Source organism: Roseateles flavus, from assembly GCF_039872765.1.
GTDB lineage: Bacteria > Pseudomonadota > Gammaproteobacteria > Burkholderiales > Burkholderiaceae_C > Roseateles_B > Roseateles_B flavus.
In genome coordinates, this window is record NZ_JBDPZC010000008.1 from 223,502 (window position 1) to 271,295 (window position 47,794).

38 protein-coding genes (1 of these 38 only partly in view) are annotated in these 47,794 nt (G+C 69.9%); 20 read left to right on the forward strand and 18 right to left on the reverse strand.

Annotated features, from left to right (window positions below; translation table 11 throughout):
- Together ABDJ40_RS17690 and hpf are read right to left on the reverse strand one after the other, a co-directional pair.
- Positions 1 to 58, reverse strand: partial view of a PTS sugar transporter subunit IIA gene (locus ABDJ40_RS17690; RefSeq protein WP_183103497.1) — the 5' end (the start) only. It extends 413 nt beyond the left edge of the window; the window shows 58 of its 471 coding nt (coding positions 1-58); its start codon is at positions 56 to 58; its stop codon lies off the left edge, out of view.
- Positions 59 to 298: 240 nt separating this feature from the next.
- A complete protein-coding gene (hpf, locus tag ABDJ40_RS17695) occupies positions 299 to 640 on the reverse strand; it encodes a ribosome hibernation-promoting factor, HPF/YfiA family (protein ID WP_269631026.1) in 342 nt (113 codons plus the stop codon).
- Positions 641 to 1,270: 630 nt separating this feature from the next.
- Here hpf and corA point away from each other — a divergent pair.
- Positions 1,271 to 2,245: a magnesium/cobalt transporter CorA gene (gene corA / locus ABDJ40_RS17700; protein WP_269631027.1), complete on the forward strand. Its 975-nt coding sequence runs from the start codon at positions 1,271 to 1,273 to the stop codon at positions 2,243 to 2,245.
- Positions 2,246 to 3,142: 897 nt separating this feature from the next.
- Positions 3,143 to 4,021 carry a ferritin family protein gene (locus ABDJ40_RS17705; RefSeq protein WP_347611686.1) on the forward strand — a complete coding sequence of 293 codons (879 nt, stop codon included), beginning with the start codon at positions 3,143 to 3,145 and terminating at the stop codon, positions 4,019 to 4,021.
- A gap of 69 nt (positions 4,022 to 4,090) precedes the next feature.
- On the opposite strand, the gene ABDJ40_RS17710 is transcribed toward ABDJ40_RS17705, so the two are convergent.
- The 4 genes from ABDJ40_RS17710 to ftrA form a co-directional block, all read right to left on the reverse strand.
- Positions 4,091 to 4,990, reverse strand: a complete 900-nt coding sequence (locus tag ABDJ40_RS17710) for a hypothetical protein (protein WP_347611687.1) — start codon at positions 4,988 to 4,990, stop codon at positions 4,091 to 4,093.
- Between the two features lie 12 nt (positions 4,991 to 5,002).
- The gene (locus ABDJ40_RS17715) at positions 5,003 to 5,893 is read right to left on the reverse strand and encodes an ABC transporter ATP-binding protein (RefSeq protein WP_347611688.1); all 891 of its coding nucleotides are present in this window, start codon (positions 5,891 to 5,893) and stop codon (positions 5,003 to 5,005) included.
- On the reverse strand, positions 5,890 to 6,243 hold the full coding sequence (locus ABDJ40_RS17720; RefSeq protein ID WP_347611689.1) for a GntR family transcriptional regulator: 354 nt from the start codon (positions 6,241 to 6,243) through the stop codon (positions 5,890 to 5,892). Before ABDJ40_RS17720 ends, ABDJ40_RS17715 begins: the two co-directional genes overlap by 4 nt.
- A gap of 157 nt (positions 6,244 to 6,400) precedes the next feature.
- Positions 6,401 to 7,429, reverse strand: a complete 1,029-nt coding sequence (ftrA, locus tag ABDJ40_RS17725) for a transcriptional regulator FtrA (RefSeq protein ID WP_430765655.1) — start codon at positions 7,427 to 7,429, stop codon at positions 6,401 to 6,403.
- A gap of 95 nt (positions 7,430 to 7,524) precedes the next feature.
- On the opposite strand from ftrA, the gene ABDJ40_RS17730 reads away from it, so the two are divergent.
- Together ABDJ40_RS17730 and ABDJ40_RS17735 are read left to right on the forward strand one after the other, a co-directional pair.
- Positions 7,525 to 7,929, forward strand: coding sequence for a rhodanese-like domain-containing protein (locus ABDJ40_RS17730; protein WP_347611691.1), 405 nt, complete (start codon positions 7,525 to 7,527; stop codon positions 7,927 to 7,929).
- 109 nt (positions 7,930 to 8,038) lie between these two features.
- Positions 8,039 to 8,254 carry a putative motility protein gene (locus tag ABDJ40_RS17735; protein ID WP_347611692.1) on the forward strand — a complete coding sequence of 72 codons (216 nt, stop codon included), beginning with the start codon at positions 8,039 to 8,041 and terminating at the stop codon, positions 8,252 to 8,254.
- 97 nt (positions 8,255 to 8,351) lie between these two features.
- Here ABDJ40_RS17735 and ABDJ40_RS17740 read toward each other — a convergent pair whose 3' ends face one another.
- Positions 8,352 to 9,560 carry a hypothetical protein gene (locus ABDJ40_RS17740; protein ID WP_347611693.1) on the reverse strand — a complete coding sequence of 403 codons (1,209 nt, stop codon included), beginning with the start codon at positions 9,558 to 9,560 and terminating at the stop codon, positions 8,352 to 8,354.
- 37 nt (positions 9,561 to 9,597) lie between these two features.
- Between ABDJ40_RS17740 and ABDJ40_RS17745 the strand changes: the two genes are divergently transcribed.
- Genes ABDJ40_RS17745 through ABDJ40_RS17755 form a run of 3 tightly spaced genes read left to right on the forward strand, consistent with a single transcriptional unit; the run spans position 9,598 to position 13,222 of the window.
- Entirely contained in the window at positions 9,598 to 11,703 is a 2,106-nt protein-coding gene (locus ABDJ40_RS17745) for a hypothetical protein (protein WP_347611694.1), read from the forward strand.
- A complete protein-coding gene (locus ABDJ40_RS17750; protein WP_347611695.1) occupies positions 11,700 to 12,740 on the forward strand; it encodes an NAD-dependent epimerase/dehydratase family protein in 1,041 nt (346 codons plus the stop codon). The genes ABDJ40_RS17745 and ABDJ40_RS17750 overlap by 4 nt, the downstream gene beginning before the upstream one ends.
- Entirely contained in the window at positions 12,737 to 13,222 is a 486-nt protein-coding gene (locus tag ABDJ40_RS17755; protein WP_347611696.1) for an SRPBCC family protein, read from the forward strand. Before ABDJ40_RS17750 ends, ABDJ40_RS17755 begins: the two co-directional genes overlap by 4 nt.
- On the opposite strand, the gene ABDJ40_RS17760 is transcribed toward ABDJ40_RS17755, so the two are convergent.
- The 4 genes from ABDJ40_RS17760 to ABDJ40_RS17775 all read right to left on the reverse strand — a co-directional run bounded on the left by ABDJ40_RS17760 (position 13,203) and on the right by ABDJ40_RS17775 (position 16,367).
- Positions 13,203 to 13,556, reverse strand: coding sequence for a hypothetical protein (locus tag ABDJ40_RS17760; RefSeq protein ID WP_347611698.1), 354 nt, complete (start codon positions 13,554 to 13,556; stop codon positions 13,203 to 13,205). The two genes, ABDJ40_RS17755 and ABDJ40_RS17760, sit on opposite strands and share 20 nt — an antisense overlap.
- Complete coding sequence (locus ABDJ40_RS17765) at positions 13,553 to 13,954, reverse strand: hypothetical protein (RefSeq protein WP_347611699.1); 402 nt, start codon at positions 13,952 to 13,954, stop codon at positions 13,553 to 13,555. The genes ABDJ40_RS17760 and ABDJ40_RS17765 overlap by 4 nt, the downstream gene beginning before the upstream one ends.
- 183 nt (positions 13,955 to 14,137) lie before the next feature.
- Positions 14,138 to 16,132: an AAA family ATPase gene (locus tag ABDJ40_RS17770; RefSeq protein ID WP_347611700.1), complete on the reverse strand. Its 1,995-nt coding sequence runs from the start codon at positions 16,130 to 16,132 to the stop codon at positions 14,138 to 14,140.
- Complete coding sequence (locus ABDJ40_RS17775; RefSeq protein ID WP_347611702.1) at positions 16,125 to 16,367, reverse strand: hypothetical protein; 243 nt, start codon at positions 16,365 to 16,367, stop codon at positions 16,125 to 16,127. Before ABDJ40_RS17775 ends, ABDJ40_RS17770 begins: the two co-directional genes overlap by 8 nt.
- A 466-nt stretch (positions 16,368 to 16,833) precedes the next feature.
- Between ABDJ40_RS17775 and ABDJ40_RS17780 the strand changes: the two genes are divergently transcribed.
- From ABDJ40_RS17780 to ABDJ40_RS17810, 7 genes are all read left to right on the forward strand, one after another.
- The gene (locus tag ABDJ40_RS17780) at positions 16,834 to 17,373 is read left to right on the forward strand and encodes a GNAT family N-acetyltransferase (RefSeq protein ID WP_347611703.1); all 540 of its coding nucleotides are present in this window, start codon (positions 16,834 to 16,836) and stop codon (positions 17,371 to 17,373) included.
- Positions 17,374 to 17,407: 34 nt separating this feature from the next.
- Complete coding sequence (locus ABDJ40_RS17785; protein WP_347611704.1) at positions 17,408 to 18,082, forward strand: phage tail protein; 675 nt, start codon at positions 17,408 to 17,410, stop codon at positions 18,080 to 18,082.
- A 393-nt stretch (positions 18,083 to 18,475) separates the two neighbouring features.
- A complete protein-coding gene (locus ABDJ40_RS17790) occupies positions 18,476 to 27,793 on the forward strand; it encodes a DUF4347 domain-containing protein (protein ID WP_347611705.1) in 9,318 nt (3,105 codons plus the stop codon).
- 33 nt (positions 27,794 to 27,826) lie between these two features.
- Positions 27,827 to 29,338, forward strand: coding sequence for a TolC family protein (locus ABDJ40_RS17795; RefSeq protein ID WP_347611706.1), 1,512 nt, complete (start codon positions 27,827 to 27,829; stop codon positions 29,336 to 29,338).
- Positions 29,335 to 30,087, forward strand: coding sequence for an efflux RND transporter periplasmic adaptor subunit (locus tag ABDJ40_RS17800; protein ID WP_347611707.1), 753 nt, complete (start codon positions 29,335 to 29,337; stop codon positions 30,085 to 30,087). Before ABDJ40_RS17795 ends, ABDJ40_RS17800 begins: the two co-directional genes overlap by 4 nt.
- A 30-nt stretch (positions 30,088 to 30,117) precedes the next feature.
- Positions 30,118 to 31,500 (forward strand): efflux RND transporter periplasmic adaptor subunit, encoded by a 1,383-nt coding sequence (locus ABDJ40_RS17805; RefSeq protein WP_347611708.1) that lies wholly within the window; start codon positions 30,118 to 30,120, stop codon positions 31,498 to 31,500.
- On the forward strand, positions 31,500 to 33,611 hold the full coding sequence (locus ABDJ40_RS17810) for a site-2 protease family protein (RefSeq protein ID WP_347611709.1): 2,112 nt from the start codon (positions 31,500 to 31,502) through the stop codon (positions 33,609 to 33,611). Before ABDJ40_RS17805 ends, ABDJ40_RS17810 begins: the two co-directional genes overlap by 1 nt.
- A gap of 57 nt (positions 33,612 to 33,668) precedes the next feature.
- On the opposite strand, the gene ABDJ40_RS17815 is transcribed toward ABDJ40_RS17810, so the two are convergent.
- The 3 genes from ABDJ40_RS17815 to ABDJ40_RS17825 form a co-directional block, all read right to left on the reverse strand.
- Positions 33,669 to 33,944: a cupin domain-containing protein gene (locus tag ABDJ40_RS17815; protein WP_347611710.1), complete on the reverse strand. Its 276-nt coding sequence runs from the start codon at positions 33,942 to 33,944 to the stop codon at positions 33,669 to 33,671.
- A gap of 91 nt (positions 33,945 to 34,035) precedes the next feature.
- Positions 34,036 to 34,701, reverse strand: a complete 666-nt coding sequence (locus ABDJ40_RS17820) for a glutathione S-transferase family protein (RefSeq protein ID WP_347611711.1) — start codon at positions 34,699 to 34,701, stop codon at positions 34,036 to 34,038.
- Between the two features lie 86 nt (positions 34,702 to 34,787).
- Positions 34,788 to 35,681, reverse strand: a complete 894-nt coding sequence (locus ABDJ40_RS17825; RefSeq protein ID WP_347611712.1) for a DMT family transporter — start codon at positions 35,679 to 35,681, stop codon at positions 34,788 to 34,790.
- A 221-nt stretch (positions 35,682 to 35,902) separates the two neighbouring features.
- Here ABDJ40_RS17825 and ABDJ40_RS17830 point away from each other — a divergent pair, with 221 nt between their 5' ends.
- A complete protein-coding gene (locus tag ABDJ40_RS17830; protein ID WP_347611713.1) occupies positions 35,903 to 36,400 on the forward strand; it encodes a GNAT family N-acetyltransferase in 498 nt (165 codons plus the stop codon).
- 15 nt (positions 36,401 to 36,415) lie between these two features.
- On the opposite strand, the gene rrtA is transcribed toward ABDJ40_RS17830, so the two are convergent.
- Complete coding sequence (gene rrtA / locus ABDJ40_RS17835) at positions 36,416 to 36,988, reverse strand: rhombosortase (protein ID WP_347611714.1); 573 nt, start codon at positions 36,986 to 36,988, stop codon at positions 36,416 to 36,418.
- Positions 36,988 to 39,774 (reverse strand): bifunctional [glutamate--ammonia ligase]-adenylyl-L-tyrosine phosphorylase/[glutamate--ammonia-ligase] adenylyltransferase, encoded by a 2,787-nt coding sequence (gene glnE / locus ABDJ40_RS17840; RefSeq protein WP_347611715.1) that lies wholly within the window; start codon positions 39,772 to 39,774, stop codon positions 36,988 to 36,990. The genes rrtA and glnE overlap by 1 nt, the downstream gene beginning before the upstream one ends.
- Positions 39,775 to 39,914: 140 nt before the next feature.
- Here glnE and ABDJ40_RS17845 point away from each other — a divergent pair, with 140 nt between their 5' ends.
- From ABDJ40_RS17845 to cutA, 4 genes are all read left to right on the forward strand, one after another.
- Positions 39,915 to 44,066, forward strand: a complete 4,152-nt coding sequence (locus ABDJ40_RS17845; protein ID WP_347611716.1) for a YhdP family protein — start codon at positions 39,915 to 39,917, stop codon at positions 44,064 to 44,066.
- 10 nt (positions 44,067 to 44,076) lie between these two features.
- Entirely contained in the window at positions 44,077 to 44,931 is an 855-nt protein-coding gene (locus tag ABDJ40_RS17850; protein ID WP_347611717.1) for a carbon-nitrogen hydrolase family protein, read from the forward strand.
- A gap of 127 nt (positions 44,932 to 45,058) precedes the next feature.
- The gene (locus tag ABDJ40_RS17855) at positions 45,059 to 45,616 is read left to right on the forward strand and encodes a hypothetical protein (protein ID WP_347611718.1); all 558 of its coding nucleotides are present in this window, start codon (positions 45,059 to 45,061) and stop codon (positions 45,614 to 45,616) included.
- Positions 45,617 to 45,665: 49 nt separating this feature from the next.
- On the forward strand, positions 45,666 to 46,007 hold the full coding sequence (gene cutA / locus ABDJ40_RS17860) for a divalent-cation tolerance protein CutA (protein WP_347611720.1): 342 nt from the start codon (positions 45,666 to 45,668) through the stop codon (positions 46,005 to 46,007).
- Between the two features lie 10 nt (positions 46,008 to 46,017).
- Here cutA and ABDJ40_RS17865 read toward each other — a convergent pair whose 3' ends face one another.
- On the reverse strand, positions 46,018 to 46,461 hold the full coding sequence (locus tag ABDJ40_RS17865) for an Lrp/AsnC family transcriptional regulator (RefSeq protein WP_347611721.1): 444 nt from the start codon (positions 46,459 to 46,461) through the stop codon (positions 46,018 to 46,020).
- 97 nt (positions 46,462 to 46,558) lie between these two features.
- Between ABDJ40_RS17865 and ctlX the strand changes: the two genes are divergently transcribed.
- Positions 46,559 to 47,533, forward strand: coding sequence for a citrulline utilization hydrolase CtlX (ctlX, locus tag ABDJ40_RS17870; RefSeq protein ID WP_347611722.1), 975 nt, complete (start codon positions 46,559 to 46,561; stop codon positions 47,531 to 47,533).
- Between the two features lie 140 nt (positions 47,534 to 47,673).
- On the opposite strand, the gene ABDJ40_RS17875 is transcribed toward ctlX, so the two are convergent.
- A partial coding sequence (locus ABDJ40_RS17875) for an integrase core domain-containing protein (protein WP_347611729.1) occupies positions 47,674 to 47,794 on the reverse strand: 121 nt, incomplete at its 5' end.

A 47,794-nucleotide genomic window follows, 5' to 3' on the forward strand; every position in this document is an offset into this window, starting at 1 on the left:
AGGCGTCCACATTCACCAGCACATTGCTGGCAGGCAGGATGGCGGCGAGACGGTTCATCGAGGTCACAGCGCCGATTACGGCCGGGTCGGCCTTGGGCGGGACGCTTGGTCACTAGGGTTGGAAAACCGATTATAGAAAGCTCCTTGACCCTGGGTGTCCTGCCCGGGCGAAGAGCCCTCCAAATGGGTGCGATAGCGTGATATTGAGGCGCTTCGGCAACGCTGCCGCTCTACGGGCGGGGCAGCAAAAAGGCGCCCGGGTGGGCGCCTTGCGTACAGGACGGATTGACGTCAGGACTCAGGAGGCCGGCATGTCCATGCGCTTGACGGCCTGGTGGTGGTGGTCCTGGAGCTTGTCCTTGTGGCGGCAGACCTGACGATCCAGCTTGTCCATTAGCTGGTCAATGGCGGCATAGAGATCTTCGTGAGCTTGCTCGACAAAGATGTCACGTCCCTTCACATGGACAGTGACTTCGGCCTTTTGCCTGCGCTCCTTCTCCTTCTGCTTCTCCACCGTGAGCAGGACGTTGATGTCAACAACCTGGTCAAAGTGGCGGGTCACCCGGTCCAGCTTGGTCAGCACGTATTCGCGCAGCGCTGGGGTCACTTCAAGATGGTGGCCGCTGATAGTCAGGTTCATAAAGCCTCCTTTCACAGGGCTTGGTCGCGAGAAAGCATTGATGCTTGAGAACACTTGGGGGACGCCGTGGCGGCGGCCGCCCTTCTTCAGGGATACAGAGGTCTTGAGGGGGAGTTTGAGGCGTCTTGGAAAGGTGTGCGGCGGTGAGTAGCGGAGTGGAGGAGTCGTTCTTGCTGTGGGCCAGTTTGCTCCCGAAGCATGACTGTGACAAGCGTTTTAAAGCGCCTTCTAGTGGCTTGCAGGGCGGCTCTTTTGCTTCAGCGCAAAGCCGTGATGGAATGCGCGATCGACCCGCGCAGCGCGCAGGCGCGGCCTCAGGGCAAGCCCGCTGATATCGGCGCCGCCGCCGCCATAGAAATGCTTGATGCGCCTGTCGACGGGACGCGATAATGCGCCGTCCCCACCACTGGAGCCTTTCTTGGGCAGCGATCACCCTCGGTGACCGTCCACTCCAGCGTCCCGGAGCACGCGGCCCCTTGAGCAGGCCCTGCGTTGCGGCCGGTGTCCGGAGTGAGACGGGTCGCCTTCACCCCCTTCCCCGGACTTGGCCTGCCCTGCACGCTCGTCCATCGCCCACAGACTGATCCTGCCGCGCCCTGCAGCCGGCCGGACGCATGCGCTGGAGCCCTCATGCTCAATGTCTTCACGCTGGACAACGGCCGCCTCAAGGGTGGGCTGTTCCAGGACGAAATCGAATCCGCCGCCGACCTGGCCATGGCCCGCCCCGTCTGGGTGGACCTGGAGAACCCCACGTCCGAGGAAAAGGGTTGGATACGCGAGCGCTTCGGGCTGATCATTCCCGAGGACATCGTCGACGACGACCTCGAGGAATCCGCCCGCTTCTACGAGGAAGACAACGGCGAGCTGCACATCCGCTCCGACTTCCTCATCGAAGACGACGAGTCGGCCCGCAATGTGCGGGTGGCCTTCATCCTGCACCAGAACGTGCTCTTCTCCGTGCACAACGAGGACCTCCCGGTCTTTCGCCTGCTGCGCCTGCGGGCCCGTCGCATCCCGGCACTCATCGAGGATGCCAAGGACGTGCTGCTGAAGCTCTATGACGCGGATGCCGAGTATTCCGCCGACGTGCTGGAAGGCATCTACGACAAACTGGAGCGCATCAGCGCCCGGGTGCTGAAGAGCGACGTCAACGATGCCGAGGCCGGCGAGGTGCTGGCCGCCATCGCCCGCGAGGAAGACTTGAACGGGCGCATCCGCCGCAATGTGATGGACACCCGCCGTGCCGTCAGCTTCATGATGCGCAGTCGCATGCTCAATGCCGAGCAGTTCGAGGAGTCGCGCCAGATCCTGCGGGACATCGACTCGCTGGACTCCCACACGGCCTTCCTGTTCGACAAGATCAACTTCCTGATGGACGCCACGGTCGGCTTCATCAACATCAACCAGAACAAGATCATCAAGATCTTCTCCGTGGCCAGCGTGGCCCTGCTGCCGCCGACCCTGATCGCCAGCATCTACGGCATGAATTTCAAGCACATGCCGGAACTCGATGCGGAATGGGGCTACCCCTTCGCCATCGCCCTGATGGTGGCCTCGGTGGCCGCGCCCTTCATCTACTTCCGCCGCAAGGGCTGGCTGCGCTGAAGACGCTGCGCCGGCGGCTGCAGGATTGGCGCGACGACATGCAGGCCGCCGCCGTTCCGTGAGGAGTGTGGCGGGCTGAGGGTCGGGCGCCGTTGCGCCTGCGGCACCACCCGGCCCCTGCTGCAGCCGTTCAGGATTCGTCTTTGGGAATGGCGGCAATCGCGGGCGGCGAAGCGGTCACGGCTGCCCGCGGCGCTGGAAGGCTGCCCGCCGCTGTAGCTTTACGTCAGGCCGCGGCCAAGAAAAAGGGCTCCCGCAACAGCGGGAGCCCTGGACATAAAAGAAGCCGCAAGATGCCCCGGGACCAACGAGGGAGGGAGGGAGGAGGAGGAGAAGAGTCCCGGGATTTCAGCCCCAACACTGGGGAGATCTTGCGACCGAAAGCTTGTGGCTACTTTACTCGTTTGTGGTTTCGCTGTGTAAGCACGCCAGCCGTACTTTTCAAACCTTTGCGCAATTCTGCAAATGAATTGGCGCTACAGCGCGGATTGTTGGGCCTGGTGGCCGGAAGTTTTGCTACTTCTGTCCCAGGTGCCGGGTACAAGAACGAGTTCTTGAGCGGAAGTGTGGGCCTTCGGGCTTACACCAAGCTTCAAAGGCGGGGTTTTCACGGAATGACGGCCGCTGGAGATGTCCCGCGTTTCTGTGTCATGCGGAAATGCGACGCTCCCAGCGGAACCGGCGTGGTCACGGTCTTTGCGCCCGCGGCCGTCTTGCGGCCCGTCTGGCAGCTGCGTGGCAGCGCGACTGTCACATGGCTGCAAGCCTTTGCTGTTGAACTGCTGCGGGGCCGACCCCGTTGCCGACGCTCACCCACTTGCGGGACCTTGTCCGGGGGCGAAAGCTCCTCGGCGCCCGCCCCGTTTAGAATGCTGCCCCTAAACCATAGGACGGACCATGCTCTACCCCGAACTCTTCAAGCAACTGGAAGCCGTGCGCTGGAACATGGACACCGACATCCCCTGGGACACGTTCGATGCCAGCCTGCTCACCGAAGACCAGGCCCAGACCATCAAGATGAATGCGATCACCGAGTGGGCGGCCCTGCCGGCCACCGAGATGTTCCTGCGTGACAACCGCGACGACAGCGACTTCTCCGCCTTCATGAGCGTCTGGTTCTTCGAGGAGCAGAAGCACTCCCTGGTGCTGATGGAATACCTGCGCCGCTTCCGCCCGGACCTGGTGCCCAGCGAGCAGGAATTGCATGAGATCCGTTTCGACTTCGATCCGGCGCCCGCACTCGAGACCCTGATGCTGCACTTCTGCGGCGAGATCCGCCTGAACCACTGGTACCGCCGTGCCGCCGAATGGCACACCGAGCCGGTGATCAAGGCCATCTACGAGACCCTGGCCCGCGACGAAGCCCGCCATGGCGGCGCCTACCTGCGCTACATGAAGCGCGCCATGCAGAAGTTCGGGGACGAAGCCCGTGCTGCCTTCGCCAAGGTGGGCGTACTGATGGCCAGCGCCCGCCGCACGGCCCAGGCCCTGCACCCGACCAATCTGCACGTCAACGCCAAGCTCTTCCCCCGCGACACCATCCAGAGCCGCCTGCCGGACCCGGAATGGCTGGAGAAGTGGCTGGACAAGCAGATCCAGTTCGACGCCGTCTGGGAGAACAAGGTGGTGGATCGCATCCTGCACAACATGAGCCTGCTGATGGAGCGCAGCTTCGCCAGCGTGCAGGAGCTGAACCGCTTCCGCAAGGAAGTCAGCGCCAAGGTGACCGCAGCCACCGGTGCTGCCGGCGGCGCCGAGCCCAGCCCCGCAGCCTGATCGCGCCGTCGATTCCGCAAATGCAAAGCCCGCCAATCGGCGGGCTTTTTACTGGAGACTCGCGAGGGCTCAGCTGGCCTGGCGGCGCTTGAGCACCAGCAGGTAGAAGCACAGGCCGGCCAGGGCCAGGCCGCCGACGAAGTGCGGCGAAACCAGCTGGGCGAAGGCCGCGCCCAGGTCATGCAGCACCAGCTGCAGCAGGCTGGCGAAGCTCTCGTGTTCCAGCTGCTGGGCGGCGCCCCGGCCTTCCAGGGTCATGCTGGCATTGAACAGGGCCTTGCCGGCTCCCTCGAACTGGGTCTTCAGCAGTTCGGCCACGATGCGGTTGTGATAGACCTTGTCCAGGACGTTGGCGATGATCACGGTGCCGCCAATCAGCACGGGCACTCCCCAGCGCTTGAGCCAGGCCGCCGCCGCCATCAGGGCCATGAACATGGGCGCCAGCCACAGGGTCATCAGCAGCAGGCCGATGCTCAGGCGCAGCCAGCCCAGGACGACGATGCCCATCAGGCCACCCCAGGGCACCTGACCGAAGCCGGCAAAGCCGTGGATCTTGAGCAGGGCGGCCGCGGCCATCACGGGCCCGCAGACCAGGCCGACGGCCATGGCTGCCATGGGCACGAGCAGCGCGTGGGTCAGCACGGTGGCGCCGATGCTCTCGACATGCGTGGCCGGCAGGGAGAGCCAGAACTCGACGGAGCGGTCCTGCTGATCGCGACGGGACAGGCCCGGCAGCTGGAACATCGACACGATCCAGCTCAGGGCGAACACGCCCGCCATGCTACCCAGCATGGCCACGGCGGCCACGGCCACCGGCGGCGGTACTTGGGCGTCGCCGTCGACGATAGGGCCCTGGAGAGGTATCAGCAGCAGGATCAGTGCGGGCGGCACCAGCATCACCAGCAGCCAGCCGAGGCGGTGCTGCATCCACTCGCGCTGCATGAGGGTCAGAAATCGTTGTGCATTCATGGTCGGTCTCCTTCAGGCCTCGCGGGGCTGCAGTTCAGGCTTGCGGGTCAGGGCGACGAAGAGGTCGACCAGGCTGGGTCGGAAGCGCTGGCCCAGGGCCTGGACGTCTGCCGGCGGCTCGCCGTCGAACAGGGCCGCCGAGCGGCCTTGCTGGCGGTAGCGCAGCAGCGGGTGGGCGCGGGCCACGGTGTCGGCGGCAGCCGGGTCGTGGGCCAGGGCCACGAAGCGGGAGTCCATCTCTTCCAGGCTGATGTTGAGCACCAGCTTGCCCTCGTCCAGCATCATCACGTCGGACAGCAGGCTCTCGATCTCCTCGACCTGGTGGGTGGAGATGACCACCGTGCGCTCGCCATCGCACCATTCGTCGATGAGCATCTCGTAGAAGCTCTTGCGGGAGATCACATCCAGGCCCAGGGTGGGCTCATCGAGAATCATGAGCCGGGTGTCGATCGCGGCCACCAGCGCCAGGTGCAGCTGCGTCACCATGCCCTTGGACAAGGCCTTGACCTTGTCATTGAGGCCGACGCTGGTGCGCTTGAGCAGGGCGCGGGCCCGCTCGGACGAGAACTGCGGCTGCAGGCCGCTCATCAGCGTGATCAGCTCGTGCACGCGGGCCCAGCGGGGCAGCACGGCCACGTCGGGGATGTAGGACAGGCCCTTGAGCAGCTCGGTGCGCTGGCTGCGTGGATCCAGGCCGAGCACGCGAAGCTCGCCTTCTCCGCCCTGCAGGCCCACCATCGCCTTCATCAGCGAGGTCTTGCCTGCGCCGTTGTGGCCCAGCAGGCCCACCACGCGGCCCTTGGGGATCTGGAAGCTGAGGTGGTCGCAGGCGACCTTGCGGCCGTAGCGCAGCGTGAAGTCACGGGCGCTGACCAGGGCTTCGGTGTTGTTGTTTGCGTTCATTGCAGGTCCTCCCATTGCAGATCCTGGGCGCTGAGCCCCAGGCGCTTGAGCTTTTCTCGCAGCAGTGGCCATTCCTTGCTCAGGAACTGCTCCCGCTCACTTTCCAGCAGGCGCTGGCGGGCGCCGGGCCGCACATACATGCCCAGGCCACGGCGGCTTTCAACCAGGCCGTTGTCCGCCAGCGACTGCAGCGCGCGGCTGACCGTCAGTGGGTTGATCAGGTATTGGGTGGCCAGCAGGCGGACCGAGGGCAGGGCCTCTCCCTCGGGCGGATTGCCATCCAGCAGCTGACTGGCCAGTCGGTCGGCCAGCTGCTGGTAGATCGGCGCGTTGTCGTTCCAGCTTTGCATGTCGCTTCAGGCCAGGAGCCTGCGGTGTGTTGCTGATGTAGCACACCATAACAATGCGGGCCGGGGGGACCTAGCGGGGGGCGACAGACTGCAGTGGGGGCGGGATGAACTGCATGGGGTGGGGCGGTGTCGGTGCCGCGCGCCGCCGACCTCCCGGTCAAGGACCCGCGCGCCGCCCGGAGGCCTCGGGCGCTGGTCTGGCGCCGGATGCGAAGGCTTTTCTGTAGTCCCGAGGCGAGAGGGTCAGGCGCTCGCGGAAGTGGTGCCGCAGCCCCTGAACGCTGCCAAATCCCACCTCGGCCGCCACTTGCTCCACGGACAGCGCCGTGCGCTCCAGCAAGCGCTGGGCCTGCACGACGCGCTGCTCGATCAGCCATTGTCCCGGGCTCAGGGCGGTGGCCTCGACGAAGCGCCTCAGGAAGGTGCGGGGGCTCATGGCCACCAACGCGGCCATCCGTTCCACCGTCCAGTCGGCGCTCAGCTCGGACCGGATCCGGTCGAGGGCCTCGGTCAGCCGGTGGCCTCGATCCGGCGGGACCGCCCGCTCGATGAACTGCGCCTGCCCGCCGCTGCGGTGCGGTGGCATGACCAGCCGGCGGGCGACGCAGTTCGCGGCCTCGGCGCCGTGGTCCTGGCGAATGATGTGCAGCATGAGGTCGATGCCCGCGGCGCTGCCCGCCGAGGTGTAGATCCGGTCCTCCTCGACATAGAGCACATCGGCATCCACTTCGATCTCGGGGTGGCACGCGGCCAACTGGTCGGCATAGCGCCAGTGGGTGGCAGCCCGGCGGCCATTGAGCAGGTCCGTCGCGGCGAGGACGAACGCCCCGGAGCAGATGGAGGCGAGGCGAGCGCCGCGCTCCCAGGCGCTGCGCAGCCGTGCGGCCAGCTCGGCAGGCACCGGGACGCCGGCCCCCTTCCAGCCTGCGGCCACGATCAGGTCGGCCTGATCCAGCAGCTCGATGCCGCCGGACGCCGTGAAGGTCAGGCCACCATGGGCACGAAGGGGCCCGGGCTCCACGGCCGCGGTCGCGTACCGGTACCAGCTTCGACCCATTTCTGGCCTGGACAGCCCGAACACCTCGGCAACGATGGCGAACTCGAAGGTGCAAAGGCCGTCGTGGGCCAGTGCCACCACCAAGGGGCCGGTCAACTCGCCGGAGGCTGATTCGTGCAGGGCGTGCATGGCTGGCGAGAAATTGACGATAAGTGTCTTTTGCGCCAATTGTGGCACCGCACCGCCTTGGACACGATGGCGACTCCTTCACAACGGAGCAAGACATGCCCACCGAAGTCACCGCAGTTCCTGCCGCGCCCCCCGCCCTGGCCGAAGCCCATTTCGCCGCGGAATTCACGTTCGAGACCGACTGCTGGGACGTGCACGAAGGCCTGCAGGCCGGCGCCGATTTCGTGCTGCTCGACGTGCGATCACCCGCGATGTATGCCAAGGGGCACGTGCCTGGCGCCCTCAACCTGCCCCACGGCAAGCTCGTGCAGGGCAAGCTGGCGCAATGGCCGGCGAACACTCTGTTCGTGACGTACTGTGCGGGCCCGCATTGCAATGGCGCCGCGCGCGGCGCCCTGCGGCTGGCCAGGCTCGGACGTCCCGTCAAGATCATGGCGGGTGGCCTCACCGGCTGGATCGACGAGGGCTTCGCGCTGGCTACCGGCGAGAATCCGGATTGATCGCCTGGCCTGCCTGTCGCCGGCCGTCGAAGTGGCGCTGGTGACGGGCGTGCTGTGATCGCCCGAAATTCGTCCTCAAGTTCGCGCCGGCCTGGCCGATAGAGCCACCATGGACATCACCAGCGCTCCCAGCGTCGACGCCGCGGTCAGCCATGTCTCCAGCGGCACCCCAGGCACGGTTGGTCACAGCGCCGGCCTGCTGGTGCTGCGAAAGGCCCTGGACGCCCAGGAAGCCGGCGCCGCGGCCTTGCTCGCCGCCTTGCCGCAGGCGCCTGCCCTGGCCACCGAAGGCTCTCTGGGGCGACATCTCAACACCTACGCCTGAGCGCCTGCGCCTGAGCGGGCCGTTGCGCCCTTCGGCGGCCTGACCAGTGCTTCGACCGGCGGCGCGGCCAGCCCTCTGAAGGGGAGCTGAACGCGGCTCAGCCCGCCAGGGCCCCATGATGGAACCCCAGCCGCGGATCCCCGCCCGGTGACACCGGCACGAAATCCTGCAGCGCTGGCATGGCCACACGCAGGCGCAGGGTGTTGGCGGGATAGTCGTAAACCGTGATGTGGTTGAGCCCGCGATTGGCGGTGAACAGCAGGCTTTGGTCTGCGGAGAGCTGGCAGGCATAGACCGAGTCCAGCACCGCCCAGCGCGAGATGCGCAGGGCCGACAGGAAGTGCCGCGTCTCGTGCAGCACATTGCCGCGGCTGAGGGCATCGGCAATCTGGGTGCCGACGGCCTTGCGCTGGCCGAGCACCGTCGCCAGGTCAGGGCGCTCGTCGATCATGCGCCAGCCCGCCAGGCGTTCGCGCTCGATCATGACGATGCTCTGGCTGGCGCCATTGCAGAAGATCAGCTCGCCGTCGGACAGCACCACGTCGCTGTTGATGTGGGCCGGGACCTCGCGCCCCGCGGCCCAGTGGCGGAGCACCCGGCCGCTGGCGGCGTCGATCTCGAAGGCGTATTCCTTGAGGAAGGCCATCGCCCATTCATGCCAGTCGCGCCCCTCCTGCGGCAGCACGCGGAAGCTCAGCGCATAGAAGAGGTCCCGCGCGGGATCCGCCGCCACATGCCAGCAAGTGGCAGGCAGCTCCACGCGGCGGGCCTCGCCGGTCTGCAGGTCGTAGATGCCGACCTCGCGGGCCTCGCCCAGCCTGGGATGGTCCATGGAGCCGTACACCAGGTAGCGGCCGGAGGCGCTGCGCTTCAGCGCATGCGGCAGCTTCACGCCGTGGGGCCCGAGCTTCACGCCCTCGGCGAGACGGCGTGCGTCGAAGCGGTAGAAGTGATCACCGATCGCGGTGATGAACTCATGCTCGCTCAGCCACACGGCATGGGTGCTGCCGCGCAGCGAGGTGTCGGTGCTCTCGTAGCTGAGCGTGCTCTGGCGAGCCAGCTCGCGGGAGTCCGTGCCGTCGTAGATCAGCAGATGCTGGCCCGTGTTGCCCAGGAAGCCCAGCGAGCCTCCCGGGTTCAGGCTGATCGCATGTCCGCCGGCGATGCCGTCGAAGTAGGCGATCTTCCAGGCATAGGCATTGTCGGCGGGGTCGAAGAGGAATTGGCACACGCCGGCCAGGCCCTCCAGGCCGTTGAGGCCATTGCCATCCAGCGCGACATGGAATCGGTAGGGGTAGGCTCTCATGCCGCGTTATTATCATTCCATGGCACGCCGCCCCGGCATGATTGACCCTGCGCACACCGTGTGGGTCCACCAGCGCGCCGGCGCATCAGGCCCGACGCTGCTGGATGAGCTGCTGGCCCTCTGCGGCTTCTGGGACAGCCTGGCGGGCCTGCGTGGCCCGGTGGTGATCAAGCCCGACCTCGACGCCTGCGAGCAGGCGCCGCATGCCGGCACTGAGGCCCTGCTGGTGGAGCACCTGATCGACCGCCTGCATGAGCATGGTTTCACTGACGTGGCCGTGGCTGATGCACGCCATGAAGACGACAGCTGGCTGCACAACCGCGACCCCCTGCTCGTGCCCGAGTTGACGGGCTGGCGCTTCAGCACGCCGCAGGGGCGCCCCTACGAGGTGTTTGGCGCTGCGGGCGGCGAGCGTTGGCGGGCCGCGGCCCTGCGCATCGCCTTCGCCAAGAACCGCACGCATGAGGAGCATCACTTCGCGCTCGCGGTCCACAACCTGGCCGGCCTGGCCGCGCCGCGTCGCGGTCTTGTGGAAGACGCCCTGCAGGTGCTGCGCGATGCCCCGCCGCACTGGAGCCTGATCGACGCCGTCACCAGCGCCCACGGCGGTGCCGGCCAGCGCGCGCCGCGTCCGCTGGCGACGCACACCCTGATCGCCAGCCCCAGCGCCCTGCTGGCCGACTGGGCGGGCGCTGCGCGCATGGGGCTGGACCCCTACGCTTCGGCCGTCAATGCCGCAGCCCTGCATGCCTTCGGGCTGCCGCCGCACCGTGTTGAAGGCAGCCTGGCGCCCTATCCGTTGTGGCGCAACGTCCATCCGCTGATGGCGCGCTCGGCACGCCAGCGCCAGGCGGCGGAGGGCGTCGGTGCACTGGCTCCGGCCTGGTTCCAGGCGGTGGACCGCGAGCGCTTCGCCCTGCGCGACTTCTACAGCGACCGGCTCAACGCGCTGCTCGCGCCCCTGGTGGCCCGGGTGGACGACAACCCGCGCGCCTTCTGGACCGTGGTGACGCTGAACCTGCTGCTGGCACGCCTGGGCGGCCTGGTGACGGCACAGCACACCCTGTTCTCCAAGGACCGCCTGCGCCGGCGCGAGGCGCCGTTGCTGATCGACCCCGCCGCCTATTCAGCCGCGGACTATGAAGCCGTGCCCGATGCCATGGCCCCCTACGAGGCCCTGCTGGCCCATCTGCCGCCCGCCCGCAATGGTCTGCGCTGGCGCCATGTGGACGGCGCCATCGTCTTCGGCAACGAGCACGTGGTGCCGGTGCGCTACGAGCAGTGGGTGCGACGGGTCGACATCGCCCGCGGCATCCAGTACATGAACGACTACATCGGCGGCGCGACCGTGGCCGTGCGGCGCGATGGTCGCGGCCGCGTCACGCACCAGGCCGAGCGCAACCTGTACCTGCAGCAGCCAAACTGGATGGTGCTGTTCGGCGGTGAGGTGATCGACGTCGAGAAGCTGCAGTGCATCCGGCGCGCGCCGGGTCGGCAGAGCATCTACTGGCGCACGGTGGCCAGCCCCAATGGCAGCGCCGTGGCCGACGACGGCTGTGTGGAGTTCACCCGGACGCCCGAGGGCCAGGTAAGGGTGCGCGTGGCAGGGCGGCAGCACTTCGCGCTGCCACTGGCGTTCAAGCTCTTCGACATCAACCTGGCGCCCGCTCTGCGCGATCCCATCATCGAAGGGGCCTACACGAGCTTCTTCGAAGGCACGGTGGCGAACCTGCAGGCAGCCTACGAGGGGCGCGACTTCCGCATCGGCCACTACGCTGCAGCCGACAGCCCTCGGCGCGCGCTGCCCCGTCTGCTGGCCACCGCGGCCGCGGCGGTGGCCGAACTGCTGCGCGGCCGGCGGGGCATGGGCGAGCCCGGCGAGCTCGGGACCCTGGGTGATGCAGTGGCCTGGCTGATGGGCACCGGTGCCGGCACCACCGCGCCGCCGACCGGTCCACAGACCCAGGCGACGGATGCTCAGGGCTTCCGCCACTTCAGCCCGCAGCCTGCGGCCAATGACCCGCAGGAGCGCGATGCGGCCTTCGTGGCGGGCATGGCCGCACTGGCGCGTGACGCGCCGGACTTCCTTCAGGGGCTGGCCGACGCGGTGCATCGCGACCTCGACCAGCTGGCGCGCGGATGAAGGCCCCCGCGCTCGTCACCGGGGCGACCGGCATCGTGGGCAATCACATCGTGCGGGCCCTGCTCGAGGAGGGGCATCCCGTGCGCGTCCTGGTGCGCGAGGCCAGCGACCGCCGGGCGCTGGCCGGGCTGGCGGTCCAGGTCTTCGAGGGGGATGTGCTGGACGTCGACTCCGTGCAGCGCGCGGCCACGGGCTGCGACTGGGTGTTTCATGCTGCCGCCGTGTTTGCCTACACCGGCATGGCGGCCGAGGCGCAGGCCGACCTGGCCGTGCGCGGCACGCGCCACGTGCTCCTGGCGGCGCAGCGCGCGGGCGTGGGGCGGGTGGTGGTGACCTCGTCTTCGGTGACGCTGGGCTCCAGCACCGTGCCTCTGGTGCTGGACGAGGATGCCGTCTTCGACGAGCGCGAGCCCTCGGACTATGTGCAGTCCAAGCTGCGGCAGGAGGAGGCGGCCTTCGAGGCGGGCGTCCGCCTGGGCCTGGAGGTGCTGACGGTCAACCCGACCCTGGTCATTGGCGCGCACGACCACCGCCTGGGGCCCAGCAACGCCAATCTCGTCAACTACCTCAACGACCCCTTGCGCTGCACCTTCCTCGGCGGCTGCAATGTGGTGGCTGCGCCCGACGTCGGACAGGCCCATCTCGTCGCGGCCCTGCGGGGCGAGGCGGGCAGGCGCTATGTCGCCGGGAGCGAGAACCTGCGCTGGGAGGCGTTGCATGCCCTCGTGTCCGAGCTGGCCGGCACCTTTGGGCCCACGTTGACGCTGAACCACACGGCCGCCTACCTCGCCGCCGCCGGCATGGAGGCCGCTGCCCGGCTGGCCGGTCGCGCCCCCCAGGTCACGCGGGACGAAGCGCGCATGGCCTGCCGTTTCTACTGGTACCGCCATGAGCGCCTGGCCGCCCTGGGCTGGCGGCCGCGGCCGGCCCGCAAGGCCCTGGCCGAGGCCCTGGCCTGGGTGCTGGCGCGCGGCCATGTTTCCGACGCCGTCACCGCGCGGCTGCGCCTGCTGCCCGAAGTGCGGGCCGCCTCATGAAGCTGATGATGGTGCTGATGCAGCCCGCGGGCCCGCTGCAGCAGGGGCTCCTGGAGCGCAGCTGCGAGCTCGCGCCAGTCCTGCCGCATGTGCAGGCCGCGGAGCTGGTGCGGGACGAGGTCCTGCCCGGCGGCGAGCGCCAGGTCGTGCAGCAATGGCGGGCGCGGGTCGAGGTTCCGGTGCTGCTGCAGCCACACCTCGATCAGGGGCTGCTCGAATGGACATTGACACTGCGCCAGCCGGCCGGCGGCTCCGTGATCCGTTTCCACGCGGCCTCGCGGGCGGTGCAGGTGCCGGGCCGCTGCGAAGGGACGCTGCGCTTCTCGCCGGCCGCAGGTGGACGAGGCACTCGCATCGAGATGGAGCTCGAATTCCCGAACATGGGTGAGGGCCTGCGCCGCATCTTCGGCGAGCTCGTGGCGCGCCACTGGCGGACCCTGCTCGAAGCCGCGGCCGCGCGGCTCAGTTCGCCAGCAGGCTGACGACCGACCAGGCCAGCGCGGCCATGGCGGCCGCCTCGGCGCGGGCTTCGTGCGTCATGTGCAGACCCATGGAGAGGAGGCTGGCGTCCGGGTCGAAGGCGTCATGGTGCAGGCGGCAGCGGCGCTCCTCCAGCACCAGGTGCAGGCAGCTGCCATCGGGCAGACGGCGGCGCCAATGCTCGGCGCTGGCAGGGGCGCCGGAGCTGGCGCGGTAGCGGCCGCTGGCCTTCAGTGCGGCGGCCTCGCGCCGCGTGACGGGGCGCTCGCCATTGCTGCGCGGGGCGTGCGCGAGCACGCGGCGCTCGCTGACACGGTAGTTGGCGCGGTCGTTCACGCCTTGGCCGCAGCGCGCCTGGCGCGGGGGCGATGCGCTGCGGGCGCAGGGCTGGCAGCGGCGCCGGACGCAGCAGCAGGGGGCGTTGAGGCCTTCTCGCGGCTGTGGGCCAGCCGGTCGAACTCGTCGTAGTAGCTGGCGCTCAGGCGCTGAGCCAGGTCGGCATAGACCTGCGTGCTCTGGCGGCCGAAGTCACTCAGCTTGCGGGCCGTGGCGGAGAGCGTGGCCTTGTTGTCCTGCACCTCCTGCAAGGTCTCGGCGGCCAGCGACGAGAACCGGGCGGCCTGGTTGATGTAGACCTGCAGGGCCTCCACGCCCGCATTGAGCAGCTTGACCTCCAGCCGCGCGGCACCGCTCAGTACCTTCTGCAGATCGATGGACGGGGTACGCGTGGCCATGCTGCGCTCCTAGGCAGATAGATGCTGCGAATATAGGATTGCCGCCGTCTCGCAGCAATGACCCCATGGTCGTCCCTGGATCCGACCTGCGGACCGCGGGGGGCGTTCGCGGGCAGGCAAGGGGCGTGCCCGCGAGTGCGATCGCATCAGGGGCTGCGCCTGCTCGTCGCCCGGCCGATGGCCTCATGCGGAGGGCAGCGCTTTCGCAGGGGTGGCGTGCCGCACGCCGCCGCCCACGGAGTGGCCCCGGACCAGGCGCTGCTTGCCGGGCGCCTGCGCCGGCTGTGCCTGCCTGAACTGCGCCAGATGGCGGGCGTAGGGATCCAGCGCATCCTCCGGGCGCTCCAGCGGCAGCTGCACCACCGCGGCGAAGCGCGCGGGGCCGACCTGACCCTGCTCGATCAGTTCGTCCACCAGCGCCAGCAGGGCCTGGCGATGGGCGTGGAGCAGGCCCGTGGCGCGCACATGCTCGGCCTGGAGCAGGGCCTCGATGGAGGCGTTGCTGCTCTCCACATCGGTGCAGAAGTTCTCTTCGCTGTCGCTGGCGACATCACAGCGGCCGATGCGCGGGCCGTGGCCCAGGTGGCGCAGCATGCGGGCCGCCGTCTCGGTGGCCTTGCGCAGATCGCTCTCGGCCCCGCTGGAGCTGAGTTCGGGGCCGAAGACCAGCAGCTCGGCCGCCCGCCCGGCGAGGCTGGTGCAGATGGAGTCCCGCAGATTGCGCCGCGACCAGACCTTGCGCGAGCTGTAGGCGTTGTAGCCGCCCTCGAAGCTGGCCACGTGGATCTTGATCTCCTGCGGCGCACGACCGAAGAGCAGGGCGTGGACCAGGCCATGGCCTGCCTCGTGCACGGCCAGCAGGGCGCGGAAGTCGGCGTTGTTGCGCTGGCGCAGCCGGGAGATCTCGAAGGGCGCGGCGATGGCCTGGGCGCGCGACGCCCATTGCGCGCAGAGCTCGCGACCATTGGCACTGAGCCGCACACGGTCGCCCGGCTCGGCGCCTTGCTCGATGGCCCACAGCGCGGCCTTGCTCAGCCCGGCGCCCAGGATGGCATGCAAGGAGGAGAACAGCGGCCGCGTGCCCTGCGCGGGAAAGACGGCGTTGGCATAGACCTGCTCCCGCACGCTGGCGTCCAGCTCGAAGCGCAGCTGGCAGCGCTCCTCGGCCTCGCGGGCATAGCGGCTGCAGCCTTGCTCGATCAACTGTTCGTAGGCCCGGCGCGAGAGCGAGGGGTAGACCACATGCTCGTTGCCCAGTCGCGCCACCTGCTCGGGTTTGAAGCGTCTGTTGAGCGCCTGCTTGACGTCGATGACGCTGAGCTGGCCCGTCAGCGCATGGAAGACATCGGCATCGCTGTCGCAGTCGTCCACACTGGTGGCGAGGTCCTCGTACATCTCGTCGAGGTTGCCGCAGACGAAGATGAGCAGCCGGCTGTAGTCGGTCTCCCAGCGCTGCTGGCCGCTTTCGCGGAAGGCCTGCAGCCGGTCGTGGATCTGCTCGGGCGTCCAGGCCATGATCTCCAACAGCGGTTCGTCCAGCTTGAGGTTGCGCCGCAGTTCCTGCGCTTCCCAGCTGCGCAGCTTGAAGCGCAGCCGGGCGGCGCCGTCCTCGGGGCGCTCGGCCCGTTCGGCGTCATAGGCCGCCTCGGCGATGGAGGACTCGATGTCGCCCATCAGCGAGAGCGCGGGCGGCAGGCGGCCGTCCGACAGCAGGGCCCAGACGTCCTGGTAGCGCTCGACGCGCATTTCGCCGCGCTTGCCGTCGATGGTGCGGAAGCGCTGGAACTCGTCGAGGGCCAGGATGCCGGGTTCGCCCTCGCGCACGCCGGACTCGGCCAGCATGCCCGAGATGCTCTGTGCGCCGCGGAAGCCCGCGCCATTGGAGAACCCGTCCATCTGGACCTCGACGAAGCGGTCGTAGAAGCCCAGCAGCTGCGCCAGCCGGCGCACGAGCTGTGTCTTGCCGGTGCCGGTGAGGCCCCAGAGGCAGACGATCACGGGTCGCGAGACCAGCTCGGGCATCAGGTACCAGGCCCGCACCGAATCGATGACGCGGTCGATGATGGCGTCGATGCCGAACAGCTCTCGCTTGAGCTGCGCGGCGATCTCGCGGAGCTGGCCATCCTTGTGGGCCAGCAGTTGGCGCAACGAGGCGCTGCTTCGTGGGGATTCACTCATCCCAGTCCTTTCGTCGCAGCAGCACCTGCAGGGCCACGCGGTCGGCACGGCGCTGGGCGCTGCGGCTCTGGATGTGCTGGCCCGCGCCGCGCAGGCCGCGCTGGCCCAGCGCGCGCGCCACAGGGTCGCGTGGGCCGTCACTCTGCTCGAGCAGCAGCGACATGGGTTGTTTCATGCGGCGCAGGGCCTTGACCCGCCCCTCCTGGAGGGCGCGGGAACGGAGTTGTGCACTCATGGCGGTTTCCGAAATGCAAAAGCCCCGGCTCGAAGGCGGCGGGGCTTTGGCTGCCGCGCGGTCTGAGGCCGTATCTGGGTTCAGACACGGTTCAGCCGGGGCTCGGGAACCGTGTTCAGTCGATGGTCGAGAGGAACAGGGAGGACATAGGGGGGATCTCCGTCATGCGGGCGCTGTCGTGGGCGCCTTCAGCAATGGGGGCGAATGATGGGGGCACTGCGAGCCGCCGGGCAAGCGTCATGGGGCGATCGCGTTGCAGTCTGCCAACAGGGCTTTCCGGGCGGGACCCATTGCCGGCGCCCACGCCCGGCGGATTCGCAAGTGATGCCGGCTTGGGCAGGCGCAGGCACATCAGCCCCGTGGGTCTGAGGAAGAATGGCACAACGCCTACAGGGAGTGGCCGGCGCGGGATGTCGATCCCGCCCGCACCTCGCCGCCGGCGATGCAGACGTCACCGGAGGCATGGATGTGGCCAGGCATTGTTCTCGACAGCTCGAATTCCGATCCTGGCAATGAGTCCGCCCTGCAGGGCATTGCGCTGCGCGGGTGCACGCCAGCGGACCTGCCTTTCCTGGAGGCGCTCTATGCCTCGACGCGCGAGGCCGAGCTGGCCCGGACCGGGTGGCCCGAGGCACGTTGCCGGCAGTTTGTCGAACAGCAGTTTGCCCTGCAGCACAGCTATTACCAGACGCACTTCGCAGAGGCGCAGTTCCTGCTTCTGCACCGCAATGGCCAGGCCATCGGCCGGCTCTACTGGTGGGAGGGCGCGCACCGGGCGGTGCTGGTGGACGTGATCCTGCTGCCGCAGGAGAGAGGCCGCGGTGTGGGGAGCGCCTTGCTGCGGCTCCTGGTGGACCGGGCCGAGTCGCGGGGCCTGGACATCGAGCTCCACGTCGAAACGAACAATCCTGCGCTGCGCCTGTACCGGCGCTTTGGTTTCGAGACTCTGGGGGACAACGGCATCCACGCCAAGCTGCGCCGTTGCTGCCCTCAGGCGACCTGCTGAAAGACGCATTTTCAACCTGAAGGAGACTGACATCATGAGTGAACCGTTCCTCGGTGAGATCCGCATGGTCGGATTCAATTTCGCCCCCGTGGGCTGGGCCCCCTGCGATGGCCGCCTGCTGCCCATTGCACAGAATTCGGCGCTGTTCGCCCTGCTGGGCACCACCTATGGCGGCGATGGCGTCAGCAACTTCGGCCTGCCGGACCTGCGCGGCCGGGCCGCCGTGGGCATGGGCAACGGGCCTGGTCTCACGCCCATCGTCCAGGGCGAGCGCAGTGGCAACGAGTCCGTCACGCTGACCAACGGGCAGCTGCCCCAGCACACGCACCCGGCTTCCTTCGCCGGGCAGGCCAGCGGGGTATCCGGATCGCTGAGCACCTCGGTGAGCGTGGACGTCGGTACCAGCACGGCCAACCCCATGGTGCCGCCCACCACGGGTGCCACCACCTTCCTGTCGGCGGCCACAGGCAAGGTGGGCCTGAACAACGTGGTCTTCAACGGGCTCTACACGAGCACCGCCCCGGACGCGACCAAGGCACAGCTGGGCGGCATCACCGCGTCGACCAATGCGGGCGCCTTGTCCTCCACAGCCGCAGGGACCGTGACGGTGGGGCCGGCGGGGAGCAGTCTGCCGGTCCCCCTTCGCAACCCCTACCTGGGCAGCAACTACATCATCGCCCTGGAAGGCATCTTCCCCTCGCGGCCCTGAGTGCCGGCGCCGGATCGCGCGGCAGGGCAGGCGCCCTGTGTCGAAAAAGACACGCGACCGTCCGGCGCCGATCGGTGCTCGCAAGCCGTCTGCTTAGCGCATCCGGGCGAGGGCTGACGTCATGCCCGGGCGTCAAGAGGGCCTCATGTGTCGATTACTTCCGGCTGGGGACAACTTCTGGGGCCCTGGACGGGGAGTTCTCCTGCGCGCCGGGCCTGCGCAGAGGGGGCGGGCGCCTGGCTGGACAGGAATTGCCAGGCCCCGCTTGATCGGGATCTAGGTAGGATGGCACCGCAAGCCCTGACCCCCGGGGCTTGCGGTGCCGACAGTAGTGCTAAAGCCCAGCGTGTCTCCCTTGGAGGCCCCGACCTGGACGGACAAGTGGAGACAGTCATGCGGATCTTCAGGCAGCTCAAGCAGCAGCTCACCCCTGGACGTGCCAGTCCGCAACCCCAGACCGCTTCCACGGCGGCGCCGACACCCCTGTTGATGGCCCTGGAGCCGCGCGTCATGTTCGACGCTGCGGCCCTGAGCACCGCGGTGGAGGTGACGGCCGTGCACCGCGAGCCTGTGCATGTGACTGAAGCCGACCCCGCGCTGCTGCGGCATTTCGGGCCGGCGGCGGCTGCAGAGCCCGCCTCCCGTGAGGTGGTCTTCCTCTCTGGTCAGGTGGATGACGCGGCCACCCTGCGTCAGGCTGCGCGGCCGGGGGTGGAGGTCGTGAACCTGGACCCCTCGCGCAACGGTCTGGATCAGATCGCCGACTACCTGGCCCAACACAATGGCGTGACGGCGGTGCACATCGTCTCGCATGGTCGGGACGGCGCCGTGTCGCTCGGCAATCTCTGGCTGGACAGCAGCAACCTGCCCAACTACGCCCCCACGCTGGCGCGCATCGGCAGTGCCATGGCGCCAGGCGGGGACCTGCTGCTGTATGGCTGCAATGTGGCCGCCGACGCGCAGGGCCGGGACTTTGTCCAGCAGCTGGCGCAGGCGACCGGTCGTGACGTGGCCGCCTCGGACGATGCCACGGGGGCCCGCCGCTCCGGCGGGGACTGGGCCTTGGAGGTGCGGGCGGGGAGCGTCGAGGCGGCCGTCGCCTTCGGCGGACAGGCCCTGGGCGCCTATCAAGGCCTGCTCGCCGTTTCCAGCGAGAACTTCGACAGCGTCGGCCTGATCTACCAGCCCGGCGTGACCAGCGTCAACGTGGGCACCTGGACCTTCAGCTCCGCGTCCAGCAACGACTTTGTCACCCCGGACTCCAGCGACCAGGCCTTCAACACCAATCTGGACGGCGGCGGCAGCGATCGGACCTTCGTCTGGAACTATGGCGGCAACTCCATCTCCAACTTCACCATGAAGTCGGCCGATGGCACGGACTTCAAGCTCAACTCCTTCGTGCTGGGCTCCTCCGCCGGCGCGACCTCGGTGACGGTCAGCGCCTACCGAGACGGGAACCTCGTGGTCAGCGGCGAAGTCGTGAACCTGACGACCGGGGACTCCGCGGGCCACATCACCTACAACTTCTACGGCACGACGGCCGGGGGCAGCTACGGGCAGCTGGTCTTCGACAGCCTCTATGCCAATGTGGACGAGATCCGCTTCAGCTGGTCCGGCGCGGTCACGCCCGAGATCGATGACATCAGCATCTCCGCCGCCGTGGTCTCGGCCAGTGTCACCAGTGCCACCTATGACGCCAGCACCGGCGTCCTGGCCGTCACCGGCGCCAACATGGTCGGCGGGGACACCATCGATCCCAGCAAGCTCACGCTGACCGGCCAGGGCGGCGCCACCTACACCCTCACCTCGGCCAGCACCACGGCCAGCAGCAGCACGGCCTTCTCGGTCACGCTCAACGCCGCCGACCGGCTGGCCATCAATGGCCTGCTCAACAAGAACGGCAGCAGCGCCGTGGGCGGCACCACCTTCAACCTGGCCGCCGCCGCGAACTGGGACTCCACCGCCAGTGCGCCAGCCGATCTCACCGGCAATGGCGTGACGGTCAGCAACGTCACCGCCCCCACCATCACCTCGGCCACCTATGACGCCAACACCCATGTGCTCACCGTCACGGGCACCAATATGGTGGGCGTGTCCGGGGCGAACAACGACATCACGGTGTCCAAGCTCACGCTCGTGGGAGAAGGCGGCAGCAGCTACACGCTGACCTCGTCCAATGTCGAGGTGAGCTCCGCCACCAGCTTCGCGGTCACGCTCAACGCGACGGATCGTGCCCAGGTGGAGATGATGCTCAACCGCAATGGCACGGCGTCCACCGGCGGCACGACCTACAACCTGCAGGCCGCCGACGACTGGAACAGCGTCGTGACGGGCGGCGACATCTCTGACGCCACCAATGGCGTGACCGTGAGCAATGTGGCGGTGCCTGCCATCACCAGCGCCAGCTACAACAGCACGAGTGGGCAGTTGGTGATCACGGGCACCGGCTTCCTGTCGCTGAGCGGGGCGGCCAACGACATCGTCGCCAGCAAGCTCACGCTGACGGGCGAAGGCGGCGCCACCTATACGCTCACCGATACCGCCGATGTGGACCTCAGCTCCGGCACCAGCGCCACCCTGACCCTGAGCGCCACCGACAAGGCCGGCGTCAACGCCCTGCTGAACAAGAACGGCAGCGCCTCGACCGACAGCACCACCTACAACCTGGGCGCTGCCGAGGACTGGAACGCCGGTGCTGAGGCTGCCGTCGTGATCGCCGACCTGACGGGCAACGGCGTCACGGTGAGCGGCTACAACAGCACGCCGCAGACGGGCAGCCTGCAGGGTGATTCGGTCGCCTGGGCGGGCGTGGGCGGCACGGTGGGCCTGGATGCAGGCGGCAATGCCACGGTGCTGGACGCCGAGTTCGCCGCCCTCAACGGCGGCCTGGGTGACTGGGCCGGTGGCAGCTTGACGGTGCAGCGCCAGGGCACGGCCTGGTCCGCGGACACCCTGGGCTTCAACGCGGCCGGCTTCACGGTCAGCGGCGGCAATCTGCAGTCCGGTGGCCTGACCTTCGCCACCTTCACCAATTCGGGCGGCGTGCTGAGCATCAGCTTCACCAGCTCCGGGACCGCGGCCACCAATGCCCTGGTGCAGGCCGTGCTGCGTGGCATCACCTACCGCAATGACACGCCGGCCGGGAACGAGACGGTGCGCTTCACGCTGTCCGATGGCACGAGCAGCGCCACGGCGGATGTCGCCGTGACCAGCAGCAGCATCTACGTGACCAACACCACGGACACCGGCACGGCCGACCTGAGCAATGGCGTGAGCTTCAGCGAGGCCATGGCCATCGCCAACGCGCAGTCGGGCACGGACACCCTGGTGCTGTCCAGCAGCTTCACCGGGGCGATGACGCTGGCCGGCAGCCTGTCGGTCAGTGACAACGCCACGGTCGACGCCAACCTGGGCAACGGCTTCAACCTGAGCGGCAGCACGCTCACGCTGGACCCGGGCAAGACGCTGACGATCTCCAATGGCGCGGGCAAGACCGCCACGATCTCCAGCCAGCTGGCCGGTTCGGGCACCCTGGGCAAGAGCGGCGCCGGGACCCTGGTGCTGGGCAACACCGGCAACTTCGCCGGCATGAGCGGCGACATCACCGTGGGAGGCGGCACGCTGAGCATCTCGGACGTCAACCACCTGTCCTCCGGCACGCTGACGCTGGATGGCGCCACCCTGGCCGACACCAACAGCGCTGCCCATACCGTCTCGAACGCCGTGGTGGTGGGCAGCAGCGGCGCCGTCTTCAACAAGACCGGCAGCGGCACCCTGACCCTGTCGGGATCGCTCAATGGCGGCGGCTCGATCACCAACACGGCCGCCGCGCTCAACCACACCGGGGGCGGTACGCTGACCCTGGACGGCGCCACAGTGGAAAGCGCCACGGGCGGCAGCCAGATCACCCTGGGCAGCCAGGTGGTGATCGGCAGTGGCGGGGCCACCTTCAACACCGTGTCCGGGGACATCAATCTCAAGGGCAATGTCAGCGGATCGGGTGCCATCACCAAGAATGGCTCGAGCTATTTCCTGTCCCTGTTCGGCACCAACTCGCAGAGCGGCACGCAGACCATCAATGCCGGCTACCTGGTGGCCAACGGCTCGACCACGGCGCTGGGGACGGGCCAGATCGTGCTGGGCAGCGGGGCCTCGCTGGGCTTCATCTCCGTCGGGACGATGACGGCCAGCAACGACATCGTGCTGGCCGGCAACGCCACGGTCATCAACGGGGTGGCGGGCAACTGCATCATCACCTTCAGCGGCAACATCACCGAGAGCGGCGGGAGCCGCAACCTGGCCATCACGCCCAACTCCGGGCCCAACAGCCGGATGATCTTCACGGGGACCAACACCTACACGGGGACGAGCACCCTCAGCGGCGGGGTGGTGGAAGTCAACAATGGCGGCAACCTGGGTTCGGGGGCGCTGACCCTGTCCAGCACCACCCTGCAGATCGACGGCAGCAGCGTGACGCTGAGCCAGGACATCAACCTCAGTGGCTCGTCGACCATCAGCAATGCCAATGACGTTGCCTTGTCCGGGGTCATGGCGGGGAGTGGCTCCCTGGCCAAGACGGGCGCCGGCACGCTGACGCTCTCGGGCACCAACACCAACACCGGGGCCATCACGGTGTCGGCCGGCACCCTGGCGCTCAGCGGTGGTGCGGCGGTGGCCAACAGCACGGCCGTGACGGTGGCCAGCGGCGCCACCCTGGCGCTCAATGCCAGCGAAACCATCGGCTCCCTGGCCGGTGCCGGCGCGGTGTCCCTGGGGGCCAGCACGCTGACCACCAGCGGCAACGCCAGCACCACCTTCTCCGGCGCCCTCAGCGGCACCGGCGGGCTCACCAAGCAGGGCAGCGGCACGCTGACCCTCTCCGGCACCAACACCTACACCGGCAGCACGACCCTGAGCGCGGGCGCTCTGACCCTGAGTGGTGGGGCCGCGCTGTCTGACAGTTCGGCCCTGGCCATGAGCGCGGGCAGCGTGCTGAACCTGTCTGCCAGCGAGACCATCGGCTCGCTGGCGGGCACGGGTACCGTCAACCTGGGCGCCAACACGCTCAGCGCAGGCGGCGACAACACCAGCACCAGCTTCAGCGGCGCCGTGGGCGGCACCGGGGGCCTCACCAAGCAGGGCAGCGGCACGCTGACCCTGAACGGCACCAACACCTTTACCGGCGCCACCACCGTCTCCGCTGGCGAACTCGCGCTGAGCGGAGGCGCCGCCCTGGCCGACGGCTCCGACGTGAGCGTGGCCAGTGGCGCCCTGCTGACCCTGGCCAGTGCCGAGACCATCGCTTCCCTGGCGGGGGCCGGCACCGTGGCCCTGGGGGCCAACACCCTGACCACCAGCGGCAGCACCAGCACCACGTTCTTGGGCGCCATCAATGGCACAGGCGGGCTCACCAAGCAGGGCAGTGGTGCCTTGACGCTCTCGGGCACCAATGGCTACACCGGCGCCACCACCCTCAGCGGGGGATCGCTGTGGGTCAATGGCAGCGTCAGCAGCGCCGTGCAGGCCGCCAGCGGGACCACCCTGGGCGGCAGCGGCACCATCACCGGCAATGTGACCGTGAACAGTGGTGCGACGCTGGCGCCAGGAGCCAATGCCGTCGGCACCCTGACCATCCAGGGCGACCTGGCCTTGTCCGGCACCTTGAATGCCGAGCTGGCGGGCACCACGCCGGGCACGCAGTATGACCAGGTCGTCGTCAACGGCACCGTGGACCTGGGCGGGGTGGGCGGCGTGACGCTCAGCTCCAGCGGCGGCTTCACCGGCAGCGGCACCTTCGTGCTCATCGTCAACGATGGGGCGGACACCTTCGTGAACCCGGGCAGCACGGCCGAGGGCGGCAGCGTCAGCTTCGGTTCCAGCACCTTCTTGCTGACCTACGCCGGGGACAGCAGCGGCCCGGCCATGAGCGGTGGCAACGACCTCGTGGTGGGCGGCAACGTCGCGCCCGTGATCGGCGGACTGGGCGGTGACAGCGTGTCCTACACCGAGGACGGCGCGGCCGTCCGGCTCGACGCCGGGCAGAACGCCACCGTGGTGGATGGCGACAGTGCCGACTTCAACGGCGGCACCCTGCGCGCCGCCATCGTGACCAACCGGGTCGCGGGCGAGGACCTCCTGTCCATCGTGCACCAGGGCAATGGCGCCGGCCAGATCGGCGTGTCGGGCAGCCAGGTCAGCTATGGGGGCGTGCTCATCGGCACCTTCACCGGCGGCAGCGGCACCAATGACCTGGTCGTGACCTTCAACAGCAATGCCACGCCCGCCGCCGTGCAGGCTCTGATGCGCGACATCGCCTACCGCAACGGCAACAGCGTGGATCCCAGCACGGCAAGCCGGACGGTGCGCGTGACCCTGGACGACGGCGACGGCGGCACCAGCAGCGACGCGGACGTCACCGTGGCCGTCGTGCCGGTCAATGACGCACCGACCCTCAGCGCCGGCGCAGGGACCGTGACCTTCAACGAGGGCGACTCCCCCGTGGGCCTGTTCAGCGGGGCCTCCATCAGCACCGTGGAAGCCGGACAGAGCATCGTGCAGTTCACCCTGACGGTCAGCCAGCTGAAAGACGGGGCGAGCGAGTTGCTGGGGATCGATGGCAGCTCGGTGGCCCTGACCCATGGCAATGCCCTGACGACGGCCGGCAATGGCCTGAACGTCACGGTGAGCGTGTCGGGCGACACCGCCACCGTCACCTTCACGAAGCCGGCCGGGCTCAGCACGGCTGCGGCGCAGGGCCTGATCAATGGCCTGAGCTACCGCAATGACAGCGGCGAGCCCACTGCCGGCAGCCGCGTCGTGACCCTTACCAGCCTTCAGGACAGCGGCGGCACGGCCAGCGGTGGCGCGGACACCGGCAGCCTGTCCATTGCCACGACCGTGAACGTGGTGGCGGTCAGTGCTGCGCCGGTGCTGGTCACGACCGGCGGCAGCGCGACCTTCATCGAAGGCGCGAACACCGCCAGCGTGCCCGTTGTCGTGGACGGCGGCCTCCTGGTCAGCGACAGCGACAGCGCCACCCTGGCCAGCGCCACCGTGCGCATCAGCGGCAATTTCCGCAGCGCCGAGGACGTGCTGGCCTTTGCCAACACCAGTGCCAGCAGCTTCGGCAACATCAGCGGCAGCTACGACAGCGGCAGCGGGGTGCTGACCCTCAGCTCGGCAGGGTCCACCGCGACCCTGGCCCAGTGGCAGGCGGCCTTGCGCGCCGTGACCTATGCGAATACCTCGGAGGCGCCGGACACCGGCACCCGCACGGTGAGCTTCAGCGTCAACGACGGCGGCTTGAGCAGCGCAGCGGCAACCCGGCTCATCAGCATGGCCGCGGCCAACGACAGTCCCGTCAACAGCGTCCCCGCGCTCACCCAGCACGTGAACCAGGGGGGGCAGCTGGTGTTCGGCAGCGCCCACGGCAATCCGATCAGCATCGGTGATGTCGACGCGGGCGCAGGGCTGGAGCAGGTCACGCTCACCGTCACCCACGGCACGCTCACGCTGTCCAGCCTGGGCGGCCTGAGCTTTGTCTCGGGCACCGGGACCGGCGACGCCAGCATGACTTTCCAGGGCACCGTGGCGGACATCAACGCCGCGCTCAACGGCCTGCGTTTCGAGCCCACGACGGGCTACAGCGGCGCCGCGAGCCTGCAGATCAGCACCAGCGACCTGGGCAACAGCGGCGCGGGCGGTGCCGGGACAGACGTGGACAGCGTGACCCTGAGCATCGACCCGGTGCACCCGGTCGTCACCGGCGTCAGCTCGTCCGCGGCCGATGGCCATTACAAGATCGGCGACACCCTCACCCTCACCGTCACCTTCGATCAGGCGGTCACCGTCGACACGGCGGGCGGCACGCCGACGCTGCGTCTGGAGACCGGCGCCATCGATCGCAATGCCGTCTATGCGTCCGGTTCCGGCACCCGGACCCTCAGCTTCACCTACACGGTTCAGGCGGGTGATCTCAGTGCCGACCTGGATTACGCCTCGACTGCGGCCCTGGCCCTCAACGGTGCCAGCATCCGTGGGGCGACCCTTCTGGATGCGGCGCTGACGCTGCCCGCCACCGGCAGCGCCGAGGCGCTGGCCGGCCAGAAGGCGCTGGTGATCGACGGGCTGGCGCCCGAGATCGTGAAGGTCGATGCACCGACCAACGGCACCTACGTGGCAGGCCAGACGCTGGACTTCACGGTGCAGTTCAACGACGCCGTCACCGTGGACACGGCGGGCGGCACGCCGCGCATCGCCATCACGCTGGATTCGGGCGGGACGGTCTATGCCGACTACCTGGCCGGATCGGGCGGCGCCACGCTGACCTTCCGGCATGTGGTGCGCAGCGGCGAGCTCGACAGCACGGGCCTTGCGCTGGGATCTCGCATCGAGCTCCAAGGCGCGTCGCTGCGCGACGGCTCAGGCAACGAGGCCGCGCTGACGCTCCAGGGCGTGGCAGCGACCGCCGGGGTCAGGATCGATGCCGTGGACCCGGCGGTGGACAGCTTCACCCGCCTGGACCCCTCGCCCACCGACGCTTCCTCGGTCCGCTATTCGCTGGTGTTCACGGAAGCCGTGACGGGCCTGGGCGTCGAGGATCTCTCGCTGGTGAGCAGCGGCTCGGCCGCGGGCCGAATTGAGTCGATCACCCAGGTGGACGCGCGCACCTACACCGTGCTGCTGAGCGGCGTCTCCGGCACGGGCGAGCTGTCCCTGCGGCTCAATGCGCCGGGCAGCGACATTGCGGACGCCGCGGGCAATGCCCTGGCCACCGGGGGGCTGTCCCAGACCTATCAGCGGAGCCCCGCGGTCACGCCCCCGCCCATGGTCGAGGTACCGGTGCCGGCTCCGACGCCTGCGCCCGCCCCCGATCCCGGCCGGTGGACGCCGCCGCTGACCTTCCAGTCCGACGGGCCGGTGCGTTCAGCCGACCTGCCGACCCTGCCGCCCGCGCCGCAACTGTCGTCACAGCCGACCTTGCAGCTGAGCGTGCAGCCGCCGCTGCAGTCCGCCCTCGATTCGGCGGCGGGCATCCCCGCCACTCCGTCCGGCCAGCCCAGCCAGGCTTCGTCGCCTGGCCTGGTGAACCTCGCGTCTGGCAGCCCGGCCATGCCCACGTCCGTCACTTCGCTCGCTTCGCCAACGGACGCCCGTCCCAGCTTCGTGGAGCTGGGCACGGCAGGCGGGCAGGGCTTGCGGTCGATGCCGGACATCGGTGACTTCGCGGTGCGGGCCGGGCAGCCCATCAGCATCATGCTGCCCGCCTCCACCTTCAGCCATTCGGATAGCAAGGAGCAGGTCACCGTCGAGATCCGCCTGGCGGATGGCCGGCCCCTGCCCAGCTGGCTGAAGTTCGATCCGGTGAAGGGCACCCTCAGCGGGCAGGCGCCTGCCGGCTTGAATCAGCGCCTCAGCATCGAGGTGATCGCCCGCGACAGCAAGGGGAACCGGGTCAGCTCGCACATGGACATCGACGTCAAGGCCGCCGGGAGGCCCAATGCCTTCCTGTGGGCCCCTGACGGGCCGCAGTCTGAGCTTGCCGACCTCGGCACACTGCAGGACCTGCTGGCCCAGGCCCGTGAGCAGGCGCCCGCGCCGCAAGGGCGTGCCGCGCTGGCCGACCAGTTCGAACGCCATGGCAGCGCTGCCCTGAAGGCTGAACGCCAGGCCTGGATCCAGCACCTCAAGGCCGCCGCGCAGCGCGCTTGATCACATCGAAGAAATTCCTAGGAGAACTGCCAGATGCCGCAATTCCGCCGACTGCCGACTCGTTCCGTGCTCGCCATCCTCGTGAGCGCCGCCTTCGCCGGCTGCGCGATCCAGCCTCAGGCCCTGAGCCCCGACGAACGGCAGGCCGCCCTCAAGGCCGGCCGTACCGAGATGTTCCAGCAGCAGGAGCCCGTGCAAGGGCCGATCACGCTGGACGAGGCCATGGCTCGGGCCATCAAGTACAACCTGGACCACCGGGTGAAGCTGATGGAAGAGGTGGTGTCCCAGCGCCAGCTGAACCTGTCCCGCACCGACCTGCTGCCCAAGCTGGCCCTGTCGGCGGGCTACAGCGGCCGTGACAACGAGCTGGCCTCGTCCTCGCGCAGCGTGATCAGCGGCAACCAGTCGCTGGAGCCCTCGACTTCCAGCGACAAGGAGCATCGCAACGGCGACCTGTCCCTGAGCTGGAATGTGCTGGACTTCGGCGTGAGCTACTACGGTGCGCACCAGCAGGCGGACCGCGTGCAGGTGGCCGAAGAGCGCCGCCGCAAGGTCCTGCACCTGCTGATGCAGCAGACACGCCAGGCCTGGTGGCAGGCCGCAGGCGCGCAGCTGCTGGAGGCCCGCATCGATCCCGTGCTGAAGCTGGCCCGCCAGGCCTTGGACGACTCCCGCCAGGTCGAAGTCGAGAAGCTGCGCTCGCCGCTCGAGGCCCTGACCTACCAGCGACAGCTGCTGGACATCGTCCGCCAGCTCGAGGCCGTGCGTGACGAGCTGGCCCAGGCCAAGCCGCGCCTGGCCTCGATCATGAACCTGCCGCCGGGCGAGCCCTTCTCGGTGGCCGTGGGCGGCGCGCTGGCCACGCCCAAGGTCAGCCTGCCGGTCGCCGACATGGAAGAGGCCGCCATGCTGCGCCGCCCCGAACTGGTGGAGGCCCAGTACAACGAGCGCATCGGCCTGCTGGAGACGCGCAAGGCGCTGGCCCGCCTGCTGCCGGGGCTGGAGCTCAGCGTGGGCCAGCACTACGACAGCAACAGCTACCTCTCGAACCACCGCTGGGGCGACGTGGGCCTGCGCGTGAGCTGGAATCTGTTCAATGTGCTGAACGCCGGCACCATCCGTGGCGTGGCGCAGAGCCAGCTGGAGCTGGCCCGCCAGCAGCGCCTGGCGCTCAGCATGGCGGTGCTGACGCAAGTGCACGTCGCGCGGCTGGACTACCTGGGCCGGCTCAAGCAGTACCAGCTGACCGATGACCTCAACAAGGTCGAGCAGCGCATCCTGCAGTACACCCGCAATGCGGCCACCGCCAATTCGCAGGGCAAGATGGAGGAAATCCGCGCCTCGGCCTCGGCCATGATGTCCGAGCTGCGCCTGTACCAGACCTACGGCGCGCTGCAGGGGGCCTATGGCCAGCTGGTGGCGACCCTGGGGCTGGACCCCCTGCCCGAGTCGGTGCCGTCCCATGACCTCAAGGCGCTGGGTGAATCCGTGCGGGCGTCCGAAGCCAACTGGACCAAGACGATCAACCCCGGAGGCGGTGCATGATCCGAGGCATCGGACTTGCCCTTGTCTCCATCGCCCTGAGCCACGCCACAGCCTGGGCGCAGACCTCCCCGCTGGCCACCGACAAGGACGGCCGCATCCGCACCCAGCTGAGCGCCCGCAATGCGCTCACGGTGTCGGCCGAGATCGCGGCCCGCGTGGCCAGCCTGCCGCTGCGAGAGGGCGAAGCCTTCCGCGCCGGCCAGACCCTGGTGGGCTTTGACTGCGCGCTGTACCAGAACCAGCAGCGCAAGGCCGAGGCCGCGGTGGAGGCGGCGAACGCCGTGCTGCAGTCCAACCAGCGCATGGCCGAGCTCAATTCGATTGGCAGGTTCGAGGTCGATCAGTCCCAGGCCAAGCTCAAGGAAGCGCAGGCGGAGGCGGCCAGCGCAAAGCTGCTGGTGGGGCGCTGTGCCATCGCCGCGCCTTTCGCGGGCCGGGTGGTGAAGCGCCAGGTCGCGGCGCACCAGTACGTCTCGCCGGGCAATCCGCTGCTGGACATCGTCGAGACCGGGCAGCTGGAGCTGCAGATGATCGTGCCCTCCAAATGGCTGAGCTGGCTCAAGCCGGGCAGCAGCTTCAGCGTGGAGGTCGAGGAACTGGGCAAGAGCTACCCGGCCAAGGTGCAGCGCCTGGGCGCCCAGATCGATCCGGTCAGCCAGACGCTGCCGGTTTACGGCGTGATGGATGGCAGCCAGCCGGGCTTGCTGCCAGGCATGAGCGGATGGGCCGTCTTCCCCGCGCGCAAATGACCGTGATCCCCTGCGTGCAGGCCGCCTGACATGAGCGCGGCAGACCCCAACGCTTCTCTGCTCAATCTGCTGCAGCTGCAGCGGCGCGCCCGCGAGGCCGGCTCACCCGAAGCCCTGGGCTTTGTGATGGTCAACGAGACCCTGCAACTGCTGCCCTACCGCCAGGCCGTGCTGTGGACCCAGGCCGGACTGGGGCAGGTGGCGGCGGTGTCGGGCCTGCCGCAGCCGGATCCCAGCGCACCCTATGTGCAGTGGATGGCCCGGCTGTGCCGGCATCTGATACGCCAGCCGGCAGGCCTGGACGAGGTCGGCGCCGTCCCGAAGCCTCAGACCGGGCCGCGCGAGGTCGATGTCCAAGGGCTGCCGCAGGACCTGAGCGCCGACTGGTCGCAATGGCTGCCTGCCTCGGCCGTGTGGCTGAGCCTGGGCCCGGCCGCGCAAGCCGGGGGAGGGGAGGCCGAGGCCGGTCTGCTGCTGGCCCGTGACGCCCCCTGGCAGCCTCATGAGATGGCCCTGCTCCAGGAGCTGGGCCATGCCTATGCGCACGCCTTCCACGCCTTCGGGCCGCGTCAGGCCTGGCGCGGGCGCCTGGGCCGGGCCCTGAGCGGCAAGGTGCGGCGGCGCTGGCTGGCGGCCGCGCTGCTGCTCAGCCTGTGCCCCGTGCGGCTGACCGCACTGGCCCAGGCCGAAGTCGTGCCTCAGAACCCCTTCATGGTGCGTGCGCCGCTGGACGGCGTGATCGAGCGCTTCGACATCCATCCCAATGCTGCGGTCCAGCCCGGCACGCCCCTGTTCAGCCTGGACACCAGTGCCTTGCGCACGCGCATGGAACTGGCGCGCAAGGCACTGGACGCGGCGCAGGAGGAATACCGGCAGTCCGCGCAGGCGGCCGTCACCAGCGACAAGAACCGGGCGGAAACGGCCCTGCGGCGGGGCAAGCTGCAGGAGAAGGCCGTGGAGGTGGACTACACCACCGAGCAGCTCGCCCGCATCCAGGTGAAGTCGGACCGCAGCGGCGTGGCCGTGTTTGCCGATGGCAATGACTGGGTCGGCAAGGCGGTGTCCCTCGGCGAGCGCGTGCTGCTCATCGCCGACCCGGCGCAGGTCGAGCTGCTGGCCTGGCTGCCCGCGGCGGATCTGCTGCCGCTGGCCGTGGGCGACCGCCTGACGCTGTACCCGCAGGGCGCGCCGCTGCAGTCCTTTGAGGCCCGCATCAGCAGCGTGGCCTACCGCGCCGAGATGACGCGCGACGGATTCCTCGCCTATCGCATCAAGGCCAGCTTCGAGGCCGGCCAGGCTTCGCCGCGCATCGGCCAGCTGGGTTCGGCGCGCCTGTACGGCGGCTGGGCGCCGCTGATCTATGTGGCCCTGCGCCGCCCGCTGGCGGTGGCCCGACAGTGGCTGGGCTGGTGATGCTGCCGCCCCTGCGGCAAGACCTGGCCCTGCATCCCGGACCGGATGCGCCGGACGGTTCGCCCACCTGGACCCTGCATGACCCGGCCAGCAACCGCTTCTTCGCGCTCAGCTGGCCGGCCTTCGAGCTGCTGGCCCGCTGGGGCAAGGGCAGCGTGGAGGCGGTGCTCGCGTCCCTCCACGCGGAAACCACGCTGCAGCTCGGGGCGGCCGATGTCCAAGGCCTGCTGCAGATGCTGGCCGGCAACCACCTGCTGGTGGCCGGCAGCGCGCAGGACAGCCAGCGCCTGGCGGACCAGGCCCGGGCCCAGCATCTGTCCGCCGGGCAGTGGCTGCTCAAGAACTACCTGTTTTTCCGCCTGCCGCTGCTGCGGCCCATGCACTGGCTGCAAGCCATGAGCCCCTGGGTGCGATGGGTCTACCGCCCGGCGTTCTGGGTGGGCGTGGCGGCCCTGTGGCTGCTGGGGGGCATCCTGGCTGCCCGGCGCTGGGACGAATTCACCCATACCTTCACCTCCTATGGCAGCTGGGACGGCCTGCTGGCCGTGGGCGTGGCCCTGAGCGTGGCCAAGGTCCTGCACGAACTGGGCCACGCCTTCACCGCCACGCGCTACGGCTGCAGGGTGCCCACCATGGGCGTGGCCTTCCTGGTGATGTGGCCGGTGCTCTACACCGACACCAACGAGGCCTGGAAGCTGCGCTCGCGCCGCCAGCGCCTGGCCATCGGGGCGGCCGGCATGCTCAGCGAGCTGGCGCTGGCCAGCGTGGCGCTGCTCCTGTGGCACCTGCTGCCGGACACGCCGGCCTGGGGGCCGGTGCGTTCCGGCGCCTTTTTGCTGGCGACCACGACCTGGCTGCTGACGGTGGCCATCAACGCCAGCCCCTTCATGCGCTTCGATGGCTACTTTCTGCTGGTCGACGCGCTGAACATGCCCAATCTGCACGAGCGCTCCTTTGCCCTGGCCCGCTGGTGGCTGCGCGAGCGCCTGTTCGGCTGGGGGCTGCCCCCGCCGGAGGTCCTGCCGCCTGCGCGGCACGCCGGGCTGATCGCCTTCGCCCTGATGACCTGGCTGTACCGCCTGCTGCTGTTCTTCGGCATCGCCCTGCTGGTCTATCACGCCTTCTTCAAGGCGCTGGGGCTGGCGCTGATGGCAGTGGAGCTGGTCTGGTTCATCGCGCGGCCGCTCTGGCGGGAAGTGCGGGTCTGGTGGCTGGGCCGCCAGGCCATGCGCTGGAACCGCGCGAGCCGGCGCAGCGCGCTGCTCGCGGGGCTGGGGCTGCTGGCGCTGGTCTGGCCCTGGCAGAGCCGGGTCCAGGCGCCCGCGGTGCTGGGGGCCCAGCAGGCGCAGGTGCTGTATGCCCCGTATTCCTCGCAGCTGGTGTCGCCGCTGCCAGCCGTGGGGCAGTCTTTCCAGGCGGGGCAGACCCTGCTGCAGCTGCACTCGCCCGAGCTGGCCGTGCGCCTGCAGCAGGCCCAGGCCATGGAGCAGCAGCTGCAGTGGCAGCTCAGCCAGCAGGCCTTCGATCCGCAGCTGCTGGCGGCGGGCGAGGCCCTGCGCAAGCGCTGGGAGTCCGCGGCCGCCGAGGTGGCCGGGCTGCAGGCGGAGCTCCAGCGGCTCAAACTGCAGGCCCCCTTCGACGGCCGGGTGGCCGAAGCCAATGAGGACGCCCGGCCCGGGGCCTGGCTGCCCGCCGGCGAGCGCCTGCTGATGCTGGTGGGGCCGCAGGGCAGCAAGGTGGATGCCTATGTCGACGAAGCGGCACTGGCCGCCGTGTCGCCGGGCCAGACGGCGCGCTTCCTGCCTGCCATCCTGGAACAGGCGCCCGTGCAGTGCCAGGTGGAGCGGGTGGACCCGGTCCAGCTCAGCCAGCTGGACGCGCCGGTGCTGGCCAGCGTCCATGGCGGCGACATTGCCGTGCAGAAGGCGCCCGATGGGCGGCTCCTGCCGCTGCAGCCCCTCTTCCGGGTGCGCCTGGGCCACTGCGACCGCGCCCAGCCCCCCTTGATGGAGCTGCCTGGTCGCGCCGAGCTGCAGGGGGAGCGACGCGCCTGGCTGGCCCGGGCCTGGCGCTGGGCGGTGGCGCTGTGGCAGCGCGAGTCGGCGCTGTGACGGCTGTCGGTCCTGCGCCAGCAGCGGCCGAGGGCCCGACGTCCCTCGGCCACGGCCTCATCGCCGCGCCACCCAGTACGTCGCCCCTTGCGGCCCGTAGCGCTCGGCATGCAGCACACCGGCGACGAGCTCGAAGCGGTCGCCCGGCAGCAGGTGCCGGGTGCTGCCTTCCACGGTCAGCCACATGTCGCCGGCCACGAGCAGGGCGCTGGCCTCGAAGGGGTGGGTGTGTGGTCCGACCACGGTGTCGGGCGCCCAGGCCCGCTCCAGCACCTCGGTGAAGCCGGCAGCCAGGGCCTGGGTCCTGAAGGCGTCAAAGCAGGGATCGGTCATGGCGGTACTCATGGACGAAAGGGCGGCCCCAGCGAGCCCTGAAGCGGGCTGCGCGCGGCAGGCGGGCCAGGCCTGCGCTCGGCGCAGGCGATCAGCCCTTGGCCTTCATGGCCGCCATCTGGCGGTCGGTGTCGGCCTTGCGGTCGGCGGCGACCTTCTGTGCGGCGGGGCGCTCGCCGACCAGCTTCGCATGGCTCTTCCAGTCCACGCCATGGGCGGCCAGCAGGTCCTCGCCCAGCACGGCCTTGGTGGCCATGGCGACCAGGGGCAGGCTGACCCAGGCGGCGCAGTCGGCCTGCGTGAAGGTGTCACCGCCCACATAGGGCGCGAAGCGGGCCAGGCGCTTGAAGGCGGGGATGTTCTTGTTGAGCGTCTTGCGCACCCACTCCTGCTTCGACTCGCTGACCGTGCCGCCGAAGAAGGCCTGCGCATAGAGCTCGCGCGCCACCAGCTCCAGGTGCAGCTCGATGAAGGCGGTCAGCTCGCGCAGCTTGGCTGCAGCGAAGGGGTCGGCCGGCAGCAGCGGGTGCGCGGGGAAGGCGGCTTCCAGGTAGTCCATGATGACCTGGCTCTCGCACAGCGGGCCCTGCGGCGTCTTGAGGAAGGGCACCTTGCCCAGCGGCGAGCAGCTCAGCACGGCCTCGTCGGCCGACTTGGTCATCACCAGCTCTTCCTGGAAGGGGATCTGCTTCTCCAGCAAGGCCAGCTTGACCTTGTTGTAGTAGTTGGACAGGGTCAGGCCGCACAGCGTGATCATCGGTGTCTCCCAGGCGTGGTTTGGAGTGCGCGAAGTCTAGGCGGATGGCGCCGTGCGTGCTGGCGCCCGTGCGACAGGAGTCGCCCTCAGCGATTCACCAGCACGATGCCCAGCACCAGCCCGGCCATCGCGGCCATCAGCCGGCCCGAGATGGCCTCGCCCAGCAGGGCGCTGCCGGCCAGCAGGCCGAAGAGCGGCGTGCTCAGCGTGAAGCTGGCCAGGCGGGTGGCGGGGTAGTGGCGGATCAGCCAGAACCACACGAGGTAGCTGATGAAGGACACGATCACCGCCTGGAAGCCGAACAGCCCCGCCAGGCGCCAGCTCCACTGCAGGGGCCAGGCCTCGCCGGTGCAGACGGCGCCGGCGCACAGCAGCAGGGCCGAGACGGCCAGCTGGTAGAACAGGGTCTTTTCGGCGCTGGCCGTGGACAGCCGCGTCGCGCGGATGGCCAGCGTGGTGCCGCCCCACAGCAGCGCTGCCAGCAGGCCCAGGGCATCGCCCAGCCATTGGCGCGGTGCATCCGGGGCCGGCGCGCCGAAGCCCTCCGCAAAGGCAAAGGCCACGGCGCCGAAGGCCAGCAGCAGGCCCGCACTCTGGCGCAGGCTCAGGCGTTCCGCGCGCGCGATGAAGGGCATGCCCAGGGCCACGACGAAGGGCGAGAGGTAGATCCACACCACCATGCGCGCCGCCGTCGTGTACTGCATGCCGGCGTAGATGCAGGCGAACTCGGCTGCGAAGAGCGTGCCCACCAGCAGGCCGCCGGGCAGGCTGCCGTCGCGGTCGAACAGCGGGATGCCGCGGGCGCGTGCCCAGGCCCACACCAGCACTGCCGCCACCAGGGAGCGCAGGCCGGCCTGCCACAGGGGCGTGATCTCGGTCAGCGCCGCCTTGATGGCCACCTGGCCCAGGCCCCACAGCAGGCAGCAGGCCAGCAGGGCGCTGATGGCGAAGAGATCCAGATGGGCGCGGCGTTCGGTCATGGCGGGTACTGCGGGTGAAGAAGGGAGACGGCCGGCGCGCGAGCGCACCGGGCGGGTGCATTGTGCGGGCATCCACGCACGAGGGTGGCGCACGGCGGGCGAGGGGCGACGATCGATGCCCGCCGCCGGTGCGTGGCCAGCGCCGTTGCGGATTCGGCGCTGGCACGGGGCTTGCGCAGCCCTGCCTGTCCTGATGAACTCGAACGATGGAGGGAAGCCCCATGCACACATCCACCCTGCCGCCCGTGGCGGCCACCGGCCTGCGCCTGCGCCTGGACGACCTCAGCGACCCGCGCATCGCCGCGCTGCTGGAGGAGCACCTCGCGGACATGCGGCGCGTGTCACCGCCGGAAAGCGTGCATGCGCTGGACCTCGAGCGGCTGAAGCGGCCCGAGGTCCGCTTCTGGACCGCCTGGGATGCGTCGGGGGAGCTGCTGGGCTGCGGTGCCCTCAAGCGCCTCAGCGGTGACCATGCCGAGCTGAAGTCCATGCGCACCGCCACCGCCGCCCGCGGCCGCGGCGTGGCCCGCGCGGTGCTGAACCGCCTGCTGGACGACGCGCGCGACCAGGGCGTGCGCCGCCTGAGCCTGGAGACCGGCCCGCAGGACTTCTTCGCGCCTGCGCATGCGCTGTATCGCTCCGCTGGTTTCGAGGCCTGTGGTCCCTTCGAAGGCTACGTGGAGGATCCCTACAGCCTCTTCATGACCCGCACGCTCTGAGCCGCCGCGCCAGGCTCAGCGCTTGCCACCGCGCAGCAGGAGCATCCCGCACAGCAGCCCCGCCGCTGCACCGGCCAGATGCGCGAAGGGCGCGATGGGCACGTCCCAGCCGATCACCGTGCGCAGTGGCGCTCCGAGGGGTTGCTCCGACAGCAGCTTGAGCACCAGCCCCAGGCCGATGGCCGCGCCCAGCGCACGCTCGCGCCCCTTGCGCTGCCACAGCATCACCACCAGCACGGCCACGCCGGCATGCAGCACGCCGGACAGCCCGCCGTAGCGGTGCAGGCCCGGCTGCAGCAGCAGTCCCAGCTGCGTCAAGGGCCAGGCGATGAACCAGGCCAGGGCCGCGCGGCCGCCGGGCTCGCTGGCCCAGCCCAGCAGGGCCAGGACCAGGCAGCCGGCGAGGTTGGCCAGCAGGTGATGCCAGCTCCAGTGCACCAGGGCGCCCGTCCACAGGCGCCAGGGCTGATGCCAGACGAGATCGGCCTGCCAGTCCACGCGGGCGCTGGGCAGCAGGGAGGTGGCGAGCAGGGCGGCCAGCAGGGCCAGCGCCGCGGCGGCGGCGCAGAGGGTGGTCCAGGCGCGCATCAGTTCGTGGTCTCAGCGGGGAAGACGGCCTGCCACAGGGCCAGCACGGCGGCCCGCAGCGGGGCCGTGCCCTGCGCGGCCTGTGCGGCCTCGTCCAGCGCGGTGCTCTGCTCGTCCAGGCGGGCCCGGTGCTGCAGGCGGCGCAGTTCGCGGTAGGCATTGGCCGCATCACGGCCTACGCCGGCAGGCAGCAGGCCGGCGTCCTCGGCCCGTTGCAGCAGGGCGATGTTGCCGGCGTTGGCCAGCAGCTCGGGATGCTGGCCAGAATGCGCCAGGATCAGGTATTGCAGCGCGAACTCCGCGTCCATCATGCCGCCCGGGCTGTGCTTGACGTCGAAGAGCCCCGGCTTCACCGGCCGCGCCGAACGCACCTTCTCGCGCATGGCCTGCACCTCCTGGCGCAGGGCCTGCGGATCGCGCGGGGCGGTCAGCACCTGGCGGCGCACGTCCTCGAAGCGCTGGGCCAGGCCGGCATCGCCCGCGCAGAAGCGCGCCCGGGTGATGGCCTGGTGCTCCCAGGTCCAGGCGGTGTTGCTGCCGCGGCCGACCTGGTAGTTGCCGAAGGAGCTCATGGAGGTCACGAGCAGGCCGGAGTTGCCGTTGGGCCGCAGGGCGGTGTCGATGTCGAAGAGCTCGCCCGCGGCCGTGCGCAGGGTCAGCCAGGTGATGAGCTTGCGCACGAAGGCGGCGTAGACCTCGGGGGCGTTCTCGTCGGTGTCCTGCTCGTTGTCATAGAGGAAGACGACGTCGAGGTCGCCGCCATAGCCCAGCTCCTTGCCGCCCAGCTTGCCGTAGGCGATGACGGCGAAGCGCGGCTGCTCGCGGTGCTTCTGCTTCAGGCGGGACCAGGCCCAGTCGATCACGCACTGCAGCGTGGCATCGGCCAGGGCCGAGAGGTCGTCGGCCACCTGCTCGACGGTGATCTCGCCCTCGACGTCGCGCACCAGGGTGCGGAAGACCTCGGCATGGTGGGCGCGGCGCACGCTGTCCAGCAGGGCTTCCTCGTCGGCCTCGCCGTGCTGGGCCCAGGCGTCGTGGCGGGCCTGGAGGTCGGCGATGAAGGTGGCGCCGTCGAAGCGCTCGTGCAGCAGCCGGGTGTCGGCGAGTTCGTCGATCACGCCGGGGTGCTGCATCAGGTAGCGCATGGGCCAGCGGGCCAGGCCCAGCAGGCGCAGCAGGCGCGTCTGCACCGAGGGGCGCTCGACCAGCAGGGCCAGGTAGCTCTCGCGGCGCAGCAGGGGCTCCATCCAGTCGATGAAGCGCAGGGCGGCGTCCAGGCTGCATTCGCCGTCGCGCACCCCGAGGGCGGCGCGGCCGACCAGCTTGGCCAGGCGCAGCCGGGACTCCTCGCGCAGGTTCTGCACCCGCGGCTGCTGCGCCCAGCGCCGCACGGCCTCGGCCAGCTCGGGCGGCAGCTTTTCCAGGAATTCGTCGGCGTCCACCGGCAGAGGCGGGCCGCCGCACTGGCCCTTCTTGCAGCCACCCGCGGAGGGCGCCTGGCCGTCGTGCAGCAGGGCGTCGAACTCGGTGGCCACCAGCTCGCGGACCTCGCACAGCCGGTCCAGCAGCTGGCAGGCGTCGGCGCTGCAGGGCAGGTCCATGGAGCGGGCGATCCAGCCCAGGTCCTCGTCGCAGCCGGGCAGGCAGTGGGTCTGCTGGTCGTCCAGGAACTGGATGCGGTGCTCGATGCGGCGCAGGAAGTCGTAGGCCTGGGCCAGCTTCTCGGCGGTGAGGGGCTTCATCAGGCCGCGCGCGGCCAGACGGCCCAGGGCCTTGACGGTGGAGCGGGTGCGGATCTCGGGGAACTGGCCGCCGCGCACCACCTGCAGCAGCTGCACGATGAACTCGATCTCGCGGATGCCGCCGCGCGAGAGTTTGACGTCATTGGCGCGCTCGGGGCGGCCGGCGGCGCGGCGCTGGGCCTCGTCGCGGATCTTGCGGTGCAGCTGGCGCAGGCCCTCGAAGACGCCGTAGTCCAGGTAGCGGCGGTAGACGAAGGGCGTCACCAGGGAGCGCAGGGCCACGGCTCGCGAAGGCGGCTCGCCGGGCTCGGGCTGGAGGGGGGCCACGACCCGGCTCTTGAGCCAGGCGAAGCGCTCCCACTCGCGGCCCTGCACGAGGAAATACTCCTCCAGCATCGACAGGCTCACCACCGGCGGCCCGGAGTTGCCGTTGGGCCGCAGGGCGAGGTCCACGCGGAAGACCTGGCCGTCCTCGGTGACGTCGCCGATCAGGGCGTAGAGCCGCTTGGCCACCAGGCCGAAATACTCATGGGCGGTGATGACCTTGGGCCCCAGGGTCTGGCCGTCGTCCTCGTAGACGTAGATCAGGTCGATGTCGGACGAGACATTGAGCTCCCGCCCGCCCAGCTTGCCCATGCCCACGACCCAGAACTCGATGGGCTCGCCGGCCTCGTTGCGGGGCTCGCCGTTGATCTCGTCCTGCTCCAGCCGGGCCTGCCGCAGGGCGGCGCACAGGGTCACCTCGGCCAGGGTGGTCATGGCCTCGGTGATGGCGGGCATGGGGGCGGCCAGCTCGATGTCGGCCACGGCCAGGCGCTCCAGCACCAGGTGGCGGCAGACCCGCAGGCTGCTGGCCAGCGTGCGGCCGCCGGCGAGCAGCCGGTCGATGAGGGCCTGCATGGCCTCGCGCCCCGGGATGCCGGGCGGCAGCAGGGGCAGCTCGGTCTCGTAGCGGCGGCGTATGCGCTGCACGAAACGGCTGTGGGCGGCGCTGGCGGCGGGATTGGCGCCGGGCTTCGTAAAACTTTGCTCCACGGTGCTCATGGCTGGGATGCCCCTGGGTAAGATGCCGGTGCATTCCACGAGCGAAGGGCTGCCGTGCGCTTCAGCACGCGCGCCGGCCGAGGCTTCGAATCAAAACTCATGGTGTCCACTGCCGATTCCCGGCCTCTCGTGCCTCTGTCATGTCTTCGCTGATTGCCCACACGCTTGCCGCTGTCAGGCGTCCGCTGCGCTGGACGCGCCGCTGCATGCGCTGGGCGGTCGTGAGCCTGCTGCTGCTGTGCACCTTGCTGCTGGCCGCGTGGCTCACGCTTCACTGGGCGATTCTGCCGCAGCTGGATCGTTGGCGTGCGCCCTTGGAGCAACAGGCCTCCAAGGCGCTGGGGTTGAAGGCCGAGATCGGCCGCCTGGAGGCCGAGCCCGGCGCCTGGCTGCCCGCCCTGACCTTGCACGACCTGCGCCTCAGCGACGCCCAGGGCCGCACGGCCCTGCGCCTGCCCGAGGTGAAGGCGGTGCTGTCCCTGCGCTCGCTCTACGCCCTGGAGCTCCGCTTCGCCCAGCTGCTGATCAGCAAGCCCGAGCTGGAATTGCGGCGCGACAAGGCCGGCCGCATCTTCGTGGCGGGCCTGGACATCGCCGAGGGCGAGCGCGCCAGTGACGGCGCCGAGCTGGCCGACTGGTTCTTCTCGCAGCCCGAGTTCGTCATCCGCCAGGGGCGCATCCGCTGGGTGGACGAAAAGCGCCAGGCCCCGCCCCTGGAACTCAGCGGCCTGGACCTGGTCATGCGCAACGGCCTGCTGCACCACGATGTGCGCCTGGACGCCACGCCGCCGGCCGCATGGGGCCAGGCCTTGAGCCTGCGCGGCCGCTTCAAGCAGGCCCTGCTGAGCCGCCCCAGCGAGTTCCAGCGCTGGAGCGGCGAGCTCTTCGCCGACCTGCCCCGGGCTGACGTTCGCGAGTTGCGCCGCTACCTGGACCTTCCCTTTGAACTCTCCGAGGGCGACGGCGCCCTGCGCGCCTGGGCCGAGATCCGCGAGGGCCAGCCCCAGGCTCTGACCCTGGACATGGCGCTGCGCTCGGTGCGCATGCGGCTCTCGCCGCGGGTCGACGTGCTGGACCTCGGCGGTATCGCCGGCCGCCTGGAGCTGCGCCGCAGCGGCGCCCAGCTGACCCTGGCCGCGAAGCAGCTGGGCTTCGAGCTGGACGACCGCCTGGTCTGGCCCCGCAGCGACTGGTCCCTCAGCGTCACGGAGGAGCAGGCCGGCCCGCGCGGTGTCAGCCGGGACGTGACCCAGGCCCCGGCGCCCGGTGGCATCGTGGGCGGCGAGCTCAAGGCCCAGCATCTGGACCTCGACCTGCTGGCCCGCATCGCCACCAAGCTGCCCCTGGGCGAGCAGCTGCGCCAGCTGATCGACGACATCGCCCCCCAGGGCGTGCTCAGCGAGCTCAGCGCCGGCTGGGAGGGCAGCCTGGACGCTCCCCGGCGCTACCGGGCCCGCGGCCAGCTGCAGCAGTTCAGCATGCAGGCCCAGGCCGGGGCTGACGCCGTCCACATGGGCCGCCCCGGCCTGGATGGCGCCAGCCTGCGCTTCGAGGCCACCGAGCGTGGCGGCCAGGCGCAGCTGCACATCGCCGAGGGCTCGGTCGTCTTTCCCGGCGTCTTCGAGGCGCCGCGCATCCCCATCCAGCGGCTGTCGGCCCAGCTGGACTGGCGCATCGAGCCGCGCGCCCAGGGCCTGCCCCTGATCGAGCTGAAGGCCAGCGAGGTCAGCGTGGCCAACGAGGACCTGCTGGGCGAGCTGGAGGCCACCTGGCGCACCGGCAGCGGCGAGGGCGTGGGCCGCGGCGGGCGCCTGCCTGGCCTGCTGGAGCTCAACGGCCGGCTGTCCGAGGTCAAGGCCGCGGCGGTGTGGCGCTACCTGCCCCTGGGCGTGGGGGACCAGGCCCGCCACTATGTGCGCGACGCCGTGCTGGACGGCACGGCCGGCAATGTGCAGTTCCGCAGCCGTGGCGATCTCTGGGACTTCCCCTATGACCGCAGCAAGGACGGCCAGTTCCGCATCAGCGCCCAGGCGCGCGACGTCCTGCTGGCCTATGTGCCCAGCCACGCCGCGCGTGATGGCAGCCCCGCTTATGAATCGCCCTGGCCTGTGATGGAGCGAGTGCAGGCCGAGCTGCTCTTCGATCGCGGCAGCATGAGCATCCGCAACGGGCGCGCCCAGGTGCTGGGCTACGAGCTGGGCAATGTGCACGGTGGCATCAAGGACCTGATCCATCACCAGGTGCTCGAGCTGGAAGGCAGCGGGCGGGGGCCGGCGTCGGAGCTGATCCGCTTCGTCAATGTCTCGCCCGTGGGCCGCTTGACGGGCAACGCCCTGGCCACCGCCTCCGGCAATGGCAATGCCGGGCTCAAGCTGAACCTGCAGATGCCGCTGGACCATGTCGACGCGACGCAGCTCAAGGGCAGCGTGCAGCTGCAGGGCAACGACCTGCGCCTGCGACCCGACGTGCCCCTGCTGGGCGCTGCACGGGGCCGGGTCGACTTCGATCACAAGGGCATGCAGATCGTGGGCGGCCAGGCCCAGGTCCTGGGCGCCGAGGCCAGCTTCGAGGGCGGCAGCCAGAAGGACGGCAGCCTGCGCTTCACCGGCCAGGGCACGGCCACCGCCGAGGGCCTGCGCCGGGCTTCGGAGATGGGCCTGCTGAGCCGCCTGGGCAGCTTCATGAGCGGGCAGGCGGCCTACCGGCTGCAGCTGGGCATCCGCGGCGGCGCCACCGAGATCACCGTGCAGTCCTCCCTGCAGGGCCTGGGCGTGGACCTGCCCGCGCCCCTGCGCAAGGAGGCCGACGCCAGCCTGCCCCTGCTGTACCAGACCCAGGCGGCGGGGCCGCAGCGCGACGAGCTCCGGCTGGATGTCGGCACCCTGCTTCATGCCCAGTACCAGCGCGACACCAGCGATCCGGAGGCGCCCCGGGTGCTGCGCGGCGCCCTCGCCGTCGAGGACCGGCTGCCCGCCCTGCCGGACAGCGGCGTGCTCTTCCAGGCCCGGCTGGGGCGCGTGCAGGCCGATCCCTGGCTGGCGGTGGAAAGCCAGCTGATGGGCGGCGCGGCCGGCGGCACGGGTGAAGGCGGTTACGGCCCCAGCCGCATCCAGCTGCAGGCCCAGCAGCTGCTGGCGGGCGGCCGCGCCATCAACAAGCTCAGCGCCACGCTCAATCGGGCGGATGCCTGGTCCTGGCGCGGCACGCTCGACGCCGAGCAGCTCGCCGGCCAGGTCGAGTGGCGCGACAACGCCGCGCCGCAGGGCGGCCGGCTCTTCGCCCGCCTGAGCCGCCTCTCCCTGCCCAAGAGCGAGGCCGATTCCGTCAGCCAGCTGCTGGACAAGTCCGATGCCCAGGTGCCGGCGCTGGACGTGGTGGTCGACGATTTCGAGCTGCGCGGCAAGCGCCTGGGCCGGCTGGAGGTCGAGGCTCAGCTGCAGGGCCCGCGCCTGCCCGGCGGGCGCGAGTGGAAGCTCAACCGCCTGCAGCTCAAGAGCGCCGACGCCACGCTCAGCGCCACCGGCCAGTGGAAGGCCGAGAGCGGCCAGAGCCAGCGCCGCACCCAGCTGGACTGGCAGCTGGAAGTGGCCGACGCCGGCAAGCTGCTGGAGCGCATGGGCCAGGGTCAGGTCTTGCGCAACGGCCGAGGCAAGCTGCACGGCCAGCTGGGCTGGCAGGGTTCGCCGCTCTCGCCCGACTACGCCAGCATGGCAGGCCAGCTCAATGTGGCCCTGGACGCCGGCCAGTTCCTCAAGGCCGATCCCGGCGTCGGCCGCCTGCTGGGCGTGCTGAGCCTGCAGAGCCTGCCGCGGCGCCTGCTGCTGGACTTCCGCGATGTCTTCGCCGAAGGCTTCGCCTTCGACAGCTTCGAGGGCGACGTGCGCATCGAGCGCGGCCAGGCCCGCAGCGAGAACCTGCGCATGCGCGGCGTGCAGGCCCTGGTGCTGATGGACGGCACGACCGACCTGGCCCGCGAGACCCAGGACCTGCGCGTGCTGGTCGTCCCCCAGGTCAATGCGGGCGGCGCCTCGCTGGCCTATGCCGCCATCAACCCTGCCATTGGCCTGGGCACCTTCCTGGCCCAGCTGCTGCTGCGCAAGCCCATGGCGGCCGCGGGCACCAGCGAATTCCATGTGACCGGCACCTGGGAATCGCCCAAGGTCGAGGAAGTGCCGCACAAGGGCGGCGTGCCCGAGGAGGCGGCCAGCCAGCCGGCGGGCAGCGGCTCGGCGCCCGCGTCCGGCAAGCCGTCGGCCTCTGCCCCGCCCGCACCGCCCACCTTCACGCCCTGAGGAGAAGCCCATGAAGATCGCCGCCATCCAGATGGTGTCCACGCCGGACGCGGCCCGCAACCTGGCCCGCGCCTGCGAGCTGATGGCGCAGGCCGCCGCCGCGGGCGCCGAGGCCGTGGCCCTGCCCGAGTACTTCTGCCTGATGGGCCTGCAGGACCGCGACAAGCTGGCCATCGCCGAGCGCGACTTGGCCGTCGCGCCCGACGCTGCGGCACCCCTGCAGCGCGCGCTCTCCAAGGCCGCGCGCGAGCTGGGCGTGTGGGTGCTGGGCGGCACCCTGCCCATCGCCTGCGAGGGAGGCGCGGCCGGGCAGCGCGTGCGCAACAGCGTCTGTGTCTATGCGCCGGACGGCCAGCGCGCAGCCCGCTACGACAAGATCCACCTCTTCCGCTTCAACAACGGCCGCGAGGCCTATGACGAAGGCCAGGTGCTGGAGCGCGGCGAGCAGCCCGTCACCGTGGACCTGAAGGCGCGCGACGGCCGCGTGTGGCGCACGGGCCTCTCGGTCTGCTACGACCTGCGCTTCCCCGAGCTCTTCCGCGCGATGAGCTTCACGCCGGGCCAGCCGCCCTGCGACCTCATCGCCGTGCCCGCGGCCTTCACCTACACGACCGGGGAGGCGCACTGGGAGCTGCTGCTGCGCGCCCGTGCGGTCGAGAACCAGGCCTATGTGATCGCCCCCGCGCAGGGCGGCCGGCACGAGAACGGCCGCCGCACCTGGGGCCACAGCCTGATCATCGATCCCTGGGGCCAGGTGCTGGCCTGCCTGCCGGAAGGCGAGGGCGTGGTGATGGCCGAGCTGGACGCCCAGCGCCTGGCCGCCGTGCGCAGCCAGCTGCCGGCCCTGCAGCACCGCCTGCTGTGAGTCGAGTGACCGGCTGAAGCGGGCCTGGGATGGGGCTGCAGCAGGCCTGAGACGGGCAGGCTTTGCCCATCTTTTCTCGGCATCACCGGCGGCCCGCGGCGGCACCATGGGCGCCTGGAGACTGCCCATGATGCGCCCTGTCCTGTCCCTTTCCTGTGCGCTGGCCCTGGCCGCCCTGCTGGGCGGATGCGGCACGCCGGCCGAGCCCGATCGCATGAGCCTGCGCGCCGCCGAGCGCCTGCAGCTGCGCAGCTGGATCCCCGAAACGCTGCGCGGCCAGATCCGCCTGGGCACGGTGGAGGGCGGCGCAGAGACCGGGCGCTACTGGGGCTCCAAGATCAGCGACGAGAGCCTGCGCATCGCCCTGGACGAATCCCTGCGCGGCGTGGGGCTGGCGGCCGTGATGCCCGAAAGCGGCCGCTTCGAGCTGCAGGCGCGGCTGATGAAGCTGGAGCAGCCCAAGGTCGCGGCCGACGTCACCGTGGCGCTCTACATGCAGTACCGCCTGGTGGAGCGGGCCAGCGGCAAGCTGGTCTACGAGCGCCAGATGCGCCTGGTGCAGACCACGCCCCTGGATGCTGCCTGGCTGGACATGAACGAGCGCCTGCGCCTGGCCAACGAGGCGGCGCTGCATCAGTCGCTGGAAGCCCTGGTGCGCGAGCTGATCGAGCTGCGCCTGGCCTGAGCCGCAGCACAATGGCGGCACCGCCCGCGTGGTGATGCCGGAGTCTGCGATGACTGCCCCCGATCCCGACCGCCCTCTGCTGATGCTCACGACCCTGCCCAGCCGCGAGGCCGCCCAGGCCCTGGCACGCGAGGTGGTACAGCGCCGCCTGGCTGCCTGCGCGCAGATCCAGGCCATCGAGAGCATCTACCGCTGGCAAGGCGAGGTCTGCGAGGACCCTGAATGGCGCCTGCTGCTCAAGACCACGCAGGGCCGCCAGGCCGAGCTAGCGGCGTTGGTGGCCGACCTCCATCCCTACGAGCTGCCCGCCCTGCTGAGCCTGCCCGTGCAATGGACCGAACCGGCCTTCGCGGCCTGGATGGCCGAGTCCGTGGCGAGCCCGCAGGCCTGAGCGCGGGCTCTCAGGCCTTGTCGGTGGCCAGCAGCAGGCTGGTCTCGCTGCTGGCGATGCCGGGAATGCGGCGGATCTCGCCCAGGGCCGTGTTGAAGGCCTCCAGCGACTCCGCCCGCAGCTCGGCGATCAGGTCCCAGCGGCCGTTGGTGGTGTGCAGGCCCACCACCTGCGCATGGCCCCACAGCGCCCGCCGCACGGCCTCGCCCTGGCTGCCCTCGACGGCAATGCTCATCACCGCGCGCAGGCGGCCGGACTCCGTCTCGGGGCGCAGCTTCAGCGTATAGCCCAGGATCACGCCGGCCTGCTCCAGGCGGTCGATGCGGTGCTGCACCGTGTTGCGCGTCAGGCGCAGGGCCTTGGCCAGCGCCACCACGGGCGTGCGGGCATTGGCGCGCAGCAGCGCGATCAGCTCGCGGTCGATGTCATCCAGGGCGGCGGGAGGCGTGGGCATGGTGCTCGGTCCCGGTGGGCAATGTGCGCAGGGGCGGCCGGGCTGGCGGGCATTCTGCCAGCTTCAGCCTGGCGCGCCGGCTGGCCACACTGGACCCATGAACACCGCACAAGCGCCCCATGCCGTCGTAATGGTCCGGCCCCATCGCTTCCAGCCCAATCCGCAGACCCGGGCCGACAACCGATTCCAGCCCTCCGTCCCGCCCTCCGCCACCCTGGCTCTGCAGGCCCGCCTCGAGTTCGATGCCGCCGTGGACCGGCTGCGCGAGGCGGGCGTCGCCGTGCATGTCTTTGACGAGCCCAGCGCGCCCGAGGCACCGCCGACGCCCGATGCCGTCTTCCCCAACAACTGGTTCTCCACCCATGCCGACGGCCGCGTGGTGCTGTACCCCATGGCCGCGCCCAACCGGCGCCTGGAGCGGCGGGCGGACATCCTGGCTTTCCTCGGCCGCCACTACCAGCTGCGCCAGCTGCTGGACCTCAGCCCGCTGGAGCGGCAGGGCCTGCACCTGGAGGGCACGGGCGCCCTGGTGCTGGACCACGTGCAGCGCCTTGCCTACATGGGGCGCTCCGGCCGCGCGCATGAGGCCGCGCTGCAGCGCTTCTGCGCGCTGATGCGCTACCGCCCCCATGCCTTCGACACGGCCGATGCGCAGGGCGTGCCCGTCTATCACAGCAATGTGCTGATGCATGTGGGCACGGCCTACGCCGCGGCGGGCCTGGCCTTGCTGCCAAAGGACGCCGAGCGCCGCCGCCTGCGTGCCCGGCTGCAATCGGGCGGGCGGCAGCTGATCGAGCTGGGGGCTGAGCAGGTCCGTGCCTTTGCCGGCAATGCCCTGGAGCTGGCGACGCCCCGCGGGCCGCTGCTGGCCCTGTCCGCGACCGCCCTGGACGCCCTGGATGCGCGCCAGAAGAAGGTCTTCGCGGGGCTGGGCCTGCGCCTGCTGCCCTTGGCGGTGCCCACCCTTGAGCAGGCCGGCGGCTCGGTGCGCTGCATGCTGGCGGGGGTGCATCTGCCGGCACGTCCGGCGAGGTCGCTCGCCGCATGGCCTCAGGCGCAGGACGCGCAGTGAGCGGGTGCGGCGCCGGGTCGACCGTGCGTTGCTCGCCCAACTGGTTGGGGGGTGGCTTCACGGGGGGGCGGCGGGAATTGCGGAGGACACCTGTAAACCCTTGCAGGTTGCCCCCACCTTTCATGTAAAGCCCGGGTGGCCTAGGTGTGAATCGTCAAGAGGTTGTTTCCTGACGAACTGAGTCTGGAGATGGGCGGCAGACCGCCGATGCCGCTATGCGGACGATGGCAGTTGTAGTGATGCTGCCACTGGGCCAAGGCC

Excerpts from the sequence above, each read along its gene's own strand:
- ABDJ40_RS17790 (WP_347611705.1), top strand. The coding sequence starts at position 18,476 with ATGCGGATCTTCAGGCAGCTCAAGCAGCAGCTCACCCCTGGACGTGCC.
- hpf (WP_269631026.1), bottom strand. The coding sequence starts at position 640 with ATGAACCTGACTATCAGCGGCCACCATCTTGAAGTGACCCCAGCGCTG.
- ABDJ40_RS17705 (WP_347611686.1), top strand. The coding sequence starts at position 3,143 with ATGCTCTACCCCGAACTCTTCAAGCAACTGGAAGCCGTGCGCTGGAAC.
- ABDJ40_RS17730 (WP_347611691.1), top strand. The coding sequence starts at position 7,525 with ATGCCCACCGAAGTCACCGCAGTTCCTGCCGCGCCCCCCGCCCTGGCC.
- ABDJ40_RS17825 (WP_347611712.1), bottom strand. The coding sequence starts at position 35,681 with ATGACCGAACGCCGCGCCCATCTGGATCTCTTCGCCATCAGCGCCCTG.
- ABDJ40_RS17850 (WP_347611717.1), top strand. The coding sequence starts at position 44,077 with ATGAAGATCGCCGCCATCCAGATGGTGTCCACGCCGGACGCGGCCCGC.
- ABDJ40_RS17750 (WP_347611695.1), top strand. The coding sequence starts at position 11,700 with ATGAAGGCCCCCGCGCTCGTCACCGGGGCGACCGGCATCGTGGGCAAT.
- ABDJ40_RS17735 (WP_347611692.1), top strand. The coding sequence starts at position 8,039 with ATGGACATCACCAGCGCTCCCAGCGTCGACGCCGCGGTCAGCCATGTC.
- ABDJ40_RS17795 (WP_347611706.1), top strand. The coding sequence starts at position 27,827 with ATGCCGCAATTCCGCCGACTGCCGACTCGTTCCGTGCTCGCCATCCTC.
- ftrA (WP_430765655.1), bottom strand. The coding sequence starts at position 7,429 with ATGCACGCCCTGCACGAATCAGCCTCCGGCGAGTTGACCGGCCCCTTG.
- ABDJ40_RS17830 (WP_347611713.1), top strand. The coding sequence starts at position 35,903 with ATGCACACATCCACCCTGCCGCCCGTGGCGGCCACCGGCCTGCGCCTG.
- ABDJ40_RS17740 (WP_347611693.1), bottom strand. The coding sequence starts at position 9,560 with ATGAGAGCCTACCCCTACCGATTCCATGTCGCGCTGGATGGCAATGGC.
- rrtA (WP_347611714.1), bottom strand. The coding sequence starts at position 36,988 with ATGCGCGCCTGGACCACCCTCTGCGCCGCCGCCGCGGCGCTGGCCCTG.
- ctlX (WP_347611722.1), top strand. The coding sequence starts at position 46,559 with ATGAACACCGCACAAGCGCCCCATGCCGTCGTAATGGTCCGGCCCCAT.
- ABDJ40_RS17715 (WP_347611688.1), bottom strand. The coding sequence starts at position 5,893 with ATGAACGCAAACAACAACACCGAAGCCCTGGTCAGCGCCCGTGACTTC.
- ABDJ40_RS17745 (WP_347611694.1), top strand. The coding sequence starts at position 9,598 with ATGATTGACCCTGCGCACACCGTGTGGGTCCACCAGCGCGCCGGCGCA.
- ABDJ40_RS17780 (WP_347611703.1), top strand. The coding sequence starts at position 16,834 with ATGTGGCCAGGCATTGTTCTCGACAGCTCGAATTCCGATCCTGGCAAT.
- ABDJ40_RS17810 (WP_347611709.1), top strand. The coding sequence starts at position 31,500 with ATGCTGCCGCCCCTGCGGCAAGACCTGGCCCTGCATCCCGGACCGGAT.
- ABDJ40_RS17785 (WP_347611704.1), top strand. The coding sequence starts at position 17,408 with ATGAGTGAACCGTTCCTCGGTGAGATCCGCATGGTCGGATTCAATTTC.
- ABDJ40_RS17720 (WP_347611689.1), bottom strand. The coding sequence starts at position 6,243 with ATGCAAAGCTGGAACGACAACGCGCCGATCTACCAGCAGCTGGCCGAC.
- ABDJ40_RS17805 (WP_347611708.1), top strand. The coding sequence starts at position 30,118 with ATGAGCGCGGCAGACCCCAACGCTTCTCTGCTCAATCTGCTGCAGCTG.
- glnE (WP_347611715.1), bottom strand. The coding sequence starts at position 39,774 with ATGAGCACCGTGGAGCAAAGTTTTACGAAGCCCGGCGCCAATCCCGCC.
- cutA (WP_347611720.1), top strand. The coding sequence starts at position 45,666 with ATGACTGCCCCCGATCCCGACCGCCCTCTGCTGATGCTCACGACCCTG.
- corA (WP_269631027.1), top strand. The coding sequence starts at position 1,271 with ATGCTCAATGTCTTCACGCTGGACAACGGCCGCCTCAAGGGTGGGCTG.
- ABDJ40_RS17815 (WP_347611710.1), bottom strand. The coding sequence starts at position 33,944 with ATGACCGATCCCTGCTTTGACGCCTTCAGGACCCAGGCCCTGGCTGCC.
- ABDJ40_RS17710 (WP_347611687.1), bottom strand. The coding sequence starts at position 4,990 with ATGAATGCACAACGATTTCTGACCCTCATGCAGCGCGAGTGGATGCAG.
- ABDJ40_RS17855 (WP_347611718.1), top strand. The coding sequence starts at position 45,059 with ATGATGCGCCCTGTCCTGTCCCTTTCCTGTGCGCTGGCCCTGGCCGCC.
- ABDJ40_RS17820 (WP_347611711.1), bottom strand. The coding sequence starts at position 34,701 with ATGATCACGCTGTGCGGCCTGACCCTGTCCAACTACTACAACAAGGTC.
- ABDJ40_RS17775 (WP_347611702.1), bottom strand. The coding sequence starts at position 16,367 with ATGAGTGCACAACTCCGTTCCCGCGCCCTCCAGGAGGGGCGGGTCAAG.
- ABDJ40_RS17845 (WP_347611716.1), top strand. The coding sequence starts at position 39,915 with ATGTCTTCGCTGATTGCCCACACGCTTGCCGCTGTCAGGCGTCCGCTG.
- ABDJ40_RS17755 (WP_347611696.1), top strand. The coding sequence starts at position 12,737 with ATGAAGCTGATGATGGTGCTGATGCAGCCCGCGGGCCCGCTGCAGCAG.
- ABDJ40_RS17865 (WP_347611721.1), bottom strand. The coding sequence starts at position 46,461 with ATGCCCACGCCTCCCGCCGCCCTGGATGACATCGACCGCGAGCTGATC.
- ABDJ40_RS17800 (WP_347611707.1), top strand. The coding sequence starts at position 29,335 with ATGATCCGAGGCATCGGACTTGCCCTTGTCTCCATCGCCCTGAGCCAC.
- ABDJ40_RS17765 (WP_347611699.1), bottom strand. The coding sequence starts at position 13,954 with ATGGCCACGCGTACCCCGTCCATCGATCTGCAGAAGGTACTGAGCGGT.
- ABDJ40_RS17770 (WP_347611700.1), bottom strand. The coding sequence starts at position 16,132 with ATGAGTGAATCCCCACGAAGCAGCGCCTCGTTGCGCCAACTGCTGGCC.